This window comes from Hymenobacter coalescens, assembly GCF_054783195.1.
In genome coordinates this window covers 226,106-283,082 of record NZ_BAAGRA010000017.1, presented here as the reverse complement: position 1 = coordinate 283,082, position 56,977 = coordinate 226,106, and the positions used below count along the sequence as shown (strand labels likewise).

The 56,977-nt window shown below is 62.7% G+C and carries 49 protein-coding genes (2 of these 49 cut by a window edge); 20 read left to right on the top strand and 29 right to left on the bottom strand.

What is annotated here, in order from left to right:
* Both ACYVKQ_RS15790 and ACYVKQ_RS15785 read right to left on the bottom strand, forming a co-directional pair.
* On the bottom strand, positions 1–87 hold the 5' end (the start) of the coding sequence (locus ACYVKQ_RS15790; RefSeq protein WP_460676323.1) for a M57 family metalloprotease. It extends 714 nt beyond the left edge of the window; the window shows 87 of its 801 coding nt (coding positions 1–87); its start codon is at positions 85–87; its stop codon lies beyond the left edge, outside the window.
* A 161-nt stretch (positions 88–248) separates the two neighbouring features.
* Entirely contained in the window at positions 249–1,067 is an 819-nt protein-coding gene (locus tag ACYVKQ_RS15785; protein WP_460676322.1) for a M57 family metalloprotease, read from the bottom strand.
* A 518-nt stretch (positions 1,068–1,585) separates the two neighbouring features.
* On the opposite strand from ACYVKQ_RS15785, the gene ACYVKQ_RS15780 reads away from it, so the two are divergent.
* The 3 genes from ACYVKQ_RS15780 to ACYVKQ_RS15770 all read left to right on the top strand — a co-directional run bounded on the left by ACYVKQ_RS15780 (position 1,586) and on the right by ACYVKQ_RS15770 (position 5,643).
* On the top strand, positions 1,586–3,130 hold the full coding sequence (locus tag ACYVKQ_RS15780) for a PSP1 domain-containing protein (protein WP_460676321.1): 1,545 nt from the start codon (positions 1,586–1,588) through the stop codon (positions 3,128–3,130).
* Positions 3,131–3,133: 3 nt separating this feature from the next.
* On the top strand, positions 3,134–3,652 hold the full coding sequence (locus tag ACYVKQ_RS15775; RefSeq protein WP_460676320.1) for a gliding motility lipoprotein GldH: 519 nt from the start codon (positions 3,134–3,136) through the stop codon (positions 3,650–3,652).
* Positions 3,653–3,849: 197 nt separating this feature from the next.
* Positions 3,850–5,643, top strand: coding sequence for a hypothetical protein (locus tag ACYVKQ_RS15770; RefSeq protein WP_460676319.1), 1,794 nt, complete (start codon positions 3,850–3,852; stop codon positions 5,641–5,643).
* A 90-nt stretch (positions 5,644–5,733) separates the two neighbouring features.
* Here the strand turns inward: ACYVKQ_RS15770 and ACYVKQ_RS15765 are convergent, their stop codons facing one another.
* The 6 genes from ACYVKQ_RS15765 to ACYVKQ_RS15740 form a co-directional block, all read right to left on the bottom strand.
* Complete coding sequence (locus ACYVKQ_RS15765; RefSeq protein ID WP_460676318.1) at positions 5,734–6,612, bottom strand: SDR family oxidoreductase; 879 nt, start codon at positions 6,610–6,612, stop codon at positions 5,734–5,736.
* A gap of 69 nt (positions 6,613–6,681) precedes the next feature.
* Entirely contained in the window at positions 6,682–7,566 is an 885-nt protein-coding gene (locus ACYVKQ_RS15760; RefSeq protein WP_460676317.1) for a hypothetical protein, read from the bottom strand.
* A 102-nt stretch (positions 7,567–7,668) separates the two neighbouring features.
* Positions 7,669–8,634, bottom strand: coding sequence for a ComEA family DNA-binding protein (locus tag ACYVKQ_RS15755; protein WP_460676316.1), 966 nt, complete (start codon positions 8,632–8,634; stop codon positions 7,669–7,671).
* A 227-nt stretch (positions 8,635–8,861) separates the two neighbouring features.
* On the bottom strand, positions 8,862–9,761 hold the full coding sequence (locus ACYVKQ_RS15750; RefSeq protein WP_460676315.1) for a hypothetical protein: 900 nt from the start codon (positions 9,759–9,761) through the stop codon (positions 8,862–8,864).
* Positions 9,751–10,536, bottom strand: coding sequence for a UDP-2,3-diacylglucosamine diphosphatase (locus ACYVKQ_RS15745; protein WP_460676314.1), 786 nt, complete (start codon positions 10,534–10,536; stop codon positions 9,751–9,753). Before ACYVKQ_RS15745 ends, ACYVKQ_RS15750 begins: the two co-directional genes overlap by 11 nt.
* Positions 10,517–11,173 carry a LutC/YkgG family protein gene (locus tag ACYVKQ_RS15740; RefSeq protein WP_460676313.1) on the bottom strand — a complete coding sequence of 219 codons (657 nt, stop codon included), beginning with the start codon at positions 11,171–11,173 and terminating at the stop codon, positions 10,517–10,519. The genes ACYVKQ_RS15745 and ACYVKQ_RS15740 overlap by 20 nt, the downstream gene beginning before the upstream one ends.
* Positions 11,174–11,474: 301 nt before the next feature.
* On the opposite strand from ACYVKQ_RS15740, the gene ACYVKQ_RS15735 reads away from it, so the two are divergent.
* The 7 genes from ACYVKQ_RS15735 (at position 11,475) to hemA (ending at position 16,575) form a co-directional block, all read left to right on the top strand.
* Positions 11,475–11,816, top strand: a complete 342-nt coding sequence (locus tag ACYVKQ_RS15735; protein ID WP_460676312.1) for a carboxypeptidase-like regulatory domain-containing protein — start codon at positions 11,475–11,477, stop codon at positions 11,814–11,816.
* 383 nt (positions 11,817–12,199) lie between these two features.
* Positions 12,200–12,589 carry a c-type cytochrome gene (locus tag ACYVKQ_RS15730; RefSeq protein WP_460676311.1) on the top strand — a complete coding sequence of 130 codons (390 nt, stop codon included), beginning with the start codon at positions 12,200–12,202 and terminating at the stop codon, positions 12,587–12,589.
* An 84-nt stretch (positions 12,590–12,673) separates the two neighbouring features.
* Positions 12,674–13,258 (top strand): YceI family protein, encoded by a 585-nt coding sequence (locus ACYVKQ_RS15725; RefSeq protein WP_460676310.1) that lies wholly within the window; start codon positions 12,674–12,676, stop codon positions 13,256–13,258.
* Between the two features lie 14 nt (positions 13,259–13,272).
* On the top strand, positions 13,273–14,181 hold the full coding sequence (locus ACYVKQ_RS15720; RefSeq protein ID WP_460676309.1) for a DUF5777 family beta-barrel protein: 909 nt from the start codon (positions 13,273–13,275) through the stop codon (positions 14,179–14,181).
* A 10-nt stretch (positions 14,182–14,191) separates the two neighbouring features.
* Positions 14,192–14,623: a hypothetical protein gene (locus ACYVKQ_RS15715; RefSeq protein ID WP_460676308.1), complete on the top strand. Its 432-nt coding sequence runs from the start codon at positions 14,192–14,194 to the stop codon at positions 14,621–14,623.
* A 48-nt stretch (positions 14,624–14,671) separates the two neighbouring features.
* On the top strand, positions 14,672–15,166 hold the full coding sequence (locus tag ACYVKQ_RS15710) for a group I truncated hemoglobin (protein ID WP_460676307.1): 495 nt from the start codon (positions 14,672–14,674) through the stop codon (positions 15,164–15,166).
* 122 nt (positions 15,167–15,288) lie between these two features.
* The gene (gene hemA, locus ACYVKQ_RS15705) at positions 15,289–16,575 is read left to right on the top strand and encodes a glutamyl-tRNA reductase (RefSeq protein ID WP_460676306.1); all 1,287 of its coding nucleotides are present in this window, start codon (positions 15,289–15,291) and stop codon (positions 16,573–16,575) included.
* Between the two features lie 305 nt (positions 16,576–16,880).
* Here the strand turns inward: hemA and ACYVKQ_RS15700 are convergent, their stop codons facing one another.
* The 3 genes from ACYVKQ_RS15700 to ACYVKQ_RS15690 all read right to left on the bottom strand — a co-directional run bounded on the left by ACYVKQ_RS15700 (position 16,881) and on the right by ACYVKQ_RS15690 (position 20,467).
* Positions 16,881–18,938, bottom strand: coding sequence for an OmpA family protein (locus ACYVKQ_RS15700; protein ID WP_460676305.1), 2,058 nt, complete (start codon positions 18,936–18,938; stop codon positions 16,881–16,883).
* Positions 18,939–19,037: 99 nt separating this feature from the next.
* Positions 19,038–20,093 carry a tetratricopeptide repeat protein gene (locus ACYVKQ_RS15695; protein WP_460676304.1) on the bottom strand — a complete coding sequence of 352 codons (1,056 nt, stop codon included), beginning with the start codon at positions 20,091–20,093 and terminating at the stop codon, positions 19,038–19,040.
* Between the two features lie 65 nt (positions 20,094–20,158).
* Positions 20,159–20,467, bottom strand: a complete 309-nt coding sequence (locus ACYVKQ_RS15690) for a hypothetical protein (protein WP_460676303.1) — start codon at positions 20,465–20,467, stop codon at positions 20,159–20,161.
* Between the two features lie 160 nt (positions 20,468–20,627).
* On the opposite strand from ACYVKQ_RS15690, the gene ACYVKQ_RS15685 reads away from it, so the two are divergent.
* On the top strand, positions 20,628–21,044 hold the full coding sequence (locus tag ACYVKQ_RS15685; protein WP_460676375.1) for a BrxA/BrxB family bacilliredoxin: 417 nt from the start codon (positions 20,628–20,630) through the stop codon (positions 21,042–21,044).
* Between the two features lie 175 nt (positions 21,045–21,219).
* Here the strand turns inward: ACYVKQ_RS15685 and ACYVKQ_RS15680 are convergent, their stop codons facing one another.
* The 4 genes from ACYVKQ_RS15680 to ACYVKQ_RS15665 all read right to left on the bottom strand — a co-directional run bounded on the left by ACYVKQ_RS15680 (position 21,220) and on the right by ACYVKQ_RS15665 (position 26,647).
* A complete protein-coding gene (locus tag ACYVKQ_RS15680) occupies positions 21,220–21,744 on the bottom strand; it encodes a dihydrofolate reductase family protein (RefSeq protein ID WP_460676302.1) in 525 nt (174 codons plus the stop codon).
* A 100-nt stretch (positions 21,745–21,844) separates the two neighbouring features.
* Entirely contained in the window at positions 21,845–23,914 is a 2,070-nt protein-coding gene (locus ACYVKQ_RS15675; protein WP_460676301.1) for a M3 family metallopeptidase, read from the bottom strand.
* Between the two features lie 244 nt (positions 23,915–24,158).
* Positions 24,159–26,351, bottom strand: a complete 2,193-nt coding sequence (recQ, locus tag ACYVKQ_RS15670) for a DNA helicase RecQ (protein WP_460676300.1) — start codon at positions 26,349–26,351, stop codon at positions 24,159–24,161.
* Between the two features lie 104 nt (positions 26,352–26,455).
* Positions 26,456–26,647: a hypothetical protein gene (locus tag ACYVKQ_RS15665; protein ID WP_460676299.1), complete on the bottom strand. Its 192-nt coding sequence runs from the start codon at positions 26,645–26,647 to the stop codon at positions 26,456–26,458.
* A 12-nt stretch (positions 26,648–26,659) separates the two neighbouring features.
* Between ACYVKQ_RS15665 and ACYVKQ_RS15660 the strand changes: the two genes are divergently transcribed.
* Positions 26,660–27,451: a KpsF/GutQ family sugar-phosphate isomerase gene (locus tag ACYVKQ_RS15660; protein ID WP_460676298.1), complete on the top strand. Its 792-nt coding sequence runs from the start codon at positions 26,660–26,662 to the stop codon at positions 27,449–27,451.
* Between the two features lie 85 nt (positions 27,452–27,536).
* Entirely contained in the window at positions 27,537–28,622 is a 1,086-nt protein-coding gene (locus ACYVKQ_RS15655; protein WP_460676297.1) for a mannose-1-phosphate guanylyltransferase, read from the top strand.
* A gap of 70 nt (positions 28,623–28,692) precedes the next feature.
* Here ACYVKQ_RS15655 and ACYVKQ_RS15650 read toward each other — a convergent pair whose 3' ends face one another.
* The 7 genes from ACYVKQ_RS15650 to ACYVKQ_RS15620 all read right to left on the bottom strand — a co-directional run bounded on the left by ACYVKQ_RS15650 (position 28,693) and on the right by ACYVKQ_RS15620 (position 37,915).
* On the bottom strand, positions 28,693–28,956 hold the full coding sequence (locus ACYVKQ_RS15650) for a hypothetical protein (protein WP_460676296.1): 264 nt from the start codon (positions 28,954–28,956) through the stop codon (positions 28,693–28,695).
* A gap of 4 nt (positions 28,957–28,960) precedes the next feature.
* Positions 28,961–29,812: a 23S rRNA (guanosine(2251)-2'-O)-methyltransferase RlmB gene (gene rlmB / locus ACYVKQ_RS15645; protein WP_460676295.1), complete on the bottom strand. Its 852-nt coding sequence runs from the start codon at positions 29,810–29,812 to the stop codon at positions 28,961–28,963.
* Positions 29,767–30,978, bottom strand: coding sequence for a GWxTD domain-containing protein (locus tag ACYVKQ_RS15640; protein WP_460676294.1), 1,212 nt, complete (start codon positions 30,976–30,978; stop codon positions 29,767–29,769). The genes rlmB and ACYVKQ_RS15640 overlap by 46 nt, the downstream gene beginning before the upstream one ends.
* Positions 30,979–31,102: 124 nt before the next feature.
* Positions 31,103–34,129 (bottom strand): glycosyltransferase family 117 protein, encoded by a 3,027-nt coding sequence (locus tag ACYVKQ_RS15635; protein WP_460676293.1) that lies wholly within the window; start codon positions 34,127–34,129, stop codon positions 31,103–31,105.
* Between the two features lie 354 nt (positions 34,130–34,483).
* Complete coding sequence (locus ACYVKQ_RS15630; protein WP_460676292.1) at positions 34,484–35,905, bottom strand: Glu/Leu/Phe/Val family dehydrogenase; 1,422 nt, start codon at positions 35,903–35,905, stop codon at positions 34,484–34,486.
* 341 nt (positions 35,906–36,246) lie between these two features.
* On the bottom strand, positions 36,247–36,876 hold the full coding sequence (locus ACYVKQ_RS15625; RefSeq protein ID WP_460676291.1) for a T9SS type A sorting domain-containing protein: 630 nt from the start codon (positions 36,874–36,876) through the stop codon (positions 36,247–36,249).
* Between the two features lie 265 nt (positions 36,877–37,141).
* The gene (locus tag ACYVKQ_RS15620; RefSeq protein WP_460676290.1) at positions 37,142–37,915 is read right to left on the bottom strand and encodes a biotin--[acetyl-CoA-carboxylase] ligase; all 774 of its coding nucleotides are present in this window, start codon (positions 37,913–37,915) and stop codon (positions 37,142–37,144) included.
* Positions 37,916–37,957: 42 nt separating this feature from the next.
* Here ACYVKQ_RS15620 and rsfS point away from each other — a divergent pair, with 42 nt between their 5' ends.
* A complete protein-coding gene (gene rsfS, locus ACYVKQ_RS15615) occupies positions 37,958–38,344 on the top strand; it encodes a ribosome silencing factor (protein ID WP_460676289.1) in 387 nt (128 codons plus the stop codon).
* 216 nt (positions 38,345–38,560) lie between these two features.
* Entirely contained in the window at positions 38,561–40,663 is a 2,103-nt protein-coding gene (ftsH, locus tag ACYVKQ_RS15610) for an ATP-dependent zinc metalloprotease FtsH (protein WP_460676288.1), read from the top strand.
* A gap of 671 nt (positions 40,664–41,334) precedes the next feature.
* On the opposite strand, the gene ACYVKQ_RS15605 is transcribed toward ftsH, so the two are convergent.
* From ACYVKQ_RS15605 to ACYVKQ_RS15585, 5 genes are all read right to left on the bottom strand, one after another.
* A complete protein-coding gene (locus tag ACYVKQ_RS15605) occupies positions 41,335–41,886 on the bottom strand; it encodes an ABC transporter permease subunit (RefSeq protein ID WP_460676374.1) in 552 nt (183 codons plus the stop codon).
* A 413-nt stretch (positions 41,887–42,299) separates the two neighbouring features.
* A complete protein-coding gene (locus tag ACYVKQ_RS15600) occupies positions 42,300–43,295 on the bottom strand; it encodes an ABC transporter permease (protein ID WP_460676287.1) in 996 nt (331 codons plus the stop codon).
* 4 nt (positions 43,296–43,299) lie between these two features.
* Positions 43,300–45,033: an ABC transporter substrate-binding protein gene (locus ACYVKQ_RS15595; RefSeq protein WP_460676286.1), complete on the bottom strand. Its 1,734-nt coding sequence runs from the start codon at positions 45,031–45,033 to the stop codon at positions 43,300–43,302.
* A gap of 61 nt (positions 45,034–45,094) precedes the next feature.
* Positions 45,095–45,244, bottom strand: coding sequence for a hypothetical protein (locus tag ACYVKQ_RS15590; protein ID WP_460676285.1), 150 nt, complete (start codon positions 45,242–45,244; stop codon positions 45,095–45,097).
* A gap of 497 nt (positions 45,245–45,741) precedes the next feature.
* Complete coding sequence (locus ACYVKQ_RS15585; protein ID WP_460676284.1) at positions 45,742–46,155, bottom strand: hypothetical protein; 414 nt, start codon at positions 46,153–46,155, stop codon at positions 45,742–45,744.
* Between ACYVKQ_RS15585 and ACYVKQ_RS15580 the strand changes: the two genes are divergently transcribed.
* Positions 46,135–47,136, top strand: coding sequence for a hypothetical protein (locus tag ACYVKQ_RS15580; RefSeq protein ID WP_460676283.1), 1,002 nt, complete (start codon positions 46,135–46,137; stop codon positions 47,134–47,136). The two genes, ACYVKQ_RS15585 and ACYVKQ_RS15580, sit on opposite strands and share 21 nt — an antisense overlap.
* A gap of 2 nt (positions 47,137–47,138) precedes the next feature.
* On the opposite strand, the gene ACYVKQ_RS15575 is transcribed toward ACYVKQ_RS15580, so the two are convergent.
* Complete coding sequence (locus tag ACYVKQ_RS15575; protein ID WP_460676282.1) at positions 47,139–47,495, bottom strand: hypothetical protein; 357 nt, start codon at positions 47,493–47,495, stop codon at positions 47,139–47,141.
* Positions 47,496–48,039: 544 nt separating this feature from the next.
* Here ACYVKQ_RS15575 and ACYVKQ_RS15570 point away from each other — a divergent pair.
* Positions 48,040–48,618: a DinB family protein gene (locus ACYVKQ_RS15570; RefSeq protein ID WP_460676281.1), complete on the top strand. Its 579-nt coding sequence runs from the start codon at positions 48,040–48,042 to the stop codon at positions 48,616–48,618.
* Here the strand turns inward: ACYVKQ_RS15570 and ACYVKQ_RS15565 are convergent.
* Complete coding sequence (locus ACYVKQ_RS15565) at positions 48,615–49,352, bottom strand: porin family protein (RefSeq protein WP_460676280.1); 738 nt, start codon at positions 49,350–49,352, stop codon at positions 48,615–48,617. The two genes, ACYVKQ_RS15570 and ACYVKQ_RS15565, sit on opposite strands and share 4 nt — an antisense overlap.
* Before the next feature lie 206 nt (positions 49,353–49,558).
* On the opposite strand from ACYVKQ_RS15565, the gene ACYVKQ_RS15560 reads away from it, so the two are divergent.
* The 3 genes from ACYVKQ_RS15560 to ACYVKQ_RS15550 all read left to right on the top strand — a co-directional run.
* Complete coding sequence (locus ACYVKQ_RS15560) at positions 49,559–55,891, top strand: alpha-2-macroglobulin family protein (RefSeq protein WP_460676279.1); 6,333 nt, start codon at positions 49,559–49,561, stop codon at positions 55,889–55,891.
* A 158-nt stretch (positions 55,892–56,049) separates the two neighbouring features.
* Positions 56,050–56,739: a hypothetical protein gene (locus ACYVKQ_RS15555; RefSeq protein WP_460676278.1), complete on the top strand. Its 690-nt coding sequence runs from the start codon at positions 56,050–56,052 to the stop codon at positions 56,737–56,739.
* 130 nt (positions 56,740–56,869) lie between these two features.
* Positions 56,870–56,977, top strand: partial view of a hypothetical protein gene (locus ACYVKQ_RS15550; RefSeq protein WP_460676277.1) — the 5' end (the start) only. Its footprint extends 387 nt past the window's final position; the window shows 108 of its 495 coding nt (coding positions 1–108); the start codon lies at positions 56,870–56,872; its stop codon lies beyond the right edge, outside the window.

The window sequence follows — 56,977 nt, the reverse complement described above, 5'->3', positions numbered from 1 at the left end:
TCGAACCTCGTCCTGCTTTTGGCAAGAGGACAGCCCCAAAACGGTCAGTGCGAGTGCACAGGTGGCGGTGAAGAGTTGCTTTTTCATAGAACAGTGGTTGGAAGGTGGTGGGAGGGAAACAAAAGGCACTGCAGCAGTGCTGGGCAATGCGGGTGGGATGCTGGCGGCCTCAACTGGGTAAAAAACAAGGTCCGGCTCCTTGCCGAGCCGGACCTTGTAGTATGAATGCTCCGACTAAGCGTAGTGGCTTAGTAGAGGTAGTTCAGCGCAGTGCGGTCGTTCGTGTTGAACGGACGGTTAGCACCCGTGCCGATGCAGGCCAGCATCCACGAAGTAGCGTCGCCGTTGTAAGCGGTCGGCGTGCCGGGGATGTGCACTGCCCCTACCGTGCTGGCGCCTTCGTTGGTGTAGGCACCACCGCAGCTATAAGCGCGGTTGGCGTAGTCGGTGTGGCGGAAGCCGATGCAGTGGCCCACTTCGTGCGCCAGGATGGTGGCCAGGTAGTTGGTGCCCGGGTTCGAGCCGAGGTAGGTCGAGTTCACCTGGATCAGGTTGTGCGGGTTGCCGGTCGAGGTCGGGAAGCCGGCCGAAGCCAGGTAGCCAGCGCCACTGGGGGCCTTGGTCAGCGTGATGTTGGCACCCGAGCTTACGCGGGTGAAGCGCAGACGCAGGTTTTCGGCGTTGTAGCGGCGAATCAGCTCGTCGGTAGCCGTAACGTAGGCCGAGGGCAGGGTGCTCGAAACGGCGATGGTGATGGTGCGGGCCGTCGAGCCGACACTCACCAGGTTGTTGGTGCGGTACTGCTCGTTGTCACCCACGCGCAGGAACTGGCGCTCCGGAGCGCTCTTCAGGTCAGCGTCCGATAGAAAAATGTCCCCTTCTACGAGGTAGCCATTATCCACTTTCTTGGCACCCTCTGATGTGAAGCCCAAGGCGTGGATTTGCGACAATGTCTCTTCCGAAACGGTGTCTTTTGCTTGTACATTTTCCTTTTTGGAGCAGCTGGCCAGCGTCAGAGCCGAGAAGGCGCACACGGCGAGGGTCGAGAGTACTTTATTGGACTTCATACGGTGGTTTGGTTGGGGTTTTGGTTGAACATTGCGCAAAAGGTAGAACGTATTTTTGAAAATATCAAAGAAAATTAACCGAAACTTCATTATTTTTTGACCGTATTGCGCGCGGCTGTACATGCCCGCATTCCTTATTACCGGGGTCTGTAACCTGTGTATTTACACGAGTTGTATAGATTTTTTTGATACAATACCTGCCCCCCATGTCCCAGGTTAGACCCACTGCATTATATAACTATGCAGATATTGTGCATTGCATGGGATGTGCGCTTCGAACGCCGATTATCCGCGGGTCAGCCGGATGGGAAGTACTGTTATAATCCAGTATTGGGAACTCTGCGGTTCGAGCCGCGTTTAGGGCCATTTGCGGAGCATCGTTAACTCCCAAACTGGGACGACGATTCGGGGTACGGGGGACTACGGCAGCCCCCTACCGAAATGCGTATCTTTGTTTGAAACCCTAATGTTGTTCGCGAGCCGCCGGTTGGCAGCTTGCTTGATAATAGATCTTCACTGTGGCTTGCACTTCATGTTCCAGCGGCGGCGGTTGCGCTACTTCTGGTTGCGGCTCCAAAGGGGGCTGCTCATCCGGCGGCTGCACGCGCCTGAATGTTTTCGACTGGCTGCAGGACATCGACCTGCCGGCCGGCTTTAAAGAATTTGACCTCGTTGAAATCCGCTTCAAAGGCGGCCGTAAAGAGTTTTACCGTAACGACAAAGGCCTCACGCTCATCACCGGCGACGCGGTGGTGGTGGAGGCCGCCGGCAACGGCTGGCACCTGGGCTACATCTCGCTGAAAGGCGAGTTGGTGCGCCTGCAGATGAAAAAGAAGAAGGTGCCGCAGGATTCCAAGGACATCCGCGGCATTCTGCGCGTGGCCACCGAGCAGGACGTGGAGCGCTACGAAGCCGCCCGGGAGCTGGAACTGAACACCATGTTCCGGGCCCGCTCGGTAGTGGATGACTTGCGCCTTAAAATGAAGCTCTCGGACGTGGAGTACCAGGCCGATCGGACCCGCGCGACCTTCTTTTATTCGGCCGAGGACCGCGTGGATTTCCGCGACCTGATCAAGCGCCTGGCCGAGGAGTTCCGGGTGCGCGTGGAGATGCGGCAGATTTCCCTGCGCCACGAGGCCGGCCGCCTGGGCGGTATCGGGGCCTGCGGGCGCGAGTTATGCTGCTCCACCTGGCTGACGGAGTTCAAGAGCGTGAGCACCACCGCCGCCCGCTACCAGAACCTGAGCCTGAACCCGGCCAAGCTCTCGGGACAGTGCGGCCGCCTGAAGTGCTGCCTGAACTACGAGCTGGAAACCTACCTCGACGCGCTCAAGGACATTCCGCAGGTGTCGCGCCCGCTGCAGACGCAGCAGGGCGAAGCCTTCCTGCAGAAAACCGACATCTTCAAGAAGCGCATGTGGTTTGCCTTCCGCGGCGACAACAACTGGGTGATGCTGCCCACGGAGCGCGTGAAGGAGATTCTGGCCCTGAACAAAGCCGGCGAAAAGCCCGACACATTGCTGGCGCCCATCGCCGAGCCCGTGGTGGAGGTCAGCGTGCAGGAACACGTGGAAGGTTCGCTCGACCGCCTCGACGATAAGATTAAAGCGGGCAAGCGCACCAAGCGTAAGAAGAAGAAGGAAAAAGGCCCGGTGGCGCCCGCTTCGGGCGTGCAGCCCAAGCCCACGGCCGCGTTGCCCAAGGATGCTCCGCGGCCACGCCTGGAGCCCAAGCCCAAGCCGCCCGTGGAGGCTGGACCCGCCGCCGAGGGCGCGGATGCGCGCCCGGGTAAGGCCGGTGGCCGCTCAGCCAACCGCCGCGGCCGCGCCAGCGTGAGCACCGATGCGCCGCGCACCGAGCGTCCCGCGCCGCGCTTCGACCCGCGTTTCCGCAGTGCCCCCGGCACTCCCGGAGAAGGCGGTACGCCTGGCCCCGGCCCGGCCAAGCCCGGCGACGAAAGCCGCGGCGAACGGGGCGGCCGTTCCCGCCGGGGCGGGCGCCGGGGCAGCGGCCTCGACGGCAGCACCAATGGTTCCGCCAACCCATCACCCTCTGCCTCTTAGCCTATGCCGAGCCCCTGGCATTTTTTGCGCCGCGCGGCGGCGGTGCTCGTCGCGCTGGTGGCCCTTGCGGCCTGCGACCCGAACCGGGTGTACGAAGACAACATCGACCTGAAAGCCAACGGCGAACCGTACCTCTGGTCGGTGCAGAACAAGCCGGCGTTTGAGTTTCAGATAACCGACCCCAATCAGTTGTACAACGTGTACCTGAACGTGCGCAACGCCTCGATGTACGGGTACTACAACCTCTATATCAAGGCCACGCTGACGGGGCCGCAGGGCCCGGTGGGGCCACCCAAGCTGCACCAGATGATTCTGATGGACCCGAAGACCGGGGAGCCGCGCGGCAACGGTACCGGCGACATCTTTGACCACCAGTTTCTGGCCATGCGCGGGCAGCGCTTTCCGCAGGCCGGCACCTACCGCATGGTGCTGGAGCAGTACATGCGCCAAGACGTGCTGCCCGGCATCATGGCCGTGGGCGTGCGCGTGGAAAAAGTGCCGGCGGAAGGCGCCGCGCAGTAAAGCTACCGGTATGTTTTTCAACGCGAAAGCCACTCCCGCCGGGAGTGGCTTTCGTGCGTTGGAATAGGAAGGAAACGTTGTAACGCGGGCTTGGATGATGAGGGGAAAAGTCTGGACTTGGACAACTCCGCCGGAAATGGCGGCGTATAGTTTAACCGCATTCCAGTTCTCACCCAACCAACTACACCTTTCACACGATGGCTGACAACACCAAAAATCCGAACGACGCCAAGAACCAGACTTCGAATCAAGCTTCTGGTTCGGCGCAGGGTGCCCAAGGTGGTACCGGTACCACCAGCACTTCGGGCATGAACGCCTCTTCCGGCGGCATGCAAGGTACCTCCAGCACCCAACCCGGCTCTTCTTCCTCGGGCCTGACCAGCGGCAACAGCAACCGTTCGTCAGGCTCGACTACTTCCAGCCAGTCGCTGGCCAACTCGGAAATGAGCGTGGGCCAGGGCGGCATTGGCGAAGGCTCGTCTTCGTCGGGCAGCAATGCCGGCAAAACCAGCAGCTCCAGCAGCAAAAGCGGCGGCAACAAGTCGGCCACTGGCAGCAGTTCTTCTTCGGCCAAGAAGTCGGGCAGTACTACCAAGGCTTCGTCCTCGGGCAGCAAGAGCGGCTCGTCGTCGGGCAAGTCCAAGTCGCAAGGCAATGACCAAGGCATGAGCGCCAACTCAGGCTCGTCGGGGCAGCAAGGCAATTACGGCGGCAACTTCGGTAACTCCATGGAGGGCAGCTACCAAGACCGCGACCGGGACGAAAACATGTACAGCGGCGCCGGCCGCGGCGAGTACGGCTCGCAGAACCGCGGCGGCACGCAAGGTGGCTACGGCAACCAGAACCGCGACTTCGATACCCGCTCGCGCGGCGGCGAATACGGCGACGACGGCTACAACCGCGGCGGCCAGGGCAACTCCTACGGCCAGTACGGCGGCCGCGACGAATTCCAGACCGGCGGCTACGGCGGCTCCAACCAGCAGGGCGGCTACAGCGGTAGCTACGGCCAGCAAAGCAACTACGGCGGCCAGCAAGGCATGAGCCGCGGTGCTGGCATGCAGGGCAACTACGGCCAGCAAGGCGGCCACAACTACGGCGAACAGCGCCAGGGCCACATGGACAGCCGGTTCGGTCAGCGCGATTCGTACGGCTACCAGGAGCGCGGCTACGGCCAGCAGGGCGGCAGCAACATGGGCGGCGGCATGCAGGGCAGCTACGGCTCGCAGGGCGGCGACTACAGCGGCCGCAACCATGGCAACCAGGGCGATATGGGCAGCCGCGGTATGCAGGGCGGCTATGGAGGCGGCAACGACTTCCGCAGCTCCAACGACAACGGCTCGCGCTACGGCCAGGGCCAAGGCTACAGCCAAGACTACGGTCGCTCGTCGATGGGCGGCGGCCAGCAAGGCGGCATGAGCGGCCGCGGCGGCATGGGTGGCGGCCGTGAGCAAGACGACTACGGCCAGTATAGCACCCGCAACCAGCGCGAAGACCAGGACCGGTATTCCTCGCGCGGCGGCTACGATAACCAGGGCTCCGGCCGCGGTGGCGAATCGTACGGCGGTGGCTACAGCGGTGGCCAGGGCAGCCAGGGCCGCAGCAACATGGGCGGCGGCCAGATGGGCGCCGGCTACGGCGGCGGCTACAACGATGACCGGTACGACTCCGGCCGCTCGGGCTCGTCGTACGGCTCGCAGAACAGCAACTACGGCGCGCGCAGCGGTTACAACGATGGCCGCGGCGGGTACATGGGCAACTCCGACCAGGGCTTCGGCTCGCGCGGCGGATCCTACAACGACGAGTACGATTCGTCGAACCGCAACTCCCGCCAGGGCTCGGCTTCGCGTGGCGACATGCGCTCGGAGGACCGCAGCCAGAACTACGGCCAGCAGAACCGCGGCAACTACCGCAGCCAGGACGAAGACTCCGACTACGGCTCCGGCTCGTCGGGGCGCCGCAACCGCGGCCGCGACGATGACGACCGGTACTAAGCCGTCTTAACCTTTAAAAGGGCCTCCAGCCAAAGCTGGAGGCCCTTTTTTGTGTGCTTAATGGATAGCGGTTGCGCGCTCAGCCCGCCGTCAGGACGGCTTGAACTCCTGCTGATGCTCGCGCGCAAACTCCAGTATCGTGCGCGGCGGCCGGCCGGTGAGCCGTTCCACCTCCGGCGTGACGGCGGCCGTGTGGCCGGCGCGGATCAGGGCGTTCAGCTCCATCATGCCGTCAATCATCCACTGGGGAGCCCCTGCCATGGCCTGCCGCGCCGCGGCTTCGGGCACATCCACGTACTGCACCGGGTGGCCCGTGGCCTGGCTGATGGCCGCCGCAATGTCGTCGCCGCTAACGGCCGCCGGGCCGGTCAGCGGGTAGGCCCGGCCGTGGTGGCGCGGCACGTCCTCGGTGAGAATGGCGGCCGCGACGGCGGCAATGTCGAAGGCGTCGATGTAGCTGACGCGGCCCGTGCCGTGGGGCTGGTGAATGGCGTTCTGCTCGCGGATTGAAGCGCCCTGGTGATTGATGAGGTTTTGCATGAAGCTGTTCGGGCGCAGGATGACGAACGGTACCCCGCTCTGCTCCAGGTACCGCTCCGTGGCGCGGTGCCAGCGGCCGAGTTGAATGCCCGGCTCGGCTTCGGCCCCGAGCACCGAGAGCCGCACGATCTGCTTGACGCCTGCCCGGCGGGCCGCGTCGATGAAGGCTTGGCTGGCCTGCACCTGCGTATCGGTGAAGGGCGTGATGAGAAACGCCCGGTCGACGCCGGTCAGCGCGAGGTCCAGCGTGGCGGGGCGCTCGAAGTCCATTTCCACCAGCTGCACCTCGGGGTTGAAGTGCCGCAGCCGGTCACCTTTGATGATGGAGTGTACGCCCGCGCGCACGATTACGTCGCGGTTGCTCAGGTCGCGCACCAGCGCGGAGCCTACCGTGCCGGTGGCGCCGGTAACCAGGATTGTCTCGGGCATCAGAATAGGGGGTTGGGTGAAGTGGTTGGGTTTCAAGTACCGCTTGCCCGGCCACATTGTTCGCGTGGCTTAGCGGCCGGCAATGTCACCGCGGTAGGTAGCGCGAAACAGCTTGCCCTTTTCGTTGCTGAACACGAAGTCGTGGTTGTTGATGAACGTCAGCGCTTCGGCCTGGCCGGCGTCGGGTATGGGCAGGCAGCTTTTCGCGCCGTCGAAGAGCCGGGCGCCGGGCTGCCGCTCGATCAGGTACACGTGCCCGTAGCCGAGCAGCGCCACGGTGCGGCCATCGGGGCTAATGTCGGCCGCCGTAATCCAGGTGCTGATGCGGATGCTGTCGGCTAGCCGGGCGGTGTAGTTGCCCGAACGAGCAGGTAGGTGGTACTCCTTTACCCAGTTGCCCTTGCCCCGGTTTTTGGTGAAGAGGTACAGGCTGTCGGCGTGGTAGAAAAACGCCTCGCAGTCAAAGTTGCGGGCGGCCTTCTTGGGCGGAAAGCGGCGCTGATCGGGGTAATTGAAGCGAATCGTGTCCAGCTCCTGCAGCCGGGGGCCGGCGAGGCGGTAGATACGCAGGTCGCGGCGCTTGTTGGTGTTGTTGCCGAAATCACCGATGTACAGCTGCCCGCGCGACCGGTCCAGGGCCAAGTCTTCCCAGTCGACGTTGTAGGCGCCGCGTACCGGGTGGGTGCGCAGCAGGTCGCCCTGAGGCGTGACCAAGTACAGCCAGGTGGTGTTGCCGCCGTCGCCGTGGGTCCAGAGGTTACCGGACGAATCGGCTACGGCCAGCCCGGAGCTTTCCACCACCTCGTCCTGGTGCAGGCGCCCGATGGTCTGCACCGCGTAGTCGCGCCGGACACGGGCAAAATCGCCGCGGCTGTCGTCACGGGTGCAGCCGCAGAGTACGGAGTGCATGAAAATCAGCAGCGGAACGAGTTTGTCGCGGAGTACAAAAAGCATAGCCAGCAAAGGAAAAGCAGGTCGGGCGCCCCTCGTGAGAGAGGGGTGCTAGGCCTGCCTTACGCAGATCGGCGCCGGGAGGCTACATTCCAACTGGCGTAGCTAAAACCGCAGGTAGGGCAGCAGCTTCTGGTAGGTTTCCTCGTCGAGCACGCGGATCTGGCGCAGGTCGGCGGGCTGGCGGAAGGGGCCGTGTTGCTGGCGGTAGGCTAGCACCACCCGCGCCAGGCGCTTGCCCAGATAAGGGTGCTGGCTGATGACACCAAACTCGCCGTCGTTTACATTGAGCGGGGCTGGCTGGTAGCCGGGCGCGACGAAGGTGTACTTGCGCAGGCTGTCCACGAGGTCCGGCGCGTCGCGCAGGCTGTAGATTTCCGCCGTTTGCGCCACGCTCACGAAGCCGCCGAGTCGCTCGCGGTACTCCACCACCCGCATCGAGAGCTTGCGCCCGAAGCCGCGGATTTGCATCAATTGCGTGGTGTCGGCGGCGTTCAGATCGAAGGGCTGGAGGTTGCGCGGCTTGCGCGGGAAACGGCTGTTGCCGGGCTGAGTGGCCGCGCCTTCAGCTGAGGAGCCTCGCTCGGGGTAGCGGCTGGCGTAGGCAGTCTTTTCAGCGGCCGGCAGGTGCTCGGGCAGCTGCAAGTAAGGCGCCAGGCGCTGGTACGTGGAATCGTGCAGGCCGTAAGCCTTGCGCAGCTGCTCCTTGGCCCGAAAGCCGCCGATGGCGTCGCGGTACTTTACCAAGCGCTTCGCCAGAAAGTGCGGCAGCCCGCGGGCCTGCCAGCCGGTTTCGTCCACGCGGTTGGGGTCGAAGGGGCTGAGCGGGATGCGCGCCACGCGGGTGTAGGCCCCGGCTGGCCGGGTGTAAGTACGGCGGGGAAGGTTGGCCGGACGGGCTGCGGCCAGCTCGGCTGCCACCTGTTCCAGTTCTCGGCGGTCGTTGGCGGGGTTGTAGGCGGGCAGCGCGGGGCGAAGCAGCAGCGGCGCAGCCAGCAGGGCCAGCAGTAGGATGAGCAGGAGGGCAAACCCGTTGGTTTCGGCGCGCGAAAACCCAAAATGACGTCGCACGGCGCGACGCAACGCAGTAAACACTGGCATATACAGGACGTAACAAAAGCACTAATTCGGGGCAAAATCTACAACCGAATGGGGTTTCTGCTAAGCCTGAGGCGGGAAATATTTCCCGTTCAAAAAATTAGGCTGGATCTTTAGCCGGGTCAAGGGTATGGACTGCAAGTTCCGCAGGACGTTCCATTTTCACCCGGCAGCTGCTTTGCAGCCACTGTCTACCCATCCTAGCGCGGCAGCTGATAGACGGCAATACCGGTTGCCGTCAGCGCGTACAGATACTGCTCGCCCACGAGCACCTGGGCGGCATCGGCCACGGGCAGCAGTACCGTGCGCTCCTGCAGGGCGTAGAGGTGGTAGAAGTGTAGCAGTCCGTCCTTTACGTAGTAAAGCTCGTCGCCGCGGAAGCCGATCCAGCTGAGGCCGGGCAGCGGCAGGCGCTTGCGGAAGTTGCCGAGGTTGTCGAATACCCACACGCCGGAGGTGCGGTCGACGAGGTAGAGGTTGTTCTGGTATTCGCGCAGAAAGCGGAAGTCCGGCTTGGTGCGGCCCAGCAGCACATCCAGCGGCGTGGTCATCGTCACGCGTCGCTGGGCTGAGTTGTACTGCAGCAGCGTCAGGTTACTTTCGTTAAGCAGCCAGAGGTTGTCGTCGGGCGCAAGCGTGGCCGTGCGGATCAGCCCGTTGTCCACCACCTCGTTGAGGCGCGTGGCTCCGATGGGCGCCAGAAACCGGTCGAGCAGCAGCAGCTCCTGCCGGTCGTCGTAATACACGAGAATCTTGGTGGTGTTCCACGCCTCCACCAGCCCGGTGTGGCCCACCAGCGGCGGCGAATACGTGGCCAGCGGCTGCCCATCGGGCCCGAACTGCCGCAGGTTGTTTTGCGCGTCGGTGACGTAGAGGTTGCCGCGGCGGTCCAGGGACGCCGGGCCGGGCTGCGCGAGGCGCACCGTGCGTACCAGCGCCAGGGTAGGGGCGGGGGCCGCCGCTGGGGCCGGCAGCTGGGCGGCCGGGCGCACTTCGGCCGGGGCCGTGGGCGGGGTGGTAACCGTTTGGGCAGCGGCGGGTAGCGCGGCGCTCAGCAGCAGAGCCACCGCGGCGGCCCGCAGCCGGCGGCTAGCTTTCAAAGCGCTGTAAAGACAGGTCGTGGCCATCGTAGACGCCGTACGTGCAATAATTGACCCACTCACCGAGGTTGACGTAGCGGCTGTGCGGGCCCACCGGCACGTCGAGCGGCAGGTGCCGGTGCCCAAACACGTAGTAGTCGTGGTGAAAACGCTGCTCCAGCTCGCGGCAGTACACCAGCAGCCACTCCTCGTCGCCGAGGTAAATGTCGTCCTTGGCCGTGTTGCTGATGCGGCTGCGTTGGCTCCAGGCGTTGGCAATGCCGATGCCCACGTTGGGGTGAATGCGCGCAAACAGCCACTGGGCCACCGGCGAGGCAAACACGCGCTTGAGCAGCTTGTAGGTGTAGTCCTTCGGGCCGAGGCCGTCGCCGTGGCCCAGGTGGAAGCGGTGCGCGCCCATGGTCAGGCTGACGGGGTGGCGCAGCACCGGAATGCCCAGCTCCTGGGTGAAGTAGCCGAACATCCACATGTCGTGATTGCCGGTGAAGAAGGTCACCGGCAGGCCGGCGTCGGTCAGCTCGGCCAGCTTGCCCTGCAGGCGGATAAAGCCGCGCGGAATGGCGTGGCGGTACTCAAACCAGAAATCGAAGATGTCGCCGACGAGGTAAATGGCGGCCGCGTCCTGCGCGGCCATGTCGAGCCAGCGCACGATGCGTCGTTCCCGCTCGCGCGAGCGGGCCAGGTCGGGGGCACCGAGGTGAAAGTCGGAGGCGAAGTACACCTTGCGGCCGGGCGCCACGGGTACCGGGGCCAGCTCAGGCAGAGGCGAGGTCATCCAGCAAAAACAGGGTGATGCTGCGCGGGCCGTGCGCGCCGAGCACGAGGGTTTTCTCGATGTCGGCGGTGCGGCTGGGGCCCGTCGCCAGCGAAATCATGGAGGGCAGCTTGTCCAGGCCGCCGCTTTTGGCCTCCACCAGGCGCAGCGCATCAGCAATGTCGGGCACCACCTGCGAGGCACGGGCAAAGACCAGCTGCTGATCGGGGTAGATGCTCAGGCGCCGCCCGCTAGCCGTGGCCGAGCTCAGCAGCACCGAGCCGGTGCGGGCCACCAGGGCCTCGCAGGTGGTCAGGCCCGCGTCGGCGTGGGCAATAAAGTCGGTTTCGTCGGCCGTATGCACGATGCCGGCCGTGTGCAATAGCTTCTTCAGCTCCGGCTCCCACACAAAGAGGTGCTCGATGTTGCGCTCCTTTTTGTGGGCGTACAGCAGGTCGAAAAAGTGGTCTTCCGAGGCGCAGTAGTAGAACGTGCCGCCGGCCCGCACGAAGCTCTCGGCGAAACCAATGGTCAGGTCGTCGGCCGGGGCCGGAAACAGGGGCGCCGTGAAGTCGGGCGCGGCGGGCTGATGCGGACTGGGCTGCTGCAGGGCTTCGCGCACCCGCCGCAGAATAAGGTCGCGGGAGGTATCGGGCATACAGCAAAGCTACGCATCTAAGTGCTGGCTTGAACGGCTTCGGGTGTTTTCCCCAAGCGGCTCCAGCCGCTATAGGTCCGTCACGGAGCGTGTTTTTCCCAAAATGAGAAAAAAAGTACCCGAAGAACCAACTGCAGGACCACACAAGCGTACTGCCCCAAGACCATTTGGACCGCTTTCACTTATCAGAGAAACTATGAAATACTTTTGCGCAATTGGAAGCTTGGCCCTCGCTTGGGTTACATTCCCCGCTTTGGCCCAGTCTACTGGAAACTCCCGGGTGGCCTTGGCGGATACACGTATGGAGGAACCCGCCAGTACGCCGCCGGCCATAGCTTGTGCCGCGGCCGCTGGCCAAGTGGTCAACGCGGACGGTGAACCACTAATCGGTGCCACGTTGCTGGTCAAAGGCACCACAACAATAGCCATAACCGATGCCAAGGGAGCTTTTCAGTTTAGCAGCCCTATCTACCAAGGTCAAGCCTTGGTGATAGAAGCTGCTGGGTATGAATCCTTGGTCCTCGTCCCATCTGACTGCACCTTCCCCGTGTTGATGCTGGAACGAGAGGCCGGCACCAAAATCAAACGCACCGGCAAACGAGCTGGACAAGTCACCCGTTCCGGAAAGGCTTATCTCCAATAATTACCACACCTTGACCAGGACGCCACGAAATGAGCTAGTCTTTCCTATTTTGGGAAGATGAGCGGCTGACGTACCGCTAGTTGGCCAAAGGCACAACATGTTTATAAACAACCAGTAGCTTGTGTTTTTAGGTTTTAATAAGAATTACCAGGGTTATTTAGACGTATTTAGTAAGTCATTTTAATAGATTATTGGAATAATATAGAAAAATTGTAACTAGACACTGGCAGCGCAACTCCTAAGGTTCAACGAGGGTTTGGAGTGATTGGGCGAGTTTTTTCCCGATTTGGGAACTGAGGTCGTAGCATTGTCGCACTGATGCCGTGGCAACGGGCTTACACGCCCCAATAACAGTTCACAGTCGTCGGGCATACTTCGATATAATGCAAAAAATTCTACCCTTCACTGCGGTGCGCACCATCATAGGCGCGGCATCGGTGGTGCTTGCCTTGACGAGTTCGTGCTCCTATTCGAACGGGGGCGACCCAGTGCCGTGCAACGACCCCACACCGGTCACTTACGCCGGCGTCATTTCGCCCATTTTCGATGCGCATTGCCGCTCGTGCCACGGCAGCAACGTTTACCAAACGCTGGGCGGTGGCAACGACTACAGCACGTACCAGGGCATCAAAAATCAATCGGCCCGGCTGATTCTGGGGTCGATTCAGCACCAAGGCGGCTACAACCCCATGCCCAAAAGCGGGGCCAAGCTCTCGGATTGCGACATCGCGCGCATCAAATCCTGGATCGACGCCGGGCAGCCTAACAATTAGCCGGCGGCTGGTGCGGCCTTTTTTGCCGGGCTCAGGTGGCCCGGCCTTCTCCTCAAGCCCCTATTCATGATCAGGCTGTTGTCTTTGTTGCTTGCTGCAGTGCTGGTGGTGCTGGTGGGGCAGTCCGGTTACGCGCAGGGCAAGTTCATGACCAAAACCGGCCGGGTGAGCTTTTTTTCGACCAGCATCATCGAGGACATCGAGGCGCACAACACGACCGTAGCAGCCGTGGTAGACGTCGGAGCGGGGCAAATTGCCTTTGCCGTGCCGGTGAAAGAGTTCGTGTTCAAGCGCAGCCTCATGCAGGAGCACTTCAACGAGAATTACATGGAGTCGGGGAAGTTTCCGAAAGCCACGTTTACCGGGCGCTTCACGGGCGTCAGCGCCGCCCAGTTGGCCGCTCCCGGCAGTCACCCGGTGCAGGTAGAAGGTACGCTGACGCTGCACGGCGTGCAGAAGCACGTGCAGGTGGCGGGCAGCTTGGAGCTCAAAAACGGGCAGCTGCAGGCCTTCGCCTTTTTCAACGTTGCCCCGGCCGATTACAACATTGACATTCCCCTGCTGGTGCGGGAAAACATTGCCAAGGTGGTGAGCATCCGCGTGAACCTGAGCTGCGACGCCGTTGCGGGCGGCGGTTCATCGGCGGCCAGCTCTGCCACTGCCAACTGACTTTCTGAGCGTTTATGAAATCACTTCGACTTACCCTGCCTTTTCTTGCCCTGCTGGGTGCTGCGCTGCTGGGCGGGGCACCGGCTGCCCAGGCCCAGGACGACCTGCTGGGGCAGCTGGAAAAGGAAACCACCGACCCGACCAAGCGGGAGGTAGTCACGGCCACCTTCAAAGGCAACCGCATCATCAACTCGCAGTCGGTGGAAATGCCGGCGGCGGGAGCCATGAGCTTCCTGATTCAGCACCGCTTCGGCACGCTCAACAGCGGCGCCTACAACCTTTTCGGCCTGGACCAAGCGGTGCTGCGCCTGGGCTTCGAGTACGGGCTGAACGACCGGCTGGCCGTGGGCATAGGCCGTAGCTCGCAGGATAAAACCTTCGATGGGTTCGTGAAATACCGTGCCCTGCGGCAAACGGCCGGCCCCCGCTCGATGCCGGTGACTGTGTCGCTGCTGGCCACGGCGGCGCTGACCACGCTCAAGTTCAACACGCCGGTGGAGCGTGATTTGGCTTCGCGCGTGACGTACACATACCAAGCGCTGATTGCCCGCAAGTTCAGCCCCGGCCTCTCGGTGCAGCTCATGCCCACCCTGGTGCACCGCAACTTCGTGACCACCTCGGCCGACGACAACGACGTGTACGCCCTGGGCGGGGCGGTGCGCCAGAAAATTACCAAGCGCACCGCCCTGACGGCCGATTACTACTACTTGCTCTCGGACCGTACGGCGCGAAGCTTCCGTAACGCCTTGGGCGTGGGCGTGGACCTGGAAACCGGCGGCCACGTGTTTCAGCTGCACTTGACCAACTCGTTGGGCATGACCGAGAAGTTCTTCGTGCCGGAAACCAACGGCAACTTCTTCGACGGCGACATCTACTTCGGGTTCACCGTCGCCCGCAACTTCACCATTCACTCCCAGCACTAACCGCTGCCCCGTGCGTACCAATCGATTATTCCGCCGGCGCAGGTGGCTGGCCGTTGCCTTGGTCTTAGGAGCGTTGCTGACGTGGGGAAGCTGGGAGGAGCCCAGCCTGCACGAGTACGCCCCGCCCGTTGAGTTCGTGACCCTGAACGCGCCCGGGCTGCAACCGGGCCCCGCGTCGCAGCAGCTGCAGGCCCGCGCCACGGCGCTGCCGGGCGTGACGGCCTGCGCCGTGCGCCCCGACAAGCAGCTGCTGACGGTGGCCTACAACCCCGACCGCCTCAGCGCCGAACAGCTGAGCCGTGCCCTGGGCAACCTGCACCCACTGCCCGTGCCGCCGCCCGACCCCACCGTGCGCCAGTGCCCGGTGCCGCCGGGTTACGTGCTGGCCCTGGAGCGCCTGCGCTTCGCGCTGAACCTGCGCCGTCTTTACGTGACGATCTGATTGTCTGTGCCGCCATTTCCCCCGCTTTCCACCTTTTTCTCTTTATGTATGAAAAGTCGCTTACTCCTGACTGGCCTGGTGGCCGGTAGCTTGATGCTGCATTCCTGCGGGAAAAAGCAGGCCGAACCAACGCTATATGACCGCCTGGGCAAAACCGAAGGCGTCGCCAAGATCGTGGACGGCCTGATTGCCAACGTGGGCGCCGAAACCCAGACGCCGAATTCGGCCATGCTCCGCTCGCACCAAGAACTGCTCGACGCCGTGAATGGCAAAAACGGGCAGGCCCCCACGGACCCGACGCGCCTGCAACGCCTGCGCAACAACTTCGTGGACCAGCTGGGCGAGGCGGCCGGCGGCCCCCTGACTTACAAAGGCAAGAGCATGCTTTCAGCACACACCGGCATGAACATTACCCACAACGAGTTCAGCGTGTGGCGCCAGCAGCTGGAGAAGTCGCTGAACGACAACCGCGTATCCGACAAAGACAAAGCCGAAGTGTACGCCATCATCGACGCGATGCACAACGACGTCGTCGGCCACTAACTGCGGCTGCCGGCTCGCCATACGCCCGTCGCCGCACCCTTGATTGAGGGCAGCGGCGGCGGGCCCAAGGGCCGTGCCTAGGTTTAGCGTCCGCTTTTCTTGCATTCGTTCCCGTATTTCCGATGCACCCGCCATTCAAGGCCGTCAGCCTCTCGCACCTGCACGCGCCGCTCGCCCTCCGGGAACTGCTGGCCCTGGACGAACTGGCCTGCCGCCGCCTGCTGCGCACGCTGCGCGATGAACTGGAGCTGGCCGACGTGTTGGTGCTCAGTACCTGTAACCGCACGGAAGTGTACTACAGCGCGCCGCAGGAGAGCAGCGCCGCCATCATCGCCGCGCTGCACCGCATCTGCGGAGCCGCGGCCGACCCGCGTCACACCGCGTATTTCAACTGCATTGCGGAAGCCTGCGCCGCCGCGCAGCACCTGTTTGCGGTGGCCATGGGCCTCGAGGCGCAAATCGTCGGCGACCAGCAGATCAGCAACCAGGTGAAGCGCGCCTACCAGTGGGCCGCCGATGAGTCCACCGCCGGGCCGTTTCTGCACCGGCTGTTGCACACCATTTTCCTCGCTCACAAGCGCGTGGAGCAGGAAACAAACTTCCGCGACGGGGCTGCCTCCACCTCATACGCCACCCTGGAGCTGGTCAACCGGCTCACCAGCCACCTGCCCGCGCCGCGCGTGCTGCTGGTGGGGCTGGGAGAAATCGGGGCCGATACCTGCCGGTACTTCGCCGCCCACCACCGCTTTGCCGACGTAGCCGTGTGCAACCGTACCCGCGCCCGGGCGGAAGTGCTGGCCCAGGAATGCGGGGTTCGGGTGCTGGACCTGGCCGATCTGGCGCACGGCATCGAGCAGGCCGACGTCGTTATCTCCGCCGTGGCCGGCTCACAGCCCCTCATCACCCGCGAGCTGCTGGCCTCGGTGCCCGTGCTCGACTACAAGTTTCTCATTGACCTCTCCATGCCGCGCAGCATTGCGCCCGCGGTGGAAGAGGTGCCGGGGATTATGCTGTACTCCCTCGAGGCGGTGCAACGCAGCACCGCTGCCGCGCTGGCGCGCCGCTTGGCCGCTGTGCCGCAGGTGCGCGCCATCATTGACGAGTGCCTAGCTGATCTGCAAAGCTGGAGCGACGAGCTGCTGGTGTCGCCCACCATTCAGAAGCTCAAAAACGCGCTGGAGCAGCTGCGGCAGGAAGAGGTGCGCCGCCACCGCAAGAAAATGTCGGCGGAAGAAATGGAACGCGTAGACGAACTGACGCGCGCCATGATGCAGAAGGTGCTCAAAAAACCCGTGCTGCGGCTCAAGGCCGCCTGCCAGCGCGGCGAAACTGGCCCGCTAGTGGAAATGCTGGCCGCGCTCTTCGACCTGGAAGGTCACGCGGCAACGGCTGTTGAGCCACGCCGGTAGCGCTTCGCTAAACCCAGCGCCAATGGCTCTGCCCGTCCGCCCCGCCACCGCAGCCTTGGAGACGGCTTTTCGCAACGGGGAGCAGCGCTACCCCCGACAGCCCGACGCGCGCCGGGGGGGGAGCAGCTGTGCCGGCTCCTGCCGCCGAGCCCCGGGGCTGCCGACTCGCTCGCCGCCCAGCACAAGCCTGACGGACAGGATCGGTAAGCGTGCCTGTCCCACTTGGCACCCGCACCCCGTTCATGCACCGGCCCGGCCCCACCATGATGGGGCCGGGCCGGTGCATGAACGGGGTGCGGGTGCCGTTACTTACCGAGCACCTTAAACTCGGTGCGGCGGTTCAGCTGCCGGCCTTCTTTGGTGGTGTTGGGGGCCACGGGCTGGGTGTCGCCGTAGCCAGCCGAGGAGAGGCGGCCGGCGGATACGCCCTTGCCGGTGAGGTAATCCACCACGGCCTTGGCGCGGCGCTGCGAGAGGTCCTTGTTGTACTCGGCCTTGCCCACGTTGTCGGTGTGGCCCGAAATTTCGATGCGCAGCGCCGGGTACTCCACGTTCATGAGCTGCACGAGGCGCTCCAGTTCGGCGGTGCTTTCCTTGCGCAGCGTAGCCTTGTCGAAGTCAAAAAAGATGTTGTTGAGCACCACCTTCGCGCCCACGTCCAGCTTCTTGAGCGGAATGTCCTTTACCACTTCGGAATAAGCCGCGCCGGCCGGCAGGTCGAAGTTTTCGGAGTGAAACAGGTAACCTTCCTTGCGCACCACAATGCCGTAGTTCACGCCCGAGGGCAAGGACACGAGGTAGCGGCCCGAGCTGGCGTTGGAGCGGAACGAGGCAATAACCTGGTTGAGCGAGTTGTCGACCAGGTCGATGGTGGCTTCGATGGGCTCTTTGGAGTCGGCGTCGGTTACGGTGCCTTTCAGGATGGTCACTTGGGCCGTGGCAATGGGCACGGCGGGGGCCAGTAGCGTCTGGCGCACCGGCGCGGCGCGCGAGGCCAGCAGCGGCTCCTCCGAGGAAATGACCGGCGGCTTTTCGGGACCCAGGAAGGTAATCATGTAGATGTCGCGGGAACCCTGCGTATCGTCGCGGGAGGAGGCGAAGTAGCCGTGCCGGCCCGAGGCCGACAGCACGAAGAACACGTCGTCGTCGGGCGTGTTGATGGGCCAGCCCAGGTTTTCGGGCTTGGTCCACTGCCCGTTTTTCCACTCCGACTTAAAGATGTCGTAGCCGCCCATGGAGTTGTGGCCCTGGGACGAGAAGTAGATGGTTTTGCCGTCGGGGTGCACGAAGATGCCGTCCTCGTCGTAGGGCGTGTTGATGACGGAACCCAAGTTTTCGGCCTTGCCCTTTCCCTCGATGTCGAGGCGCCAGATGTCGTGGCCGCCGCGCGAAGTTTCCGGCGCGCCGTTGCTGATGAAGTACAGCATGCGGCCGTTGGGGGCGTAGGCCGCGGAGGATTCGTGCGACTGGCCCCCGTTGATGCGCCGGCCCAGCGAGCCGGGCTTGCTCCAGTTCGTACCCTTCAGATCGGCCTCGTGCAGGTCGCCGGCCCCGTCCTCCACGTAGGTGATGAGCTTCTGCCCGTCAGGGGAAAGAGCCACCACCGCGTCGTGGCCCTTGGTGTTGACGATGGCCCCAAGGTTCCGAGCTGCCTGCCATTGCCCGTCCGCGCCCTTCACCGATTGCCAGATGTCTTCGAAGTAGCCGCCCAGGTTGGTGTCTTTCTCGTCGCCGGTGCCGCCCTCGCGCCGCGAGGTGAACAGCATCACCGATTCATCGGCCGTGATAACCGGGCCGTACTCGGGGTAGGGCGTGTTGATGGCCGTGCCCACGTTGTCGATAAAGGCGCGCGTGGGCGTTTTCTGCAGGGCCAGCCCCGACTCGCACTCCTGAATCTTCTTGCGAATGTCGTTTTGCTGAGCGGTGGCGTTTTTGCTGCCCGGCGCGGGCATCGCGGCTTTGTATTCGGCAATGGCCTCCTGCCAGCGGGCGTTCAGGTGCAGCCCGCGGCCCAGCATGTAGCGGATGCGTGCGTCCACTTGCGGGTCGAGCTGGTAGGCCTTCTGCAGGTAAGGCAGTGCCTTTGATTTGTAGGTGGAGTTCAGGTAGCTGTGCCCGATGCGGAAGTTGAGCTCCGCGTTGTTGGGGTTCACCTGCTGGGCCGCCAGAAAGTGCGGCAGCGCCTGCTCGTAGCGCGCCGGATCCGACTCGTACCAGCTGTTGGCTTCCTTGAGCTCCTTCAGCGCATTCTTCAGGCTTTCCTTGTCGCCCTTGAACTCATCCTTGGTGAATTCAATGTTCTGCGCCTGAGCGCCCAGCGCCAGCAGCAGCGCGAAGGAAGAGGCGTATAGATATCTAAGCATGTTTGTCGAGAGAGGGGGCAGGCGCTGTTGGCCCGCCGAAGACACCGTGGGTTGCGCCGGAGGCGCAGAGAACGAACTCGTTAAAGCACCAGCCTATTGCTACTCACAGCCCGAGTTGGCGGCGTAGCTCGTACCCGCCTGAATGCCCAGCGCGGCGGCGCGGCGCCAGTCCTGGCAGGCTCCGGACACGTTGCGCAGCATCTCGCGCGCGTGGCCCCGGTTCAGGTAGGCCTCCGCGTACTCGGCATTGAGCTGAATGGCGGCCGAGGCGTCGGCTTCGGCCGCTTTGTAGTTCTTCAGCCGCTGATGCGCCGCCGCGCGGTTGTTCAGGGCCAGGGCGTAGTCGGGCTTGAGCTTGAGCGCCTGCGTCAGGTCGTCCACGGCGGCCTGGTAGTCGCCGGCTTCGTAGCGGGCACCGGCGCGGCCGAGGTAGCCCACCGGGTCGTCGGTGCGGCGGCGCAGGTAATCGGAATAGTCTTCCTGGGCGCCTTTGTAGTCCTTCAGCCGGCGCTTGGCGGCGGCGCGGTTCAGCAAGGCCACGTACAGGTCGGGGTTGAGGCGCAGGGCCTCGGTGTAGTCGCGCACGGCGGCTTCCGCCTGCCCCAGCTGCCGCTCGGTGCTGGCGCGGTCGTGCCAGGCGTACGCGTACTTCGGATCCACCTTGGTGGCCTGCGTGAAGTCCTGCAGGGCCGCCGGGTAGTCGCCTTTCTCGAAGCGCAGGGCGCCGCGGTCGTACCAGGCGGCGGCGTAGTCCGGCTTGATTTCGGTGACCTTGCCGTAGTCCTGCTCGGCTTCGGCGGCCTGGCCCTGGGCCTGCTTGGCCTGGGCGCGGCCGTACCAGGCCGTGAAGGTGTTCGGGTCGAGGCGGATGGCTTCGTTGTAGTCCTGCACGGCCGGCGCGTACTGCTTCAGCTCGTAGCGGGTGGCGGCGCGGTTGTAGTAAGCCTTGGCAAAATCGGGCTTGGCGGCCAGCGCCCTGTCGAAGTCCTGGATGGCTGCGTTGTAGCTCTTGTCGTTGAACTTCGCGACGCCGCTATTGTAATATTTTTCGGCGAGCTGCGCCGGGGGCAGGGTGGAGGCCCGCACGGTATCGGTTTGCGCCTGGGCCGCAAATCCCGTCAGAATCCCTCCAAATAAGAATACGTATTGTTTCATCGACGACTCGCAGGTTGGGGTATGCGCTGGGTTTTGTCGAAATATATTGCATTTTTCCGTAGCGGCTACTTTCGAGCGTCTTCTTTGTGCAGGACGGTTTGCACCAAGGCCTGCCATTCCTCCGCCTCGGAGCCGGCGAAGCGGCTGCGGCCGGCGCGGCGGTACCAGTAGCCCGCGTTGCCTAGTTCGCCTTCGCGGCGGTGCAGGTAGGCGTGCAGCCAGCAGGCGAGTGGGGAAGCTTCGTCCTGCTGGGCCAGTTCGTGCGCGCCATCCCTGTCGCCGCGGTGCTCCAGCCACAGGGCGCGCAGCAGGGGGGAAAGCTGCGCGGGCGGCGCAGCGGCGCTCAGGGTAGCGGTGAATTCAGCGGGCGTCATGCGAGAAGAGTTAATTTGGCCAAACCTAAACTTCTGCCCGGGGCCCGGTGGTTATACAGCGAACCGGCGCCAAGCGGAGTTTGCGTAATTTTGCAAGCTGCGGGCTGACCCGCCGATGCTCACGTTATTTACGTACCCCAAGCCCTTGTCAATCATGGCAATGTACCCCGAATACATGGTGGCCCCCATCCGCCAAGACCTCACCGAAGCCGGTTTCGAGCAGCTCATGTCGCCCGAAGAAGTCGAGTCGGCCCTCAACACGCAGGAAGGCACCGTGCTCGTAGCCGTCAACTCGGTGTGCGGCTGCGCCGCCGCCAAGGCCCGCCCGGCCCTGAAAATGGCCCTGTCGAGCTCCGACAAGAAGCCCGCCAAGCTGGTAACCGTTTTCGCCGGCATGGAAACCGAAGCCGTAGCCAAAGCCCGCGAGTTCATGCTGCCTTATCCGCCCTCGTCGCCGAGCATTGCGCTGTTCAAGGACGGCGAGCTGGTGCACATGATCGAGCGGTACCACATCGAAGGCAACGATTTGATGCGCATTGTGGACAACCTTCAGGGCGCGTTTGCCGAATACTGCTAACGTAAAAGTTTTTCATGCACCGAAAAGGCCCGCTGCTCTTGCAGCGGGCCTTTTTGCTGTTACGGCAAGATTGTTCTAACTGATTGGTAGAGCTTACGTTGTGCTTGCCAACAGAATGGCCGAAGGGGTTGGATACTCAGGCGTGCCGGCAGCCGGCGGGTTAGGGGAGCAGTCATCAGGACCGTAGCGCGTAGTCCAGCATGAGTACGCCGTCGGGGTAGCGCGTGACCTTTTCGAGCATTAATTTTTGCGGCGGCGGCGGCGTCAGCAGCTTAATGCCGTGGCCCAGAAACACGGGCATCACGGCGAGCATGAGCCGGTCGATCAGCCCGGCGGCGTTGAAAGAATCGATGAGCTGCCCGCCGCCCATCAGCCACGTGCGGCCCTCGGGCAGCTGCTGCACCAACTCCGTCACCGAACCGGGCCACAGCCGGATCCGCGGATCCACCGTGGTCGGCAGCTCGCGCCGGGTGCACACGTAGGTATCGAGGCCGGCGTACGGCCACTCGGGCAGGCCGAAGCCCAGTACCTGCTCGTAGGTTTTCGACCCGGTGACCACCGCCTGCAGCGAGCCGACAAATTCCCGGTAGCCGTAGTCCTGCCCGGACGCTTCGAAGGGCTTTAGAAATCTTACGCCCCCGTCTTCCTCGGCAATGTAGCCGTCGAGGGAGGCTGCGATGTACAGGACGATTTCACGCATAGCGGAAGATACTATCTGGCCCTGGTGAGTGGGCACGGCAGCCGTAAAAAAAGCCCACAGCGGCAGCTGCGGGCTTTTTCGTTCTGGTTAGCGGGCGGTATTACAGACCCAGCGACTTGAAGAAAGCCTCCTGGTTTGGCTCGCGGCCGAGGAAGCTTTTCACCAGGTTGTACTCGTCGTCGGTGCCGCCCTTGGCCAGCACCAGGTCGCGGTAGCGCAGGCCGGTTTTCTGGTCCATGATGCCGTTTTTCTCGAACACCGAGAACATGTCCTCGGCGTAGACCTTGGACCACATGTAGCCGTAATAGCCCGCGCCGTAGCCCGTCAAGTGGCCGAAGGCGGCCTGCATGTTGGTGCCTTCCAAGTAGGCGAAGGGCGTAATCTGGTTTTGCAGGCGCTTGAGCACGTCGGTGGTCGTCTCGGTGCCATTCGGGTCGAACTTGTCGTGCAAGGTCATGTCCAGGGTGCCGTACAGAATCTGCTGGGAGGCAGCAATGCCCGAGCCCACGTTGCGGGCGGCCCACATCTTGTCGTACAGCGCCTTGGGCAGCACCTCGCCGGTCTGGTAGTGCTTGGCGAAGGTCTTCAGCGCGTCGTAGTTCCAGGCCCAGTTTTCCAGGATCTGGGAGGGCGCCTCCACGAAATCACGCTTCACGCTGGTGCCCGACTGCCCGCTCAGCTCGGCCGTGGTCAGCAGGTTGTGCATCACGTGGCCAAACTCGTGGAAGAAGGTCACCACCTGCCCATGCGACATCAGCGCGGGCTTGCCGGGCGTGGGCGCGTTGAAGTTGCAAAGCAGCACGGCCGTCGGCAGCTGGTAGCCCTTGCTGGTCAGCTTGCCCTTGCTCACGCCGAAGCAGGCGGCGTGGGTGTACTTGTTGTCGCGTGGGTAGAGGTCGAGGTAAAAGCGGCCGATGAGCTTCCCGTCGCGCTGCACCTCAAACATGCGCGCGTCCTGGTGCCATACCGAGGGGTTTTTCACCTCCGTAAACTTCAGCGCAAACAACGCCTGGGTGGTTTGGAACAGCCCGTCGACCACGTGGTTCAGCTCGAAGTACTCCTTGGTCTTCTCCGCGTCGAGCTGGTACTTATTCTGCATCAGCAGGTTGTTGTAGAACGACGACTCCCAGGGCGCGATGCTCGTGACCGACGGGTCCTTTAGATAGGCGCGCTTTTCGGCGAGCAACTCGTCCAGGTCTTGCTGACTTTTCTGCTTCACACGCTCCACCAGCTTGTTCTCGAAGGCCCATACCGTTTCCGGGTTTTTGGCCATGCGGCTGCTGGTCTGGTAGGCCGCGTAGGTTTTGTAGCCGAGCAGCTGCGCCTTCTTCTGGCGCTCCTGCAGCAGCTGCTTGAGCACGTCCAGGTTAGCATCGGCCGCGCGGTTGTTGTACTTGGTGTACAGTTGCTTGCGCAGCGCGTCCGATTGCGCGTACTTCATAAAGGTGCCGTACGCCGGGCCGTCCAGGCCGATTTTGTACTGGTCGCCTTCTTTCGGGCGGCTCTTGATATAGTCCGCGGGCAGGCCCTTCAGATCGGCTTCGCTCACCAGCAAGTAGCCGCGGTCCTTGGCAATGTTGGCGCCGAAGGCCAGGCTCAGGTCGCCGATGCGGTTGTTGATCTGCTGCAGTTCCTTGCGCTTCTCGGGCGTGAGGGCAAAGCCGTTGCGCTCGTAGTCCTCTACCGTTTCGGTGAGGTACTTCTTGCGCGCCCCGGTCAGCGCCTGGGCGTCCTTGGTCTGCGAGTAAGCCTTCACGGCCTTGTACAGCTCCTCGTCGAGGGCCAGCTCGTTGCCGTACTTGCTGAGCACGGCCAAGCTGCGCTGCGCCTCGTTGCGCACGGCCGAGTCGGGGCTGGCGTTGAATAGGATGCTGATGGGCCCGGATACGCGGCCGAGGTTGTCCTCCAGGTTGTCGACGGCCAACAGGGTGTTGGCGAAGGTGCGCTTGCCGGCCGGCACCTGGTAAATGGTGGCCAGCGAGGTTTTGGTCTGGCTGATGACCAGATCGGTGGCCTGCTTGATGTCAGCCTTGGTGACCTTCTGGAAGGCAATGGGCTGGTTGAAAGCCAGGAACAGCGGGTTGGGAGCCGCCTGCGCATCCGCAACGCTTACCAGGGCCAGGGCAACGGCCGTGGTGCGTACGGAAGCCGCAATTACTTGTCGCAGCATAGAGGGAGTAAAATGAGTGAGGAAAGGCAAAGGTGCCAGCCGCGTCAAAAGGTTGCAGGCGCCACGACGGCAATGGGTGCGAAAGCCCGGCTTGGGTTCGGAATTCCGACCGTCATAGGGCTGCGGGAAAGCAACAGCCCCATGACAGTCGGAATTCCCGCTGCGCAGGACGTGGCCCAACAAAAAGCACCCGCAGCAGGCGCTACGGGTGCTTGAGGGAGGCAATCAGCCAAGGTTGGCGGGCTTAGTTGGCGACTTCGCTAAGGAACTTGATGCGCATCAGGCGCAGGTCTTCTTCCGTGTAGTCGTCGGTGCCAAGCTCCTTCAAGGCCACCGCGATGTTGTCGGTCTGGGCCGTCATGAAGTAGTCGTAAATCTCCTCCTGCCGGTCCACGTCGAGCACCGAGTCGATGTAGTAATCGAGGTTGAGCTTGGTACCGGCGTAGCAAATGTGTTCGATTTCTTCCATCAGCTCCCGCATGTCGATGCCCTTGGAGGAAGCAATTTCCTCCAGATCCATCTTCTTGTCGATCTGCTGAATGATGTAAATCTTGATTTTCGACTTGTTAACGGCCGACTTCACCACCACGTCGGCGGCGGTTTCGATGTCGTTTTCCTGGACGTACTTCTTGATCAGTTCCAGGAACGGGCCGCCGAACTTCTGCGCCTTGCCCTGGCCTACGCCCGACACGTGCGCCAGGTCCTCCATCTTCACGGGGAAGGTGGTGGCCATTTCCTTCAGCGACGGGTCCTGAAACAGCACGTAAGGCGGCAGGTTTTTCTGGTGGGCCAGCTTCTTGCGCAGGGCCTTCAGCATGTCGAACAGCGCCTGGTCGTGACCGGCGGCCTGCTGGACTTCCTCTTTTTGCTCTTCCTGTTGCACTTCCTCCTCGTAGTTATGGTCCTTCGAGAACTTGATGCTGAACGGCTCGGCCAGGAAGTCCTCGCCTTTGGGGCAGATGCGGATGACGCCGAAGTTTTCGATGTCCTTGCCCAGGAAGCCGGCAATCATGCACTGGCGAATCACCGAGTGCCAGAAGGCAATGTCCTGGTCCTTGCCGGCCCCGTACACCGGTAGCTGGTCGTGGCCGTAGCTTTCCACGTGCGGGTTGGTCATGCCCGTGAGCACGGCCGTCAGGTGCTCGATGCCGAAGCGCTGCTCCGTCTGCACCACCGCCTGCAGGGCCAGCTGCACGTACTGCTTGGCTTCGAACTTCTCCCGCGGGTGGCGGCAGTTGTCGCAGAAGCCGCAGTCCTTTTCGTAGACTTCGCCGAAGTAGTGCAGCAGCTGCTTGCGCCGGCACACCGCCGAGTCGGCGTAGTTGGCCATTTCCTGCAGCAGCAGCTTCGAGTTGTCGCGCTCCGTGACGGGCTTGTCCTTGTTGAACTTCTCCAGCTTCACGATGTCCTCGTAGCTGTAGAACATCAGGCAGTGCCCGTCGAGGCCGTCGCGGCCGGCGCGGCCGGTTTCCTGGTAGTAGCCCTCGATGCTTTTCGGCGTGTCGTAGTGAATCACGAAACGCACGTCCGGCTTGTCGATGCCCATGCCGAAGGCGATGGTGGCCACGATGACGTCGCAGTCCTCGTTGAGAAACGCGTCTTGGTTGTGCATGCGCGTCTGCGGGTCGAGGCCCGCGTGGTAGGGCAGGGCCCGCACGTCGTTGACGCGCAGCAGCTCGGCAATTTCCTCTACCTTCTTACGCGACAGGCAGTACACGATGCCCGCCTGCCCCTTCTGCTGCTTCACGAACTGAATCAGCGCCTTCTTGGTCTGGTGCTTGGGCCGGACTTCGTAGTAGAGGTTGGTGCGGTTGAACGACGACTTAAACACCGACGCGTCGTCCATCTGCAGGTTTTTCTGGATGTCGAGCTGCACCTTGGGCGTCGCGGTGGCCGTCAAGGCGATGATCGGCACGTTCACGCCGATGTCGTCGATGATGCCGCGGATGCGCCGGTACTCCGGCCGGAAGTCGTGGCCCCACTCCGAGATGCAGTGCGCCTCGTCAATGGCCACGAACGAGATGGTGGCCTTCTGCAAGAAGTCCAGGGTTTCCTCTTTGGTCAGCGACTCCGGCGCCACGTACAGCAGCTTCACGTCGCCGTTGATGACGTCGCGCTTCACCTTGTTGGCCTCGGTCTTGGTCAGCGTGGAGTTCATCACCTGCGCGTTCACGCCGAAAGCGTTGAGCTGATCCACCTGATTTTTCATCAGGGCGATGAGCGGCGAGATGACGATGGCCGTGCCCGGCAGCACCAGCGCCGGCAGCTGGTAGCACAGCGACTTACCCGCCCCCGTGGGCATAATCACGAAGGTATTGTGGCCATCCATCACGTTCTGGATGATGGCCTCCTGCGTGCCGCGGAACTGACCGTAGCCAAAAACTTCCTTTAACTTGGCCTTCAGGTCAGCCGCTACGGGCTTCGTCGCCTTTTTCACGGGCGCTGAAAGTTCTGCTGTATTTGCTGCTTCTGACATCGTACTTCCTCTTCTGAGCAAAGGGTAAACCAAGCGAAAACTACGTACGGGGTTTACTGCTCAATCTAGACAAATTTAGATTGAAACCGCTGACCGACGTCAATACCATCGGAAAAAATGTGCTTCTGCAAGAAGCTGAGGCCATTCGGGGTGTAGCCGAAGCTATAGGCCAAACCGAAGATTTCCAAGATTGCGTGCGGACCATTTTGGGACTGCATGGCCGCGTGGTCGTTACCGGCATCGGTAAAAGTGCGCATATCGCCGGCAAGATGGTGGCCACCTTCAATTCCACCGGCACCCCGGCCCTGTTTATGCACGCCGCCGACGCCATCCACGGCGACCTGGGCATGATTCAGCAGGGCGACTTTGTCATCTGCATCAGCAAGTCGGGCGACACGCCCGAAATCAAGGTGCTCGTGCCCTTGCTGCGCCGCAAACAGGTACCCATGGCCGCGCTCGTTTCCAACCGCGACTCCTACCTGGCCAAGCAAGCCGACTTTGTGCTGCACGCGCCCGTCGACCGCGAAGCCTGCCCCCACAACCTGGCGCCCACCACCAGCACCACCGCCGCCCTGGCCCTCGGCGACGCGCTGGCCGTGGCCCTGCTGGAGTCGCGTGGCTTCACGTCCCGCGACTTTGCCACCCTGCACCCGGGCGGCACGCTGGGCAAAAAGCTCTACCTGAAAGTGGGCGACCTGAGCCGGCAAAACCAGATGCCGCACGTGCTGGATAACGCCGGGCTGCGCGAAATCATTCTAGAAATTTCCGGCAAGCGCCTCGGCGCCACGGCCGTGCTCGACGCGGCGGGCCAGCTGCTGGGCATCATTACCGACGGCGACCTGCGCCGCATGCTCACCAATTTCGCCCCAGAGCGGCTGTACGAGGTGCGGGCCCGCGCCATCATGACGCCGAGCCCGGTGACCATCGAGGTGGAGGAATTCGCCGCGGAGGCCCTGGCCCGCATGCAGGCCCGCAACATTACCCAGCTGGTGGTGACCGAAGCCGGGCACTTTCAGGGCTTTATCCACCTGCACGATTTGCTGCGCGAAGGGCTGGTCTGAGGGATTTGTTACCTTTGCCGGGCCCAACGGCGGCGGCGCTATTCCCCCTTGGCCTGCCGCCAGGCTCTTCCATTTCTTCCTCTGAATGAATCAGAACACGTACCTCGTGGTCATGGCCGGTGGCATTGGCAGCCGCTTCTGGCCCTTTAGCCGGACCAACAACCCCAAGCAGTTTCACGACGTGCTGGGCGTCGGCAAATCCATGTTGCGGCTCACCGTCGACCGCTTTGCCGGCATCTGCCCGCCCGAAAACGTCTTCGTGGTGACCAACCGCGACTACACCGAGCTGGTGCAGCAGCACCTGCCCGAACTGCAGCCCGACCAGATTCTGGGGGAGCCCATCGGCCGCAATACCGCGCCCTGCATCGCCTACGCCAGCTACCGCATCGCCCAGCGCGACCCGCAGGCCACCATCATCGTGACGCCCGCCGACCACGCGGTGCTGCTGGAGGACGTGTTCCAGGATACGATTCGCCAGGCCGTGCAGGCCGCCCAGCAGCACGATGTGCTCATCACGCTCGGCATTCAGCCTTCGCGCCCCGATACCGGCTACGGCTACATCCAGTTCATGGACGAGCAGAAGCTGGCCGATACCAACCTGCGCAAAGTGAAGACCTTCACCGAGAAGCCCAACCTGGAGCTGGCGCAGATGTTCGTGGACAGCGGCGACTTCCTCTGGAACTCCGGCCTCTTCGTGTGGCGCGCCGACGTCATCGTGCGGGCGTTCCACCAGTACCTAAGCGACATTGCCGAGGTGTTTGACGAAGGCGCCGAGCGCCTGGGCACTGCCCAGGAGTCGGCTTTTATCGACGAAGCCTACTCGCGCAGCCGCAACATCAGCATCGACTACGGCATCATGGAGAAGGCCGACAACGTGTACGTGCTGCCCGCCGACTTCGGCTGGAGCGACCTGGGCACTTGGGATTCGCTGCACCGCATGGGCCGCCGCGACGAGCAGAACAACGTCATCGACGGCGACGCCATGCTCTACGACACGAAAGAGTGCGTGATTAAGACGCCATCGGAGCGTCTCGTGGTCGTGCAGGGCCTCGAAGGCTACATCGTGGCCGAGTACGACAACGTGCTGCTGATCTGCAAGCGTACCGAAGAGCAGCGCGTGAAGGAATTCGTGGCCGACGTGAAGTCGAAAAAAGGCGCGGGCTACAACTAAGCCGCTTTATCCAGTCCATGAAAAAGGCCCTCTCAGCATGCTGAGAGGGCCTTTTTAGTTTGTTGGAAAGTTAGGCGGCAGCTGGGGTGAGTCGAACCCGATACGTCGTGCCGAGCAGCAGGCCAACGCTCAGCAGCAAGGCTACCCGCACCTTCAGGGCGTGCAGGTGCGGGTCCAGCTCGGCGCGCCGCTGGCGAATTTCCGCCGACTCGTTGGGGGCCGGTTGCAGGCCATCGACCTCGTACTTGTAGCTCACGTGCAGGTTGACGTAGCCGAAGCCGTGCGCCCCCAAGGCTACCACAATCAACAGCAGCAGGCCGGGCCGCAAACGCATGTGCCTAGTTCTGAGCGTCGGCCGTCAGGCGCTGGCGCAGCACCTCGTAGAGCAAGATGCCGCTGGCTACCGACACGTTCAGCGAGCCGATCTGCCCAATCATCGGAATGCGCAGGCGGGCGTCGGAGAGGTCCAGCAGCTCGGGGCTGATACCATCTTCCTCGCTGCCCATCACCACCACCAGCGGACCGGTAAAGTCAATGGGAGCCTTTTCCAGCGTTTCATTGCCTTTCTCGGTGCAGGCCACCACTTGCAGGCCCGAGTCCTTAAGGCGGCGCAGGGTGGCGTGCAGGTTCGACTCGCGGCACACGGGCACGCGGGTCAGCGCGCCGGCCGAGGTCTTGAGCGCGTCGCCGTTCATCTGGGCCGCGCCGTGGGTCGGCACCACGATGGCGTCGACGCCGAGGCACTCGGCCGAGCGGGCAATGGCGCCGAAATTGCGCACGTCGGTAATGCGGTCCAGCACCAGAATCAGCGGGGTCTTGCCCTGCTCAAACAGCGTCGGCAGGATGTTGTCCAGCGGCGCGTAGTCGATGGGGGAGAGGAAGGCTACCGCGCCCTGATGGTTTTTGCGGGTGAGGTTGTCCAGCTTCTCGTTGGGCACCAGCGAAATGGGCGTGCCGGCCGCCCGGGCCAGCGTACTGATGTCGCTGACGATGGTGTTCTTAGCGCCTTTGAGCAGGTAAATCTTCTCCAGCGTCTTGCCCGCCTGCAAAGCCTCCATGATGGGGCGCAACCCGAAAATCATTTCGATGCTGCGGTCCGGGGCCGGGCGCGAGGGGTATTTCTTAAAGTCGGGGCGGCGCTCGTTCAGCGGCCGGCCCGCGGGGCGGGGGCGGTCTTGCCTGTTCTCCATTGCTGCACAGCGCGCATCCAGAGCCATTCGTACTCGGGCCGGCGCGCCAGTTCGTAGTAATCAGGAGCAAAGGTACTGGGTTTGGCGCGGAACATGTAAGTGCCGCTGCGTTCGGGCCCGCTGTACTCCCACCGCTCGGTGCTGGCGGAGCGCTCCACGCGGTCGGGCGGGCCCATCACCACGTACAGCAGGCCGCGGTCGGTCATCCAGCCGGGCTTGTGAGCGGTGAAGAAGCGGTTGGCCTCCACCACGCGGCCGTAGAAGTTGCGGATGAGCAGGCGGGCCACGCTCTGCTCGCTGCCGGCCACGCGCAGCCAGAACTCGTCCACGGCGCGCTTGGGCACCGGAGCCCGCTCCAGCTGCTCGCGCTCCACGGAGGTGGTCAGGTAGCGCAGCGGCTCGATCAGCTCCGGCGCGGTGGTGACTTCCGGGAAGTTACCGGCTTCCACCAGCAGCCCCAGCGGCGGCGCGTCGCCGAGCTGCAGGGTGTACAGGCCGGCCTCGGTGAAGCGGATGAGCTCGTCGGCCCGCAGCTCGCGTACGGTTTCGGCCTTGAGTGTGCGCGGAGCGGGGCGCAGGCCAGGGTCGGAATGCGGCGGTAGGGCGGGCGTGAAGTCGGCCGGGTAGCGGCGCAGCGTGAGGGTGGCGGCCGGGCTAATGGCCTCCACGCGGGCGGTTTCGCCCACCCGCAGGTAGCGCCGGAACAGGGGCCGCCCGGCCGAGTCGGTGAGGATGAACGGGCGGGCGCGCAGGGCTGCGGTCAGCGGCAGCCATGCCGTGGCTTCGGGGGCGCTGGCAATGGCCTGCTGCGTGCCCACGGCCAGTACCGTAGCGGCGGCCAGCGGGGCCACGGGCACGCAGAAGCTCACCGTCACGTCGTTGCCGCGGCTGGTTTGCCCGAACGGCCCGAGGTTGTCCTGCCAGCCCGGCTGCCGCGACTCGTAGCTGCCCCAGCTCACTACGCGCAGCGCCTCGTCGGCCCGCGGCACCGTCGCGGCCGGGAAGCGCACGTACAGGCGCAGGCTGTCCCCCTCGCGCCGGGCGTCGATCAGTGGGCACCCGGCCTGGTACTGCCCGGCAAAATCGAGGCGCCACGGACTGGGCAGGCGCTGGGCGTAGGCGGGCAGCGTCAGCAGGGCAAACAGAAAGGGCAGCAAACGACTCATCACAGGCATAACGTCGGGGCCGGCAAAATAGCTACACGGCGCGACGCATCGTAGGGCCACCAAAACAAACCGGCCCCGCAGCAATGCAGGGCCGGTTTGTTTTGGTGGCATGCGGGCGGATCGATTAGCCGCCCTGCGGGTAGTACTGCTGCAGCAGGTTCAGGGCCTTGGAGGCCCGGGCCCGGTCGCCAACCTGCTCAGCGGCACGGTACACGCTCTGCAAAGTGAGCAGGTTCAGCTGCACTTCCATGTCGAAGAGGCCGCCGTCGGGTGCCGCGTTGTAGTAGGCCAGGGCCTGCTGGGCGCGGTTGGTCATCACGTCCATGATTTCGTTGGCCTTCTGCGTTTCGCCCACCTGCACCAGCGGCACCACAAACTGCGGCACGTAGTAGTCGTACGGAATCGACTTGTCGGGCATCACCTTGAAGCAGTAGTCCATGACTTCCTTGGCCTTGGCTTTGTCGCCGGCGTCCACGTAGCTCTGGGCCAGGCGGTAGAACTTGTCGCGGTAGTTGGCCGGGAAGCGCAGGTTGTTCTCGTCATAGAAGATGTCGGCGCGGTCGAGGTTGCGGAAGGCGAAGCGCTTCATCATGATGTCGTACATCAGATCCTTGGACACGTAGCCTTCCTGCCCGCTGCGCGGGTCGTAGTTCGGGTCTTTCAGCGGGAGCACGCGGTAGGCCATGCCTTCCAGCTGGAAGTATGGCTGCAGGTTCATGAAGTCCTGCGAGTTCACCGTCGAGGAGAAGTAAATCGGGCGCTGCCAGTTGTTGGTGGCCAGCATGTCCAGAATCACCAGGTTTTTCTTCTCGATGGCGCCGCGGCCCATGTCCCACTCCATGCGGCCCACCAGCTGCCCGCGGCGGTCAGCCGTCATCAGGCCCGACTTGGCGAAGGCTACCGTGTCGATGGGCAGGTAGAATTTGCGGGTGGGGAAGGAGAGCAGCGGGCGGCCGCTCTGCGTCTGCACCTGCAGCAGCGGGGAGTTTTGCTTCACCAGCTGCATGTACTCGCGCAGGTTCAGGTCGCGCACCGAGGGGTTCTCCACGTAGGGCAGGTAGTCGTTGGTGCCCTGCTGGTAGGTGGCGTGGTCCATGGAGATGGGCAGCGGCTCCGATTTGTAGGCGCGGCGCTTCATCTGGTCGATGTACCAGTCGGTGTTGAGGTAGCTGAGCACGGCCACGCGCACGTCGGTGCGCACGCCTTCCACTTCCTGGGCGTACCAGAGCGGGAAGGTGTCGTTGTCGCCGTTGGTGAACAGAATGGCGTTGGGCTGCAGCGAGTTCAACAGGTTTTTGGCCGAGTCCACCGAGTTGTAGCGGTCGGAACGGTCGTGGTCGTCCCAGCCCTGGGCGGCCATCAGGCCGGGGGCCAGCAAGCTCAGCGCTACGGCGATGCTGCCGCGGGTACCGTCGGCTTTCACCACGGCGCGCAGCAGCTCGGCCAGGCCCAGCACGCCCAGGCCGATCCAGATGGCAAAGGCGTAGGTGGCACCAGCGAAGGTGTAGTCCCGCTCGCGCGGCTCAATGGGCGGCTGGTTCAGGTAGATAACAATGGCAATGCCGGTGAAGAGGAAAAGGAAGCCCACCATCAAGGCATTGGTGCCGTCGCGGCGCACGTGGAAGAAGAGGCCGATGAAGCCCAGCAGCAGCGGAATGGCGAAGAAGTTGTTGCGGGCTTTGCTTTCCGCAATGCGCTCGGGCAGGCCGTTGCCCGTTTCCGTGGGCCAGAGCACGCCGGCCTGCTGCACGTCGGAGTCGCGGCCGACGAAGTTCCAGAGGAAGTAGCGCCAGTACATGTGGCCCAACTGGTAGCGGAACAAGAAGCCCAGGTTTTCGCCCATGGTGGGGCGGGCGTAGGTCGTCTGGCCGGTTTCGGGGTCTTGCTGCTGGCGCACGTTTACGCCCCACTTCTGGTACTGCTGAATGTGGCCGGGGTCGGGCGAGTACAGGCGCGGGAGCAGCACCTTGTCCTGGTCGCGGTAGATGGTTTCGAGGCGGTACTCAGCAATTTCGTACTTGTCCTTGCCGCGCACGTAGCGGGGGGCGCCTTCCTTCTGCGTTTCGGGCTGGGCACTGAACTGCGGACCGTAGAGCAGGGGACGGTCGCCGTACTGCTCGCGCTTCAGGTAGCTCACGAATGAGAGCACGTCGTTGGGCGTATTCTCGTTGATGGTCGGCAGGAACGACGAGCGGATGGGAATGATCAGGTACGAGGAGTAGCCGATCAGGATGAACACCAGGCTCAGCAGGGCCGTGTTGAGCAAGCGGCTCTGGCGCTGCTTGGAGTAGCGGAAGCCAAACCAGAGCAGGCCGAAGAAGATAATCAGGAAGAAGATCAGGCCCGAGCTGAACGGTAGCCCAAAGGAGTTGACGAACAGCACTTCCAGCGAGCCGGCAATGGACGGCAGTCCCGGAATGATGCCAACCAGAATCAGTCCGACGATGATGCTGCTCACCACCAGCGTGATGAAGCCACCAGCCCAGGTCGGGGCGTTGGTGCGGCGGAAGTAGTAAATCAGGCCCAGGGCCGGAATGGCCAGCAGGTTCAGCAAGTGCACGCCGATGCTCAGGCCCATCACGTAGGCAATCAGAATCAGCCACTTATCGGAGTCGTACTCGTCGGCGCGGTTTTCCCACTTCAGCATCAGCCACACCACCGCGGCCGTGCACAAGGACGACATGGCGTATACCTCGGCCTCGACGGCGTTGAACCAGAAGGAGTCGGAAAAGGCCAGCGTCAGCGCCCCCACGACGCCGCTGCCCAGGATGAGGAGGGTCTGCCCCGTGGTGGGCTCCAGCGGCCGGTCGTCGTGCATGCCAGGACGGCCGAGCACGAGCTTTTTGGCCAGCATGGTGATGGTCCAGAATAGGAACAGCACCGTGAACGAGGAGCTAAGCGCCGACAGCGCATTGACCAGCACCGAAACCTTGGTTACGTCACCGAAGGAGAACAGCGAAAACAGCCGGCCCAGCAGCAAGAAAGTGGGTGCTCCGGGCGGGTGCGGCACGAGCAGCTTGTAGGAACAGGCAATAAACTCGCCGCAGTCCCAGAAACTGGCCGTGGGCTCCAGGGTGAGCAGGTAGGTAATGGTGGCTACGGCAAATACCAGCCAGCCCACCAGGTTATTCAAACGCGAGTAACGCTGCATAAGGGGATTTTCAGGAAGGCCAAAAGTAGGCATAAATGCGGCACGTCCCGAATAGCAACGCCAGGGGGGAGGTTTCAGCGCGGGCCACCGTTGAAAAAGCATCTGCACCCACCAACGGCCACGCTAAAGTCAGCCGCTGGTTGGGCGGTTTGGGGCCGCAAGAGCGACGGAAGAGCCGGTGCTTTACGGCAAGTGTTGCGGTCGGCTTTCACCCGTTGGGCCCGCCTGAAGAGGGGCCGCTTTTCGTCAGACTGCTTCCTTACAACCGGAATTTTTATCCTAGCATGCAGCAGCGCCATATCAGGGTCCGGCCCTGGAGGGCTAGGCGCATTGTCAGGGCTGCCGACGCCCGGCTTACGGAAATATGCCCAGCGACTGATAGCTGACGCCGACCTTTTCGATGGCGGCGTAGAAAGCGGCGGTGCGGAAATCCTTGATGCCGGGCACCTGCCGCATGACCTCGCGAATCTCGTGGTAGGCCCCGATCATGGTGTCTTCCAGGCCGGAGCGTACCAGGCTTATTTCGTCGGCGCCGCGTACAATCAGCTCCCGCTCCTGGGGGCTGATGCTCTTGCCGGTGGTTTGCTCGATGGTGGTGACCAGGCGCTGCAGCGAGGCTTCTTCCGCCCGCTTGCCCATGCGCCCGAAGCGGACGTTGGAAAGGTTTTTCAACCATTCGAAGTACGACACCGTTACGCCGCCGGCGTTCAGGTACAGATCGGGCAGCACCACCACGCCGCGCTCCAGCAAGATCAGCTCGGCCGCCTGCGTGACGGGACCGTTGGCGCCTTCGGCCACCACTTTGGCCTTAATGCGCGCCGCGTTGCCCTCGTGAATCTGGTTTTCCAGTGCCGCCGGCAGCAGCACGTCGCACTTGTACTCCAGTAGTTGAGCCGAATCATCCAGGCTTTCGGCGCCGGGGTAGTGCAGAATGGAACCGCTGCTGGTGCGGTGCTTGAACACAGCCGCTACATCGAGGCCATCGGCATGGTAGATGCCGCCTTCGCGCTCGGCAATACCGGTAATCAGAGCGCCCGCCTGTTGCAGGAAATGCGCGGCGTGGTAGCCTACGTTGCCCAGCCCCTGCACGATGATGCGCTTGCCGGCCAGCCCGGCGCTCAGGCCCAAGGGTTGGAGCAGCTCCGCGTCGGCAAATAGCTCGCGCAGTCCGAAGAACACGCCCAGGCCGGTGGCCTCGGTACGGCCCCGGATGCCGCCCTGGCCCACGGGCTTACCCGTCACGCAGCCCAGGGCGTTGGTGTCGCCGAACTTGAAGGCTAGGTACGTATCGGCAATCCAGGCCATTTCGCGGCTGCCCGTGCCGTAGTCCGGGGCCGGCACGTCCATGCCCGGCCCGATGAGGTTTTTCTTGATCAGTTCGCTGGCGTAGCGCCGCGTCACGCGCTCGAGCGTCTGCACCGAACTGGTGCGCGGGTTGATTTTCACGCCGCCCTTGGCCCCGCCGAAGGGCACATCCACCAAGGCGCACTTAAACGTCATGAGCGTCGCCAAAGCCTTTACTTCATCCTCATCGACGTGAATGCTGTAGCGAATGCCGCCCTTGCTGGGCAGCTTGTGGTGGCTGTGCTGCACCCGGATGCCTTCAAAAACCTGAATGTGTCCATCTACTTCCACTGGAAAGTTGACTTTGTAGATGCTGTTGCAGGCCTTGATCTGTGCCAGGATGCCCGGGTCCAGCTTGGAGTGACGGGCGGCCTGATCGTAGAACTGGAGCACACTGGCGTAAAAGTCTTTCCCCTGAATTGACTGGCTCATGACAGGTGGGTTAAGGTGCAACGGTTCAGAACCTAACGGCTAATCAAATGCCACCGTTGCCACGCGGGTTGCAACCCCTAACCGCAAGGGCTTTTGACCTGCAGACGGGGCATTAGCTAAGTGACGCTGAGCGTCAAAGTATTTCACGGTGCGCGGCCGCCCACTTGGCCGCCAGGCCAAGACAGGTAACGGGAACAACAGTGGTGCCCCGCTGCGCAACCGTTACCGATGTTGCGTGGCAGGGCACCTGCTTAAAATCCGTAAGTGGTATCTAAAATTGCTGGTTAGCGGGGGCAGCGTGACGAGCTGCCCCTCCCATGAGCACACTACCAGGCCCGGTTTTAGTTCTGAACGGTTACGCGTTTCGTGGTCAGAATTTTGTCATTGCTGACGAGGGAACAGAAGTACAACCCGGAGGGCAAGCCGGAAAGGTCAAGAGCTTGTCCGCTGGTGAAAGCTTCGGGACGCAACGTGAGGGTTTGTACCTCCCGCCCGATGATGTTCGTGACGCGCAGGCGGTAGGCTTGGCCGGCTTTGGTGTCGCCCAGTGCCACTGTCGCCCGGCCGCCGCGCACGGGGTTAGGGTACACGCTCAGCAGCGACGCCAGTTCTCCCCGGAGCTCCTGCGTGGCCGTCACCGGCGACACCGCAATGCGGCCCCACATGCCCCCGCCGGGCACGCCGTGGGCCGTGCAATGGTAGTCGTAGGTGCCGGCGGTGGCAAATGTCACGTCGCGCGTGGGTGAGCTGGCGCTCAGGGTAAAGGTGGGAAAAGCCGCGGGGCTGCTGTCCGACATGGTCGGGTGCACCCCGTCTACCCACTGGAAGCGTACCACGTCGCCGGGGCGGATATTAACGGTTTGCGGGGAGTAGTTGGTCCCGCCGATCTGTACGACCACCGTCGCTGCCCAGACCGGGGCCTGCAGCAACAGCAAGCCGACAGCAGTAAACAAACGAGTAAAAAGCTTCATGAAAAGTGGCGTTGAGAGTGAGTCGCGCTGTAAAAGCGTTGGGTAGGACAGCAAAGGCATCCGGTTTTTGAAAACCGCGCACCCAAGGTGCGTCGTCTCCTAAGACAAGCGTCATGCCGGGATTGTGCCACTCGGGCCGCATTCGATTGGAGAGCCGATTACGTTGGAGGTTTAATCGTTAGGGCGCGGGCATAGATGAGCAGGTTGGTTTACCAGCCTACTCGCCCAGAAGCGGATGTTGGTTGCTTATGGTCCTGCTCCCGACTCAACCGTGCATCACGTGGCGAATTTCCTGCAGCCCAAACGTACGCTGCTGCCCGCTGCCCAGCTCCACCACTAGCTGGCCAGCGTCGGTCACATCCAAGATGCGGCCCTGCAGGCGCTGGTTCTGCACCTCAAACAGGTGCCATTCGTCGTAGCGGTACAGCACCTGCCGGTAAGCCGCGTGCAGGGCCGCATGCTGGCCGGCGCGCAGCTGCAGGTAACGGCGCTCCAAGCTTTCCAGCAGCCGAGTCGCCAGCGGCGGCAGGGCGTACGCGCGGCCCGTCAGCCGGCTAAGCGAAGTGGCCGTGGGCACGCCAAATAGGCTTTGATTGATATTTAATCCGATGCCCACCACGCTGGATTGAATTTGTGCGCCGCTCAGCGTGTTCTCAATCAGGATGCCGCCCAGCTTCTGATCCTGGTAGAACAAATCGTTCGGCCACTTCAGGCGCAGGGCTGGGTCGGGGCCCAGCAAGCCCGTGGCCCAATCGTGCACGCCCAAGGCTACCGCCAGGTTCAGGCGAAACTGCGCGGCGGCTGGCAGAAACGTCGGCCGCCAGACCACCGAAAGGGTTAGGTTTTCGCCCGGCGCCGCTTCCCATTGGTTGCCGCGCTGTCCGCGCCCCGCCGTTTGATTGTCCGTTATGACGGTACAGCCATCGGTGGCGCGGTTTTGGACTAGCAGTTCGCGCGCCTCGGTGTTTGTGGAGCCACATTCCGGCAACCATAGCACCTGCTGGCCCGTGAACAGCGTTTGGGGACTGATTGGCTCCACCTGTTTTTCGCTACTTTGTGTTGACAAACCTACATCGCCCACATGAAAATTACCCCGGTTCGGCAGGATTCGGACAACTTGGCAGACCTCGTCGTACGCGGTATGCAGGACAAAAAAGCTTCTGACATCGTCGTACTCAATCTCAAACACCTTAAAAACGCCGTTGCCGATTACTTCGTCATCTGCTCGGCTTCTTCCGATACCCAGCTCGACGCCATTGCGCGCTCGGTCGAAGAGGAAGTGGAAAAGACCACCGGACAAAATCCGTGGCAGACCGAAGGCCGCCAGAACCGCGAATGGGTCCTGCTCGACTACGTTGACGTAGTGGTGCACGTGTTCCTGCGGGACCGTCGCTCGTTCTACGCATTGGAAGAGCTCTGGGGCGACGCCGAAATTTCCTTTATCGAGGAGGAAACGGCCGTCAAATAACCCGGCACATCCAGTACGGCTGACAAATTTCGGCGTCCATAAAATAAATGTGGGGCCGATACGTCAGCCCTGGCAAACGGGCCCGCGGGCGGCAGCTTGCCGTCGGGCGTGCCGAACAATCTGCTTCGGCGGCGTGTTCAGCTTCGTGTCTCCCTCCGTTGAAGACCATCCTTATTCATGCCAGATAACACTCCTTCTCCGAAAAAGAAAAAACCCATGCTGCCTACGCCGGGCGCCCCTAAGCCGGGCGTACAGCTGTGGGTGCTGCTCGGGCTGACCATACTCGTGTTCGGGTTTTACTACCTGAACCGGGGTAACTCGGCCGTCGAAATCAGCCAGCAGGAATTTGAGCAGATGTACCAGGCCGGCGACGTGCGCGAGGTAACCCTCGTGAACGATCGGTCGGTGGAAGTCGCGCTCAAGAAAGAGGCCCTGCAGAACAATAAGTACAGCCAGCAGCTGCGCAACCGCGGCCCGCTGATGTCGGATCAGAGCGCGCAGTTCAACTTCCGCGTCATCGATGGCAAAACGTTTAAAGAGGACTACGATAAGCTGCAGGCCAATATCCCGGCCGACCAGCGAGTAGGCCTGAAAGTGGATAGCCGCACCGGCTTCGGCGAAATCTTCACGGGCTGGGGCTTCATGCTCCTGCTGCTGGTGGGCTTCTGGTTCCTGATGCGCCGCATGAGCGGTGCCGGCGGGCCCGGTGGCCAGATCTTCAACATCGGCAAGTCGCGCGCGGCGCTGTTTGAGGGCGGCGACAAGGTGAAAATCACCTTTAAGGACGTCGCTGGCCTCGAGGAAGCCAAAGAGGAAGTGCAGGAAATCGTGGAGTTCCTCAAGAATCCCTCGAAATTCACCATCCTAGGCGGCAAAATTCCGAAGGGCGCCCTGCTGGTTGGCCCTCCCGGTACGGGCAAAACCCTGCTGGCGAAAGCCGTAGCCGGCGAAGCCGACGTGCCGTTCTTCTCGCTGTCGGGCTCCGACTTCGTGGAGATGTTCGTCGGGGTGGGTGCCGCCCGCGTGCGTGACCTGTTCAAGCAGGCCAAGGCCAAGGCGCCGTGCATCATCTTCATTGACGAAATCGACGCCATCGGCCGCAGCCGTTCGCGCGGCAACGTGCCCGGCGGCAACGATGAACGGGAAAACACCCTGAACTCGCTGCTGGTGGAAATGGACGGCTTCGGCACCGATTCCGGTGTTATCATCCTGGCCGCTACGAACCGCCCCGACACCCTCGACTCGGCTCTGCTGCGTCCCGGCCGCTTCGACCGCCAGATTTCGGTTGACCCGCCGGACTTGAACGGCCGCACCGCCATTTTCCAAGTGCACCTGAAGCCGCTGACCCTGGCTCCGGATGTGGACGCTAAGCGCTTGTCGGCTCAGACGCCGGGCTTCGCCGGGGCTGAAATTGCCAACGTCTGCAACGAAGCCGCTCTTATTGCCGCCCGCCGCGACAAGAAGATGGTGACCATGCAGGACTTCCACGACGCCATCGACCGCGTTATCGGTGGTCTGGAGAAGAAAAATAAGATCATCAGCCCCGAGGAAAAGAAAATCGTGGCCTACCACGAAGCGGGCCACGCTGTGGCTGGCTGGTTCTTGGAGCACGCCGAGCCGCTGGTAAAGGTGAGCATCGTACCCCGTGGCTACGCGGCCCTGGGTTACGCGCAGTACCTGCCCCGCGAGCAGTTCCTGTACACCACCGAGCAGCTGCTCGATCAGATGTGCGTGACGCTCGGCGGTCGTGCTGCCGAAGACCTTGTATTCGGGAAGATTTCGACCGGTGCCCTCAGCGACCTGGAGAGCATCACCAAGCGTGCCTATGGTATGGTGTCGGTCTACGGCATGAACGAGAAAATCGGCAACGTATCGTTTTATGACTCGCAGGGGCGCAACGAGTATGGCTTTTCGAAACCCTATTCAGAAGCCACTGCCCAGACCATCGACGAGGAAGCTCGCAAGATGATTCAGGGCCAGTACGAGCGGACCAAGCAGTTGCTCATTGATCGGCGTACCGAACTGGAAGCCGTAGCCCAGGAGTTGCTGCGCAAGGAGGTCTTGCTGCAGGATGATCTGGAGCGTCTCGTTGGCAAGCGTCCTTTCGCCGTGCCTACTGCTTATCAGGCACACATGGAAGGCACTGACCGCAGCCAAACGGCTTCGGAATGGCGTGATGGACATCCCAGCGGGGTGTCGCCCACGCACAACGACGTGCCGGAGCCGCCGCTACCCGGTATCGACACGCCGTCCGGTGCTCCTCACTCCCCGGAAGCCAGTGTCCCCAGTGGCACCACGGTTTCCTTCGATGAGAAGTAATTCCGGTGAGTATTGGTTAGAAAGCCGCTGTCCCAATGGGGCAGCGGCTTTTTCTTAGAACATTGTGACAGTGTATGCACGCAAAAAAACCGCAGGCAGTACCTGCGGTTTTTCGACACACCTATTGCAACAACCTATTAGAGATGAACCACGTTTCCGTAGCTAATCTCCGGATAGATAGTATCTTAAGCTGACCCTTCCAAGGTGGGGAACAGGCCAACTATTATATCTCCGATGCGCACGGCGACTCCGCGGCGCAAAGCTTCTTCTACCTTCGACACATCCGGGACCAATACGCCGTCGGTTGTGCTTACCGCGTCAGAGCCAACCTCCAGGTTCTGAAGGGCATTGAAAATGGTGGATTGCATTGTACTGGTGAAATGCATGCAACTAACCTCAGCTGAAGATGCCCTTTCTCCTTTCGGAAAAGCTAATGGGCGGGCATTCCCTAGCCTTTGTGTTACAAAAGAAGCGTGCCGCAGGGCCGAGTGAAAGGAAGATGGGTCTAAGGGCGTGACACTAATTCGAAGGTCTAAATTTCATTTATTGACCATGGATCTGTAAATCATGTATTTTACTTTCAGGGACTTATATGCTTGGTATTTCTCTTATGTGAAGTTGTGAGTTGATTTATTTGCTGCGTTTTGTGACATGTAACGCAAGAAAGTGGCTCAACCTCCAGTTTTACTTAGCGGGCCTTTGGATGGCAGTATTACGTGGATAGAGGACGTAGTAAGCGTTAGAAAACATAGGCTGCCCACAACCAGCCACCAGGCCGTTGGCTCTAAGCGGGCATTGGCTAGGGTTCTTCCCCACTCGGCTTGGTCAGGTGTTAGTCCGATACCAAGAAACGACAAGGTCGTTTGTAGGCTTAAGCACAGGCTCAGGTTGAGAGGTAACGTAGCGCGCAAACTGTTCCACGCATTGGGTAGAATGTGGCGGAGCAACAACCTGCGATGGGAAAATCCGGCGGCGTATCCAGCCTCCACATAAGGAAGTATGCTCAAGCGTAGTACCAGCGCGCGAGTAAGGCGGGCCGTGGTGGACCAGCAGGTGAGCACCAATACAAGCCGTAACCAAGTGCTGGAAGGGGGATGAACCGCTGCTAAGGCCAATACCAGTACCAGCCGAGGTACAACGCCCAGAACGGCGGCGCTACCTTGAACCAAATGGTCCAAAGGCAGGGCTATCTTGGCAGAAGGAGTGGGCAACCAACAATTCATCAGCCAACAGGTCCCAATGCCTAGCAGCCAGTACGGCAGCAGGCGGGAAGCCGTGAGCATACTCGCAAGCAACCCAACCAATGTTATCAATACGGCCCCACGCCGCACCCGCAACCTATCATTGCCCCAGTAGCCCGCAGCTGCGCCCAGACACCCACCGACCACAGAAGCTAGCCCTGCCGCTGGCAAGCTGATACTGAGCAGGCTGCGGGTACCTGCCAGCAGGTCGGCTAGTACGTCGCGTCCGTACGGATCAGTACCCAGCCAATGGGCAGGCGACGGCGGCAAGCTTAACTGGCTAAGGTCAGCTTCAGGGCGTGCCCATGGTGTTGGCAACAATGCGGCGATGGTAAGCAGCAGCAACCAGCTCCAAGCTACCAGCTGCGAGAAGCGGCACCGCAGCAGTAGCTGATTCAGGACCACGGTAGACGAGGATCAAAAAATTTGTTAGCTACATCGGCCAATAGCCAAGCCAGCAGTCTTGTAGCGGCCAGTAGCAGCACACCGCCCTCCAGCACAGGCAAGTCGCGGGCGGCAGCGGCCTCTGCCAGTAACCGGCCCATGCCTGGTAAGGCAAAAACAACTTCGATAACCACGGCTCCGGCCACGACGCTAGGAAGCAAGTCGCTGAGGCGAGTAATAAAAATCGGCAGCACATTAGGCAGTACGTGGCGGAGCCCTATCTGTCCGACTGCAGTACCTTTGGCCCGAGCCGTAACCACATAAGGTTGCTGCCATTGCTCGCGTAGGGCCGCTGCCAACGGTAGAAACAGCGCCGGCCAACTCGCCAGCGTCAAAGCCGCCACGGGCAAGGCTAAGTGGTAGGCAGCTGTAAAGGGATGAGCGTTGTGGCCTAAGCCATAGGCCGGAAACCATGGCCAAAGGTCTGGATTAGCAAATAGCAGCAGCAGCAACACACCTATTACAAACAAAGGCGTACCATCAAGCAAATAAGCCGCCGAGTGCATCCACTTATACAGAAAGGGGCGCCGGGCAGCTCGCAGGGCCAGCCATAAAGCCAGCGCAGCCGAGGTGACAAGGGCGGTGAGGGTCAGCGGTAAGGTGACGCGTAGGGCCTGCCCTAATTGCCGGGATACAGCGGTGCCGTCGCGGAACGAAGCACCTAAGTGCCCTTGCGCGAGTTGAGCAAGCCAGGTGTGATATTGATTGGGGGTGCCTTGCCAAGCCCACGGAAGCAAGCGGAAGTAGAAAAGCGGTTGCTCCAAACCCAGGCGTTGCCGATAGGTACTTTCAGCCTCGGCGCGGGTGCCATAGGATATTGCCCGATCCTCCGCAAACAGCTGCGGGGCCGCGCCCGGCAGGCTTCGGCCCAACAGGAATACCGCCGACGTAATCAGCCATGCAGTAGCCAACGCGCGCGCAGTACGCAGGAGCAGTGTGGCCACCATCGGGTCAACGCGGCGTTGGCTCAGTGAGGGTGAATGAGGTAACGTCGTAGCCGGGCTCCAAGCCGCTGGGGCGCACCTGGCGAAACCGTTTGGTCACGACGAGGCGGTTCGGCTCAAAAAACAGCGGAATCATGGGAGCTTGCAGGTATAGCAAGGTCTGCAGCCGGCGCAAGAGTCGGGCCTTCTGCGAGGAGTCAGCCGTAACGACGATGGTTTCCAGCAGCCGATCTGATGATGCGTCGCCAAAGCGCGTGCGGTTGGCGCCGCCCTCCCCAATGCTACCGGTGTGCAACAAGGGGCGCAGGTCGTATGAAAACGGATTGCCGTACAGGGTGCGCAGGCAAAGATCGAATGCCCCTTCGCGTCGCAGCTGTGACAACTGCCCGGCTTCCGTTGGGTACAGAGTTAGCGCTAGCCCAATGCTGCGAGCCGCCTGCTGTAGGAGCAGGCCGATGGTTTCGTACGTACGGTCGCCGGCTGCGTAGTGCAGACGCAAGTTTAAAACTTGTCCGGCGCGCTGCCAACCGTCAGGCGAAGGCTGCCAACCTGCCTGCCGCAGCCGCTGAGCCGCCAACCCGGGAGAGAATGGGCGTAGCGGCAAGCTATCATGGTAAGCCCATTGTTCCCGTGGATTAATCAGGCTGGTGGTGCGCTGGCCCTGCCCGTACTGCGTGGCTTGCAAAAGGCGCTCTGAGTCCAGGAGCAGGCCCAACGCCTGCCGGGTAAGCTCATCACGCAGCGGGGCACGCTGCGTGTTGGTTTCCAATACCACCACCCGGTAAGAGGGGGGGGTGAAAAACTGAAAGCGAAGGCTGTCGGTGGTCTGTAATCGGTGGAAATCGGCCCCGGGCATGTTGGGATATACATCCAGCTCGCCGCGGCGCAATGCCAGCAGGGCCGTGGCAGGATTGGGAACGATGTGGAACTCTATGCGGGCGGGGCGCGCCACCAAGGGCGGGGCAGGCCGTGGTAGTTGGTCGGCCCACCAGCGAGGCTTGCGGGCTAGCACTAATTGCTGCCCGGCTTGCCAACTTACCAGTTCATACGGGCCGCTGCCACGGACAAAACGTGGGTCGCGCCACCGTGACGCTTGGTTGAATTCCTGTTGGAATGCCTGAATAGCGGGTTGGTGTAATAAGGCCGGGTCACTTTGGGTAAACCGTCGCAGGGGTATCGGACCTAAACGAGCCCGTGGATCGAGCAGGTATTCGGGAAGAATAGGAAAGTCCCCACTGTTGGCAGCAAATTCGGGGGCGTAACCGCGGCATACCATGGTAAAGCGGCGGGGGTCCGTCGCATCCGGCCGCACATCCTGAATGAAGCTGAGCGCGCTCCGTTGGCTTTCGTTGGGTAAGCCTGGACAGTTGATAACCTTCAGGGAGAAGACTACATCCCGGGAAAGTACCGGTTGGCCATTGTCCCAAGTGGCCAGCGGGTGAAGCTCGTAGTGCAAGTACGTAAGCGAGTCACGGCGCTCGACGCGTGGCAGAAGAGCGGCCAGCCACGGTACATACCGTCGGGTAGGCCCATCGGCTGTGAGCAGGCTCTGGTACAGGAGCGTGTTGGCCTGTACGGCGTACGTGTTGGGAAACGAAACCGGCAGCAGAGACTCCGGGTCACGTGGCCAGCAGACGCGCACGGTGGCGCCGCTGGCACTATCTGGGGAAGTGGGCGCCGAACAGGCAGTCAGTGCTGCGAGTCCGCAGGCTAGCGCCCGGGCAATAACGAATCGGAACATGGACCAAGAACATCACCGCACCGGCAAGGTCGGCCAAGATACCGAAGCGTAGCCGGATCTGCTATTTGTGCGTATCGCCCCAGCCGTTGCCGCCGGTGTACGTAGTGGTGGTGGGCGGGGGAGGAGTGGTCTCGTCGGCGGATTCGGTCATTACTTCCGTGCCGAACAGAGTATTCATTTGAATGAGGGCAATGAGTAGCAGTTCCAGCATGGCCGTGAAAATTTGTGGTGGTCAATTGTTTGAGTGACACAAAGTTGGCCGATGAGGTAGGGCTTCCGAAAGGAAGAAGTGTTTTCGCCCGTGACTAGGATTCAGGCGATGCCGTTTTGAGATTGTGAGAGGAAAAAAGCTGATAAAGAATAACGAAGGGCGTCTGGCCTGTTATTTTTACGCATAAATACGCAGTGGGTGTGACAGACCAGGTGCTAAAAAGCTGTTTTATCCAGAATGCAAAGCTGGCCCAGCTGCCTTGAGCTTCAAAGGAAGAATTAAGGCCCGCTGTGACCAAGCTCTAGATTAAGGGTAAGTCTTCAAAGCAGCTATTACGGGTAGCATTAAGCCCTTGAAGGATGAATGAACTGGTGAATTTGGCAAAGATTGTGACGAACCGCCGGCTTAGCACACTGCCGCTGATTCCGTTTGCCAACCGCGGGGAAGTACCCACACGGGAAGAAGAATTGCTGGAATTGCTCGTCACCGGTACCAATCTAAGCAATCTGCAGGTAGCCAAGCGCATGTACAACAGCGGCTCGGCCAAAAGCCAGGCAACGGTGCGCAAGCTTAAGCAGCGCCTGCAGCACAAGCTGCTCAGCCACCTTTTCTTTTTGGATCATACCGACCCGCGCCACCCGGCTTTCCGGCGCTACGAGCAGCAGTGCCTCGATATGCTCTATCAGGCCACCATGCTCTGGCGGGAAAGTGAGCGGGTATTGCTGCCGCAGATTCTGCGGAAGGTTGTGCGGCTGGCTACGGAGGGCGAATTCACGCCGCAGGCCATCAGCGCTTGGGAAATGCTGCGCACGATCTACGTCGAGACTAATGATTACCCGCAGTACCAGCACGCCGTCAAACAATTGGAACGACTGAGCCTGATTCTGCGCGTGGAGCAGCAGGCGCAGCACTTGTTTTGGGCCGCCAAAATGAATTTGGCGCGCTCGGTGTCGTCGCGGCGGCGGCTGCTGCAAGAACTCCCCGCAATCATACAGCAGCTAGAGGAGCTTTACCGGCAGGTGGGCACCTACAATGTCTACGACCCGTTGCTGAAAATGCAGCTTATCCTGCAGGAGTTGAGCGGCAACTTTGAGGAAATTATCCGGCTCACGCGCGAGGCGGAAGACCTGTTTGGCCGCGGCAAACTCAACCCACGGCGGTTTGACAGCCGGTTCACCAAATTCTACAGTGTTTATGCCCACCTGCGGGCCCGCCGCCTGAAAGAAGGGCTAGCCGTGGCGGAAGGCTACCTATCGGCGTTTCACCGGTCCAGCAACAACTGGTTTGCTTTCCTGGAAAACTTCTACCTGCTGGCCATGCACGACGGCGACTATGCCCTGGCCGGCGACCTGCTGCGGCGGATGCAGCAAAATCCTTTTGTCACGAAAATCTCGCAGCCGGCTCAGCAGCGCTGGGACCTGATGCGGGCCTACCTGTATTTCGTACGGCCGGAAGAGGCAGGCCTGCGTCCGCTGCACTTTGCGCAGCTGGTACAGCGTATTCCCGATCACAGCCGCGACAAGCAGGGCTACAACGTTGCCATTCTCATTCTGCAGTTTCTACACTATCTGCGCGAAGGCAACATTGAAGCGCTGCTGGCGCGCCTGGAAGGCTTGCGGAAGTACGAAAGTACCCACTTGCGCGAAGCCGCCACGTTGCGCAGCCGGCTGATGTTCCGGCTGCTGCAACTGACGGTAAAGGAAAACTTTGACCCGAAAATCTGCGAGAAGAAGGGGCTGACCTGGCTGGGGCGCCTCCAGGATACTCCGCCTCCAGGTGAGGCTTTCGCCGAAATCGAAATTATCCCGTATGAAAACCTCTGGCAGCAGACGCTGATGCTTCTCCGCCAGCTGGCCGAACAGCAACAACAAAAAGCCAGAGCAGGACGCTGAGCCTAGGGCTTGGCGGCCGTGGCGTTGGCGGGCGCAGTAGCCGCCCACTGCTCGTAGCGCTGGTATTGGGTGGGCGTCAGCAGCGACTTCAAGTTGGTGCGGTATTCCTCCGCTACGGCCTGTAGCTTGGGTTGGCGCATGGCTTCGTCGCCGGTGTACATGCGGTCTATTTCCTGCTCTTTCTCCAGGCGGCTCACCGTCAGGCGTTTTACTTGGAGCTGGCGCGCATCATCCAGGCCTACTTGCGGGGCTAGGGCCCGCGTAAATTCAGTGGCACGCTGCGGGATGGATGGGTTGCTCTGGGCGTACGCACCCGTGAAGCACAACGCCAACAATGCGGAGGTGACGAGTTTTTTCATGGTGGAGAGAATGGGTGTTGTATTTAGGTTAGAACGTGTTGGATTGGCGAGACAAATAAAAGCAATGTTTGATTAATAATGAACTTTTGAAATAATTTTTTGCACAAAATTATTCTACTTATTCAAAGCTTCCCTATCACAATGCAATCGTATTGTCACAGTACTAACGAGTTGAAGCAGCCATTATTGGAAGATTTTTAACTAAAAACTGAATGCCCGGGACTATTCTAGGTTCGCGAGTGACACGTTGGTCTTAGCCTGCGCCTATTCAAGGGGCAAACCGATGCAAACAGTTTCCGCAACAAAGGCTTGGCCGGACAGCCATTGGGAAAAGGATGCATTGGCCACACCGGGCTGATCAGCTAGCGAGAAGGCGGAAGGACAGCCAGCAGGAAGAGGCCAGTAGTAAGGTGCATACGCTCCTGTCATCTGATGGAGGCCAACCCGACAAGCGTTTTCGCGTTGGCAAAAACGGCCCATCCGCCGTACCTTGGCCTGCCGAGTCGTTATTGCTTGTTCGCCGCATTCGTTTCTCCACCCACCGATGGCAGCGCCCGTCCCTACCCGTACCACTGAGTTTCTGGACCAGCTTGCCCGTGCCGTGGCCGACGTGCGCCGCGTGGCGCAGGAGCGGTTTCGGCCCCTGAATGAGGATCAACTCAACCGGGGCCCGGCCCCGGGCAAATGGAGTGTCGGCCAGTGCCTCGAGCACTTAAATATTATTGGCGGGCTGTATCTGCCGGTGATAAACCAGCGCCTGCGCCGCGCCCAGGAGCGGGCTACCCGCCCGGCCGAGTACGTGAAGCACGGCTTTTTCGGCAGGCGGCTCACGCAGGCCATGCTGGTGCCCGCCCGCGAAAAACCGCTCAAGACGCCGCAACAGTTTGCGCCCAGCGGCTACCGCTTGCCGCGCACCGTGGTGGAAGTGTTCCTGCGCCAACTCGACGATTTGGACCACCAGCTGCAGGTAGCGCGCAACGTCAACGCCAACGCCGTGCGCATTCCCAATGCCATCGTGCCGTTGCTGCACCTGCGCCTGACCGACCAGCTGGCTTTTATGGTTGCGCACATGCAGCGCCACATCGCGCAGGCCGAGCGCGTGCTCGACAGCCGTCCGCGCTAATCCAGCATAAAGTCGGGGTGGGGCTTCGGGCCGAAGAGGTAGGTGAGCGTGAGCGAGCTAACGCGGTGACTGCGCCGGGCCTGCAGGCCGGACGTTTTATCCGGCCATACGTTGGTAGCGCCGAAGCTCTGCTGTAATTGCATGAGCAGCCGGCCCTTCTGGTAGCCAACGCCCGCGTTCAGGCCCACGTCCTCCCAGCGCACCGACCACGACGAGCCGCCCAGCAGCGTGGGGTAGGACACCGGGCTGCGAAAACGCTCCAGGGTGTAGCCGTTGATGGTAACCGGCTCCGGGTCAGATTCGAAGTAGCCGCCGATGCCCACGGCCAGATACGGGCCGGCAAAAGCGTGGAAGCCGTGCGCCCAACGGGGCTGGTAAGCCAGATGCACGGGCAACTCCACGTAAGGAATGCGGCGGGTGTGCTTTTCGCGGAACGTGACGGGGGCGCCCTGCGCGGGCGTAATGGTTTGGGTGGTCCGGTCCCGGGAGCCTTTCTGCGAGATGAGCAGCCCCGGCTGCAGGGCCCAGCGCCCCATGCGGATCTGCGACACCACGCCGAACTGCACGCCGGGCAGCAGGCGGTGCCGTTCACCTGGGGCTGTTTTCGATACGTGAAAAGTGCTGGCATTCAGGCCCAGACGTGGGCCAATGCTGAACTGGGCGCGGGCCGGCACAGCCAGAGCGCAGAAGGAGAGTAGCAGCGCAGCGGCGGGGGCGATGATGCGTAACGGCATATCAGTCAGCCTGGAGGGCTGGAGCAAAGCGGGGAAGAGCAGGAAGTTGTTGGGCTAAAGTAGGCCAACGCCCGGCTAGAGGTTGCACGCGCACATATTCATGTGGTAGCGGATAAAACCACCATCCGGCAATAAAACCAGGGGCCAAGCGTGTGGAATTGGTTAGCTACGGTCATCTGATTAGTGCCAATTTCTTTGTTTTGCCCATGCGGTTCTTCCTTTTCCTGCTTTCCTTCTGGCTGCTGCTGATGGTTGCTCCTTCCAACGCCTCCGCGCCACCGGCCGGCGGCCCTTACGCCGCGCAGTGGAAAAAAATCGATGCGCTGCTGGCCAAAGACCAAACGAGCTCGGCCCGGAAGCTGGTGCTCGATATCTACCAGAAAACCCGGGCCAGCCAGCAAACGGCCGATTACGTGCGCGCCTTGGTATACCGTCTGCACTTGCTGGAGCGGCAGGAGGAAGACGCCGACGTAAAAGGCATTCAGCTGCTGGAGGCTGACCTGCCGGGAGCCGCTTTTCCGGCCCGGCCGGTGCTGCATTCGCTGCTGGCCGAGCTGTACCACGATTACTTGGAGTACAACCGCTACGAGCTGTACGACCGCACCCAGGTGCAGCCCGCTGCCGATTCGCTCGGAGCTGGCGACCTGCAAACCTGGGACGCGGCCCGGCTGGCCGCCCAGGTAGTGCGCCACTACCGCGCTTCCGTGGAAACCGACGCGGCCCGTCAGCAACAGACTTCCCTGCGCGACCTTGGTCCCTTGGTGACCCCGGCCGAACCGGCCGCCCAATCGCTGCGCCCAACGCTCTTCGACTTGCTGGCCCAGCGCGCCATCGAAGGGCTGAACGATGACGAGCTGTACCTCACGCGGCCCGCCGAGCAGTTCCGCTTCACCGAGCCGCGTCTGCTGGGCCCGGACGCGGCGTTTCTGGCCCTGCCGCTTACTGCTCCGGCTGCTGATTCACTTAACGGCCCCTGGCACGCTCTGCGCCTGCTGCAGGATCTGACGCGCTTCCACCAAAAGGGTGAGGCGGCGGCCCGCGCCGCCGTGGAGCTGCAGCGCTTGGGCTTGGTGTACGAGCACGCCGCCGTTGCCGACAAGCGCACCGCTTACGAGGCGGCTCTGCGCCGGGCCCAAAGCGCCTACGAAAGCCTGCCCGTCTGGGCTGATTTTCAGGCCGAGCGGGCCCGCTTGGCGCAGCAGCGCAACGAGTTGGTCATCGCCCGGGAGCTGGCTCAAGAAGCCGTACGGCGCTTTCCCAAATCGGTGGGCGCGGCGCGGGCCCAGGAGTTGATTAACGAGCTGGAGCGGCCGCGCCTGGGCGTGCAGACGCTGGAAGTACAGCTGCCCGGGCAGGCGATGCTGCTGAATGTGCAGTACCGCAACCTCACCAAAGCTTACGGCTACGCCTGGCGTCTGCCGGCCGCGGCCCTGCTGCGCGAAACCACCGGGCAGCGCCGCACCGATCTAGCCAAAGCCTACGCCCGCCAGTTGGCCACCGCCCCGGCCGCGCAGTGGACGCTGGCCCTGCCCGGCGCGGTCGATTACAAGCTGCACAACGCGGAGCTGCCCGGGCCAGCCCTGCCGGCCGGGCATTACTTGGTCGCGGTCAGCACGGCGGCCGAGCAGCCTGCCAAGGACCGCGCTAACGTGGCCACGGCCTATGCTTTTGTGTCGGTAAGTGAGCTGAGCGTGGTGCACCGGGCGGCGCCCGCCGGGGGCACCGATCTGTGGACGCTCAACCGCCGCACCGGCCAGCTTACGGGCGGCGTGCAGGTGCAGCCGTGGTTTATCGACTACTCCAGCAACAAGCAGGAGCGTACGCCCGGCCCGGCGCTGCGCACCGATGCTGCCGGGCAGCTGACTGTGCCGGCCCAGCCGGAACAGCGCCGTTACATGCAGGCGGTGCTGCTCAGCAAAGGTCGTGACTCGTTGGCCGTGCCGGAGAACCTGGGCCGGTACCGGCCGCCGCTGCCGGCCGAACAGCCGCTGCAGCGGCGCGCTTTTGTATACACCGACCGCGCCATCTACCGCCCCGGCCAGCCGCTGTACTTCAAGAGCATTGTGGTGCAGCGACCGGGAAGCAACGGCCGCAGCGAGGTGCTCAAAAACACGCCGGTGCGCCTGCGCCTGCTCGACGTGAACGGCCAGCAGGTGCAGGAACTACCGTTTACCACCTCCGATTTTGGCTCCTTTCACGGCTCCTTCACGCTGCCCTCGGGCCTGCTCAACGGGCAGATGCAGCTGGTGGTGGTGGCCGGGGCCAGCGGAACAAACGACGAGTGGCTTGGCAGCCAGGGCTTCGCGGTGGAAGACTACAAGCGGCCCACGTTCTTTGTCACGCTCGACCCGGTGAAGGGTACGCCCAAGCTGGGCGACACGCTTTCGGTGCGCGGCACAGCTACGGCCTACGCCGGCCCCGCCGTGGACGCCGCCGCCGTGCAGTACCGCGTGGTGCGGCGCACGGTGTGGCCGATGTTTGGCTGGGCCGCGCTGGATTTTGGCTTTGGAGGGGGGCGAAATGATGGCGGGATGCGCCGGCCTTATTATCCCGACGGCGGCGAATCGCAGCAAATTGCCACTGGCACCGCCAAAACCGACGCGCAGGGCCGCTTCCGCGTTTCGTTTACTGCTACGCCGCCCGACGAAAATGCTAACTCCGACGAGGCCGACGACAGCGACGACGAAGGCTACCGGCCGCCCCGCCGTGTTCGGCCCACCTACGTGTTCGAAGTGACGGTCGACGTGACCGACCCGAACGGCGAGACCCGAACGGCCGAGCGCGGCGTGAACCTGGGCGGCGCCCCGCTCAACCTCACGCTCAGCGGCCCCAGCGAAATCAATCAGCAGGACCTGCGGGAAGGCTTCACGCTGCGCAGCCAGAACGCCACCGGCGAAGCGGTGCCCGCTGCCGGCACGCTGCGGCTGTACCAACTCACCCCGCCGGCGCGAGTGCTGCACCCGCGCTTCGGCCTGCAGCCCGACCAGCCGGGCCTGAGCCGGGAAGAGCACGCGCGGCTGTTCGCCCATGAGCCCTGGCTGCGCGAAGACGACCCCGAAACCTGGCCGCGCCGCCAGGTGGGCGAGTGGGCCTTTGATACCCGGCAAACCGGCCCGCTGGCCGACGTAAGCAAGGCGCTGGCTGCTCAGCCGCCCGGCGCCTACCTGCTGGAGGCCCGCAGCGTGCTCGGCGCCGATACGGCGCGGGCCCGCCTGGGCTTTACGCTCTACCAGCCCACGGCCACCCAGCCGCCGCTGCCGGTGCCCATCTGGCTGGCGGCGCTACGCGACACCGTGGCCCCCGGCCAGGCCGCGCAAGTGCTGCTCGGCACGGGCTTCGAGGAGGTGCCGGCGCGGCTGGAAGTGGAAAGCCGCGGCCAGCTGCTGCGCGCCGAGTGGCTGACGCTGCGCCGCGAGCAGCGCCTGCTGAGCTTGCCGACCACGGCCGGCCAAACCGGGCCGCTGTACGTGCGCCTGAGCTTCGTGCAGCACGGGCGCTTCTACCTGCGCACAGCCACGGTGCAGGTAACCGAGCCCCCGCGCCCGTTGCGCCTCGACATCAGCACCTTCCGCGACAAGCTGCAGCCCGGGCAGAAGGAAACCTGGCGCGTGACTATTCAGAACAGCCAGAATCAGCCCGCCGCGGCCGAGCTGCTGGCCACGCTCTACGATCAGTCGCTGGATTACTTCCGGCCCCACACCCTGGTCCGGCCCGAGCTGCCGCCGCTGGACTTCGGGGCGCGGTTCGGCTGGATCGGGCGGTTTGGCACGGAGCAGTGGACGCTGCTGTTTGCACGGTTTGAAGGCAAGGATACGGGCCCAACCGAGTACCTCTACCCGGAGCTGCGCACCACGGTGCCGGAATGGCAGCGCCTGGGGGTTGAGCTGGTGCCAACCAGGTTTACCCCGCCGGTTATTAAGCGGGATGAGGAGGTGTTACTAAGGTCAACAGGAGGTGAAAGCAATGCCCTGCAAGGCCGTGCTGCCGGCGTTAGGATTCGGGGCAATGTGTCCGCGGCTCCCGTGGCAGCCATGCAGATGGAATCGGCGCAAGCAGCGGATGCGGCGGGGTTTTCGGAGAAGCGGGCCCTCAGCGAAGTAGTCGTGACGGGCTTGGGTCAGCCAGCAGGCAAGCGCGCGGCCGACCTCGCCAGCGTGCCCGTGCGCACTGATTTCCGCGAAACGGCTATGTGGCAGCCCGCCGTGCGCACCAATGCCAAAGGCGAAGTAGTGCTGGAATTCCAGGTGCCCGAGGCCGTGACGCGCTGGCAGCTGTTGGCCCTGGCCCACACGCCCGACCTGCAAACCGGCCTGCTGGCCCGCCAGCTCGTCACGCAAAAGGAGCTGATGGTGACGCCCAACGCCCCGCGTTTCTTCCGCGAAGGCGACCGGCTGCGCCTGACGGCCAAAATCAGCAACCTCGCCGCCAAAGCCCTGAGCGGCGACGCGCAGCTGCTGCTGCTGGACGCGCGCACCGGCCAGTCGCTCGACCGGCTGCTGCTCAAGGGCAGCGGCAAGACGAAGTTTAAGGTGGCGGCGGGCCAGAGCACCACCGTGGGCTGGGAACTGACGATTCCGGCCGACCAGCCCGTACCGCTGGAGGCAGTAACCTACCGCGTGGTGGCCCGCGCCAAAAACTTCTCCGACGGCGAGGAAAACACCCTGCCGGTGCTGCCCAACCGCTTGCTCGTGACCGAGGCGCTGCCGCTGACGCTGCGCGGCGCCGGCACGCGGGAGTTTGAGCTGCGCAAGCTCACCAGCACCAACTCGCCCACGCGCCGCAACCAGAGCCTGACGCTGGAGCTGACCAGCAACCCCGCCTGGTACGCCGTGCAGGCGCTGCCTTACCTGATGGAGTACCCCTACGAGTGCGCCGAGCAGGTATTCTCGCGCCTCTACGCCAACCTGCTCGCCGCCCGCATCGTGCAGCAGAACCCGCGCATCCGGCCGGTGCTGGAGGCGTGGAAAAAAGCGGCCGCCTCGGGCGACCCGAACGCCCTGCGCAGCAAGCTGGAACAGAACCCGGAGCTGAAGGCCCTGCTGCTGCAGGAAACGCCCTGGGTGCGCGAAGGGCAGACCGACACGGAGCGCATGCGCCGCCTTGCCGACCTCTTCGACGAGGCGCGCCTGCAGGCCGAAACCCAAGGCGCCGTGCAGAAGCTGGCCGAAATGCAGAGCCCCAACGGCGCCTTCCCGTGGTTTAAGCAGATGCCCGACAACCGCTACATCACCCAGCTCATCGTGGCCGGCTTTGGGCGCTTGCGCAAGCTGGGGGCTTTCGACGCCACGCGGGACGCGCGCACGGCCGAGCTGCTGCGCCGCGCCATCGGCTACCTCGACCGCGAAACCCAGCAGGAGTACGACCAGCTGCGCCGCCAAAAAGGCGTGAAGCTGGCCGACGACCACCTGCCGGATGCTACCCTGCACGCGCTTTACGCCCGCTCGTTCTGGCTTACGGAGCTGCCGGTGGCCAAGGCCAGCAACGCGGCCTACACCTACTACCGGGGCCAGGCGGCACAGCACTGGCTGAAGCGCAACCGCTACTTGCAAGGGCTGGCCGCCTTGGCCCTGCAGCGCTTCCAGGGAGGCGTTTCCGACAAGAACGTACCCGCACTCATCATCGAGGCCCTGCGCCAGAACGCGCTGCGCAGCGACGAGCTAGGCATGTACTGGAAAGACGTGCAGCCTGGCTTCTACTGGCAGCAGGCCCCCGTCGAAACCCAGGCCCAGCTCATCGAGGCCTTCGACGAGGTAGTGGGTGACCAGCAGGCGGTGGAGGAAATGAAGCTGTGGCTGCTCTTCCACAAGCGCACCCACAACTGGGAAAGCACCCGCGCCACCGCCGACGCCTGCTACGCCCTGCTGCTGCAGGGCGGCCGCAATTGGCTCGAACCCACGCAGCCCCTGCAGGTCGCCTTGGGCGGGCAGGCCCTTAACACTACTGAGGGCGCCGAAGCCGGCACCGGCTACGTGAAGCGCAGCTTCCCCGCCGCCGCGGTGCACCCCGATATGGGCAAGGTGCGCGTGCAGAAGCCCGATGCCGGCGTGGCCTGGGGCGGGCTGTACTGGCAATATTTCGAGCAGCTCGACAAGATTACCTCGGCCGACAAAGCTCCGCTGACGCTCACCCGGCAGTTGTTCCGTGAAACGCCCGGCGCCAGCGGCCCGGTGCTCACGCCGATGTCGGCCGGCGCGCCGCTGCGGGTGGGGGAGGTGCTGGTGGTGCGCCTGGTGCTCAAAACCGACCGGGAGCTGGAGTACGTGCACCTCAAGGACACCCGCGCCGCCGGCCTGGAGCTCATCAGCCAAACGTCCGGTTACCGCTACCGGCAGGGGCTGGGCTACTACGAAAGCCCCCGCGACGCGGCCACCAACTTCTTTCTCGACTTTATGCCCCGCGGCACGCACGTATTTGAGTACCGCCTGCGTGCCGCTCAGGCCGGCGACTTCAGCTCCGGCATCAGCCAGGTGCAGTGCCTGTACGCGCCGGAGTTTACCAGCCACTCGGCCGGGCAGCGCCTGCGCATCGACGGGCAATAACCAGGCGTCGTACGTGGCCGCGTGCAGCCGGGGAACGGTCGTCGGCCGGACGGGTGCAACCGCTGCCCGCCCCGCCGACGACCGGTCACATGTATATGCGAGGCGGGAGCGTGCAACGGACCCCGGGGCAATTCGACTATCGGGAAAGCTTTTTTCCTATGCTTGCGCAAGCCCGTCGTGCCTACTTTGTCTGCTTGTACCAGTTCAGCTGGCTATGGCTCACCGGCTGCGTAGCGGCCCATACCGGCGGCCGGGCCGGGCAGCCTGAACTGGCTGCGCTGGCCCGCAGCGGGCAGCTGCGGGTGACGAACCGGGCCGTGATGCCCCTGATAGAAGCCGAGCGGCAGGGACTGCGCTTTGATGCGCGGCCTCTCGACGGCATTGCGTGGCTGTCAGACGTCGCTTTTACCGCCGGTACCATTGAGTTCGACGTGCGCGGCAAGGACGTGCTGCAGCGCAGCTTCGTGGGCGTGGCCTTTCACGCGCTGAACGACTCCGCCTACGAAACGGTGTATTTCCGGCCCTTTAATTTTCGGCACGCCGATGCGCGGCGCCGCAGCCACGCCGTGCAGTACGAGTCGGAGCCGGAGTACCCGTGGGAGCGGCTGCGCAAGGAGTACCCGGGGCAGTACGAAGCAGCGCTGCAGCCCGCGCCGGCCCCGAACGAGTGGTTTCACGTTCGCCTCGTGGTGCGGCCGCCCCTGCTGGAGGCGTACGTGGGCGAAGCTGCCGCGCCCGCGCTGCGCGTGACGCAGCTACGCCCGCCCCGCGGCAGCCGGTTGGGCCTGTTCGTCGGCGACAACTCCGACGGGGATTTCGCCAACCTGCGCATTACCCCCGCGCCGTAGTAAGCTAAAGGGGCCGGGTACGTCCGGAAGGAAAAGTTGGCTTATACCCGATTGATCGGCAGCGGGTTTGCGAGCTGTTGCCCTGCGTGGTACTTTTGCGGTTCGGTTGATTTTTCCTGGAGGATTGCTGATGATTAGAACCGCTCTGTGTACGGCCCTCTTGGCTGTGTGTGCCCTGACCACCCAGGCCCAGCAGGGCCGCAAGCCCGCCGTTTCGGGCGGCAAAGCTATCGACACG

Excerpts from the sequence above, each read along its gene's own strand:
- ACYVKQ_RS15785 (WP_460676322.1), bottom strand. The coding sequence starts at position 1,067 with ATGAAGTCCAATAAAGTACTCTCGACCCTCGCCGTGTGCGCCTTCTCG.
- ACYVKQ_RS15775 (WP_460676320.1), top strand. The coding sequence starts at position 3,134 with ATGCCGAGCCCCTGGCATTTTTTGCGCCGCGCGGCGGCGGTGCTCGTC.
- ACYVKQ_RS15770 (WP_460676319.1), top strand. The coding sequence starts at position 3,850 with ATGGCTGACAACACCAAAAATCCGAACGACGCCAAGAACCAGACTTCG.
- ACYVKQ_RS15765 (WP_460676318.1), bottom strand. The coding sequence starts at position 6,612 with ATGCCCGAGACAATCCTGGTTACCGGCGCCACCGGCACGGTAGGCTCC.
- ACYVKQ_RS15760 (WP_460676317.1), bottom strand. The coding sequence starts at position 7,566 with ATGCTTTTTGTACTCCGCGACAAACTCGTTCCGCTGCTGATTTTCATG.
- ACYVKQ_RS15745 (WP_460676314.1), bottom strand. The coding sequence starts at position 10,536 with ATGACCTCGCCTCTGCCTGAGCTGGCCCCGGTACCCGTGGCGCCCGGC.
- ACYVKQ_RS15740 (WP_460676313.1), bottom strand. The coding sequence starts at position 11,173 with ATGCCCGATACCTCCCGCGACCTTATTCTGCGGCGGGTGCGCGAAGCC.
- ACYVKQ_RS15735 (WP_460676312.1), top strand. The coding sequence starts at position 11,475 with ATGGAGGAACCCGCCAGTACGCCGCCGGCCATAGCTTGTGCCGCGGCC.
- ACYVKQ_RS15730 (WP_460676311.1), top strand. The coding sequence starts at position 12,200 with ATGCAAAAAATTCTACCCTTCACTGCGGTGCGCACCATCATAGGCGCG.
- ACYVKQ_RS15720 (WP_460676309.1), top strand. The coding sequence starts at position 13,273 with ATGAAATCACTTCGACTTACCCTGCCTTTTCTTGCCCTGCTGGGTGCT.
- ACYVKQ_RS15710 (WP_460676307.1), top strand. The coding sequence starts at position 14,672 with ATGAAAAGTCGCTTACTCCTGACTGGCCTGGTGGCCGGTAGCTTGATG.
- hemA (WP_460676306.1), top strand. The coding sequence starts at position 15,289 with ATGCACCCGCCATTCAAGGCCGTCAGCCTCTCGCACCTGCACGCGCCG.
- ACYVKQ_RS15700 (WP_460676305.1), bottom strand. The coding sequence starts at position 18,938 with ATGCTTAGATATCTATACGCCTCTTCCTTCGCGCTGCTGCTGGCGCTG.
- ACYVKQ_RS15695 (WP_460676304.1), bottom strand. The coding sequence starts at position 20,093 with ATGAAACAATACGTATTCTTATTTGGAGGGATTCTGACGGGATTTGCG.
- ACYVKQ_RS15690 (WP_460676303.1), bottom strand. The coding sequence starts at position 20,467 with ATGACGCCCGCTGAATTCACCGCTACCCTGAGCGCCGCTGCGCCGCCC.
- ACYVKQ_RS15685 (WP_460676375.1), top strand. The coding sequence starts at position 20,628 with ATGTACCCCGAATACATGGTGGCCCCCATCCGCCAAGACCTCACCGAA.
- ACYVKQ_RS15680 (WP_460676302.1), bottom strand. The coding sequence starts at position 21,744 with ATGCGTGAAATCGTCCTGTACATCGCAGCCTCCCTCGACGGCTACATT.
- ACYVKQ_RS15675 (WP_460676301.1), bottom strand. The coding sequence starts at position 23,914 with ATGCTGCGACAAGTAATTGCGGCTTCCGTACGCACCACGGCCGTTGCC.
- ACYVKQ_RS15665 (WP_460676299.1), bottom strand. The coding sequence starts at position 26,647 with ATGCGCACTTTTACCGATGCCGGTAACGACCACGCGGCCATGCAGTCC.
- ACYVKQ_RS15660 (WP_460676298.1), top strand. The coding sequence starts at position 26,660 with ATGGTGGCCACCTTCAATTCCACCGGCACCCCGGCCCTGTTTATGCAC.
- ACYVKQ_RS15655 (WP_460676297.1), top strand. The coding sequence starts at position 27,537 with ATGAATCAGAACACGTACCTCGTGGTCATGGCCGGTGGCATTGGCAGC.
- ACYVKQ_RS15650 (WP_460676296.1), bottom strand. The coding sequence starts at position 28,956 with ATGCGTTTGCGGCCCGGCCTGCTGCTGTTGATTGTGGTAGCCTTGGGG.
- rlmB (WP_460676295.1), bottom strand. The coding sequence starts at position 29,812 with ATGGAGAACAGGCAAGACCGCCCCCGCCCCGCGGGCCGGCCGCTGAAC.
- ACYVKQ_RS15640 (WP_460676294.1), bottom strand. The coding sequence starts at position 30,978 with ATGAGTCGTTTGCTGCCCTTTCTGTTTGCCCTGCTGACGCTGCCCGCC.
- ACYVKQ_RS15635 (WP_460676293.1), bottom strand. The coding sequence starts at position 34,129 with ATGCAGCGTTACTCGCGTTTGAATAACCTGGTGGGCTGGCTGGTATTT.
- ACYVKQ_RS15630 (WP_460676292.1), bottom strand. The coding sequence starts at position 35,905 with ATGAGCCAGTCAATTCAGGGGAAAGACTTTTACGCCAGTGTGCTCCAG.
- ACYVKQ_RS15625 (WP_460676291.1), bottom strand. The coding sequence starts at position 36,876 with ATGAAGCTTTTTACTCGTTTGTTTACTGCTGTCGGCTTGCTGTTGCTG.
- rsfS (WP_460676289.1), top strand. The coding sequence starts at position 37,958 with ATGAAAATTACCCCGGTTCGGCAGGATTCGGACAACTTGGCAGACCTC.
- ftsH (WP_460676288.1), top strand. The coding sequence starts at position 38,561 with ATGCTGCCTACGCCGGGCGCCCCTAAGCCGGGCGTACAGCTGTGGGTG.
- ACYVKQ_RS15605 (WP_460676374.1), bottom strand. The coding sequence starts at position 41,886 with ATGAATTGTTGGTTGCCCACTCCTTCTGCCAAGATAGCCCTGCCTTTG.
- ACYVKQ_RS15600 (WP_460676287.1), bottom strand. The coding sequence starts at position 43,295 with ATGGTGGCCACACTGCTCCTGCGTACTGCGCGCGCGTTGGCTACTGCA.
- ACYVKQ_RS15595 (WP_460676286.1), bottom strand. The coding sequence starts at position 45,033 with ATGTTCCGATTCGTTATTGCCCGGGCGCTAGCCTGCGGACTCGCAGCA.
- ACYVKQ_RS15590 (WP_460676285.1), bottom strand. The coding sequence starts at position 45,244 with ATGCTGGAACTGCTACTCATTGCCCTCATTCAAATGAATACTCTGTTC.
- ACYVKQ_RS15575 (WP_460676282.1), bottom strand. The coding sequence starts at position 47,495 with ATGAAAAAACTCGTCACCTCCGCATTGTTGGCGTTGTGCTTCACGGGT.
- ACYVKQ_RS15570 (WP_460676281.1), top strand. The coding sequence starts at position 48,040 with ATGGCAGCGCCCGTCCCTACCCGTACCACTGAGTTTCTGGACCAGCTT.
- ACYVKQ_RS15565 (WP_460676280.1), bottom strand. The coding sequence starts at position 49,352 with ATGCCGTTACGCATCATCGCCCCCGCCGCTGCGCTGCTACTCTCCTTC.
- ACYVKQ_RS15560 (WP_460676279.1), top strand. The coding sequence starts at position 49,559 with ATGCGGTTCTTCCTTTTCCTGCTTTCCTTCTGGCTGCTGCTGATGGTT.
- ACYVKQ_RS15555 (WP_460676278.1), top strand. The coding sequence starts at position 56,050 with ATGCTTGCGCAAGCCCGTCGTGCCTACTTTGTCTGCTTGTACCAGTTC.